Annotated in this window: 53 protein-coding genes (2 of these 53 cut by a window edge); 28 read left to right on the top strand and 25 right to left on the bottom strand. The window is 72.4% G+C overall.

Annotated features, from left to right (window positions below):
- Positions 1-1,015, bottom strand: partial view of a class I adenylate-forming enzyme family protein gene (locus tag DAE25_RS08590; RefSeq protein ID WP_107765771.1) — the 5' portion only. It extends 260 nt beyond the left edge of the window; only the first 1,015 of its 1,275 coding nucleotides appear in the window; its start codon is at positions 1,013-1,015; the stop codon falls past the left edge of the window.
- Positions 1,016-1,050: 35 nt separating this feature from the next.
- Entirely contained in the window at positions 1,051-1,212 is a 162-nt protein-coding gene (locus tag DAE25_RS23120) for a hypothetical protein (protein ID WP_159083647.1), read from the bottom strand.
- A gap of 94 nt (positions 1,213-1,306) precedes the next feature.
- Between DAE25_RS23120 and DAE25_RS08585 the strand changes: the two genes are divergently transcribed.
- The 3 genes from DAE25_RS08585 (at position 1,307) to DAE25_RS08575 (ending at position 4,485) form a co-directional block, all read left to right on the top strand.
- On the top strand, positions 1,307-2,257 hold the full coding sequence (locus DAE25_RS08585; protein ID WP_107765929.1) for a helix-turn-helix domain-containing protein: 951 nt from the start codon (positions 1,307-1,309) through the stop codon (positions 2,255-2,257).
- A 64-nt stretch (positions 2,258-2,321) separates the two neighbouring features.
- A complete protein-coding gene (locus tag DAE25_RS08580) occupies positions 2,322-3,605 on the top strand; it encodes an aminotransferase class I/II-fold pyridoxal phosphate-dependent enzyme (RefSeq protein WP_107765770.1) in 1,284 nt (427 codons plus the stop codon).
- On the top strand, positions 3,598-4,485 hold the full coding sequence (locus DAE25_RS08575; RefSeq protein ID WP_107765769.1) for a sulfotransferase domain-containing protein: 888 nt from the start codon (positions 3,598-3,600) through the stop codon (positions 4,483-4,485). Before DAE25_RS08580 ends, DAE25_RS08575 begins: the two co-directional genes overlap by 8 nt.
- Positions 4,486-4,489: 4 nt before the next feature.
- Here the strand turns inward: DAE25_RS08575 and DAE25_RS08570 are convergent, their stop codons facing one another.
- On the bottom strand, positions 4,490-6,304 hold the full coding sequence (locus tag DAE25_RS08570) for an ABC transporter ATP-binding protein (protein ID WP_234410931.1): 1,815 nt from the start codon (positions 6,302-6,304) through the stop codon (positions 4,490-4,492).
- 82 nt (positions 6,305-6,386) lie between these two features.
- On the opposite strand from DAE25_RS08570, the gene DAE25_RS08565 reads away from it, so the two are divergent.
- From DAE25_RS08565 to DAE25_RS08555, 3 genes are read left to right on the top strand one after another with little or no spacing between them, the layout of a single operon-like run.
- Positions 6,387-6,797: a MarR family winged helix-turn-helix transcriptional regulator gene (locus DAE25_RS08565; RefSeq protein ID WP_234410930.1), complete on the top strand. Its 411-nt coding sequence runs from the start codon at positions 6,387-6,389 to the stop codon at positions 6,795-6,797.
- Positions 6,794-7,384 (top strand): dephospho-CoA kinase, encoded by a 591-nt coding sequence (coaE, locus tag DAE25_RS08560; RefSeq protein WP_107765766.1) that lies wholly within the window; start codon positions 6,794-6,796, stop codon positions 7,382-7,384. Before DAE25_RS08565 ends, coaE begins: the two co-directional genes overlap by 4 nt.
- Positions 7,385-7,394: 10 nt before the next feature.
- The gene (locus DAE25_RS08555) at positions 7,395-8,696 is read left to right on the top strand and encodes a glycoside hydrolase family 3 N-terminal domain-containing protein (protein WP_234410929.1); all 1,302 of its coding nucleotides are present in this window, start codon (positions 7,395-7,397) and stop codon (positions 8,694-8,696) included.
- Positions 8,697-8,774: 78 nt separating this feature from the next.
- On the opposite strand, the gene DAE25_RS08550 is transcribed toward DAE25_RS08555, so the two are convergent.
- Both DAE25_RS08550 and DAE25_RS08545 read right to left on the bottom strand, forming a co-directional pair.
- Positions 8,775-9,764 carry a sigma-70 family RNA polymerase sigma factor gene (locus tag DAE25_RS08550; RefSeq protein WP_199907491.1) on the bottom strand — a complete coding sequence of 330 codons (990 nt, stop codon included), beginning with the start codon at positions 9,762-9,764 and terminating at the stop codon, positions 8,775-8,777.
- Positions 9,765-10,375: 611 nt separating this feature from the next.
- Positions 10,376-11,680: a DNA polymerase IV gene (locus tag DAE25_RS08545; RefSeq protein WP_107765764.1), complete on the bottom strand. Its 1,305-nt coding sequence runs from the start codon at positions 11,678-11,680 to the stop codon at positions 10,376-10,378.
- Between the two features lie 160 nt (positions 11,681-11,840).
- On the opposite strand from DAE25_RS08545, the gene DAE25_RS08540 reads away from it, so the two are divergent.
- Positions 11,841-12,803 (top strand): DUF4192 domain-containing protein, encoded by a 963-nt coding sequence (locus DAE25_RS08540; RefSeq protein ID WP_159083646.1) that lies wholly within the window; start codon positions 11,841-11,843, stop codon positions 12,801-12,803.
- Positions 12,804-12,878: 75 nt separating this feature from the next.
- Positions 12,879-14,345, top strand: a complete 1,467-nt coding sequence (locus DAE25_RS08535; RefSeq protein ID WP_107765762.1) for a glutamate--cysteine ligase family protein — start codon at positions 12,879-12,881, stop codon at positions 14,343-14,345.
- 3 nt (positions 14,346-14,348) lie between these two features.
- Here the strand turns inward: DAE25_RS08535 and DAE25_RS08530 are convergent, their stop codons facing one another.
- A complete protein-coding gene (locus tag DAE25_RS08530; RefSeq protein ID WP_107765927.1) occupies positions 14,349-14,825 on the bottom strand; it encodes a hypothetical protein in 477 nt (158 codons plus the stop codon).
- Between the two features lie 132 nt (positions 14,826-14,957).
- On the opposite strand from DAE25_RS08530, the gene DAE25_RS08525 reads away from it, so the two are divergent.
- Positions 14,958-15,359 carry a universal stress protein gene (locus DAE25_RS08525; RefSeq protein ID WP_056888727.1) on the top strand — a complete coding sequence of 134 codons (402 nt, stop codon included), beginning with the start codon at positions 14,958-14,960 and terminating at the stop codon, positions 15,357-15,359.
- Between the two features lie 28 nt (positions 15,360-15,387).
- On the opposite strand, the gene DAE25_RS08520 is transcribed toward DAE25_RS08525, so the two are convergent.
- The 5 genes from DAE25_RS08520 to DAE25_RS08500 form a co-directional block, all read right to left on the bottom strand.
- Complete coding sequence (locus tag DAE25_RS08520; RefSeq protein ID WP_234410928.1) at positions 15,388-16,437, bottom strand: zinc-dependent alcohol dehydrogenase family protein; 1,050 nt, start codon at positions 16,435-16,437, stop codon at positions 15,388-15,390.
- Between the two features lie 94 nt (positions 16,438-16,531).
- Positions 16,532-17,404 carry a universal stress protein gene (locus DAE25_RS08515; RefSeq protein ID WP_107765761.1) on the bottom strand — a complete coding sequence of 291 codons (873 nt, stop codon included), beginning with the start codon at positions 17,402-17,404 and terminating at the stop codon, positions 16,532-16,534.
- 73 nt (positions 17,405-17,477) lie between these two features.
- Entirely contained in the window at positions 17,478-18,035 is a 558-nt protein-coding gene (locus tag DAE25_RS08510) for a hypothetical protein (protein WP_107765760.1), read from the bottom strand.
- A 142-nt stretch (positions 18,036-18,177) separates the two neighbouring features.
- Positions 18,178-18,645 (bottom strand): GyrI-like domain-containing protein, encoded by a 468-nt coding sequence (locus DAE25_RS08505; RefSeq protein WP_159083645.1) that lies wholly within the window; start codon positions 18,643-18,645, stop codon positions 18,178-18,180.
- 4 nt (positions 18,646-18,649) lie between these two features.
- Positions 18,650-18,916, bottom strand: coding sequence for a DUF1876 domain-containing protein (locus tag DAE25_RS08500; RefSeq protein ID WP_107765758.1), 267 nt, complete (start codon positions 18,914-18,916; stop codon positions 18,650-18,652).
- Between the two features lie 217 nt (positions 18,917-19,133).
- Between DAE25_RS08500 and DAE25_RS08495 the strand changes: the two genes are divergently transcribed.
- Both DAE25_RS08495 and DAE25_RS08490 read left to right on the top strand, forming a co-directional pair.
- Positions 19,134-19,700, top strand: a complete 567-nt coding sequence (locus DAE25_RS08495) for an HhH-GPD-type base excision DNA repair protein (RefSeq protein ID WP_107765757.1) — start codon at positions 19,134-19,136, stop codon at positions 19,698-19,700.
- 298 nt (positions 19,701-19,998) lie between these two features.
- Positions 19,999-21,969: a hypothetical protein gene (locus DAE25_RS08490; protein WP_107765756.1), complete on the top strand. Its 1,971-nt coding sequence runs from the start codon at positions 19,999-20,001 to the stop codon at positions 21,967-21,969.
- Positions 21,970-21,985: 16 nt separating this feature from the next.
- Here DAE25_RS08490 and DAE25_RS08485 read toward each other — a convergent pair whose 3' ends face one another.
- Positions 21,986-22,975, bottom strand: a complete 990-nt coding sequence (locus tag DAE25_RS08485; protein WP_199907490.1) for a TerC family protein — start codon at positions 22,973-22,975, stop codon at positions 21,986-21,988.
- 291 nt (positions 22,976-23,266) lie between these two features.
- On the opposite strand from DAE25_RS08485, the gene DAE25_RS08480 reads away from it, so the two are divergent.
- Together DAE25_RS08480 and DAE25_RS08475 are read left to right on the top strand one after the other, a co-directional pair.
- On the top strand, positions 23,267-24,769 hold the full coding sequence (locus DAE25_RS08480) for an RNA polymerase sigma factor (RefSeq protein WP_107765755.1): 1,503 nt from the start codon (positions 23,267-23,269) through the stop codon (positions 24,767-24,769).
- A 188-nt stretch (positions 24,770-24,957) separates the two neighbouring features.
- Positions 24,958-25,764 (top strand): M28 family metallopeptidase, encoded by an 807-nt coding sequence (locus tag DAE25_RS08475; RefSeq protein WP_234410927.1) that lies wholly within the window; start codon positions 24,958-24,960, stop codon positions 25,762-25,764.
- Here the strand turns inward: DAE25_RS08475 and DAE25_RS08470 are convergent.
- The gene (locus tag DAE25_RS08470; RefSeq protein WP_107765753.1) at positions 25,753-26,868 is read right to left on the bottom strand and encodes a CapA family protein; all 1,116 of its coding nucleotides are present in this window, start codon (positions 26,866-26,868) and stop codon (positions 25,753-25,755) included. The two genes, DAE25_RS08475 and DAE25_RS08470, sit on opposite strands and share 12 nt — an antisense overlap.
- 148 nt (positions 26,869-27,016) lie before the next feature.
- Here DAE25_RS08470 and DAE25_RS08465 point away from each other — a divergent pair, with 148 nt between their 5' ends.
- A complete protein-coding gene (locus tag DAE25_RS08465) occupies positions 27,017-27,556 on the top strand; it encodes a hypothetical protein (RefSeq protein WP_107765752.1) in 540 nt (179 codons plus the stop codon).
- 31 nt (positions 27,557-27,587) lie between these two features.
- Here the strand turns inward: DAE25_RS08465 and DAE25_RS08460 are convergent, their stop codons facing one another.
- The 3 genes from DAE25_RS08460 to DAE25_RS08450 form a co-directional block, all read right to left on the bottom strand.
- Positions 27,588-28,415 (bottom strand): DMT family transporter, encoded by an 828-nt coding sequence (locus DAE25_RS08460; protein WP_107765751.1) that lies wholly within the window; start codon positions 28,413-28,415, stop codon positions 27,588-27,590.
- The gene (locus tag DAE25_RS08455; RefSeq protein WP_234410926.1) at positions 28,415-28,894 is read right to left on the bottom strand and encodes a DUF456 domain-containing protein; all 480 of its coding nucleotides are present in this window, start codon (positions 28,892-28,894) and stop codon (positions 28,415-28,417) included. The genes DAE25_RS08460 and DAE25_RS08455 overlap by 1 nt, the downstream gene beginning before the upstream one ends.
- Positions 28,895-29,024: 130 nt before the next feature.
- On the bottom strand, positions 29,025-29,270 hold the full coding sequence (locus DAE25_RS08450) for a DUF7455 domain-containing protein (protein ID WP_107765749.1): 246 nt from the start codon (positions 29,268-29,270) through the stop codon (positions 29,025-29,027).
- Between the two features lie 240 nt (positions 29,271-29,510).
- Between DAE25_RS08450 and DAE25_RS08445 the strand changes: the two genes are divergently transcribed.
- Both DAE25_RS08445 and DAE25_RS08440 read left to right on the top strand, forming a co-directional pair.
- Positions 29,511-31,583, top strand: a complete 2,073-nt coding sequence (locus DAE25_RS08445; RefSeq protein WP_234410925.1) for a DNA gyrase/topoisomerase IV subunit B — start codon at positions 29,511-29,513, stop codon at positions 31,581-31,583.
- Positions 31,580-31,960 (top strand): hypothetical protein, encoded by a 381-nt coding sequence (locus DAE25_RS08440; protein WP_107765747.1) that lies wholly within the window; start codon positions 31,580-31,582, stop codon positions 31,958-31,960. The genes DAE25_RS08445 and DAE25_RS08440 overlap by 4 nt, the downstream gene beginning before the upstream one ends.
- Positions 31,961-32,148: 188 nt before the next feature.
- Here DAE25_RS08440 and DAE25_RS08435 read toward each other — a convergent pair whose 3' ends face one another.
- Genes DAE25_RS08435 through DAE25_RS08425 form a run of 3 tightly spaced genes read right to left on the bottom strand, consistent with a single transcriptional unit; the run spans position 32,149 to position 34,247 of the window.
- Positions 32,149-32,511 (bottom strand): hypothetical protein, encoded by a 363-nt coding sequence (locus DAE25_RS08435; RefSeq protein ID WP_107765746.1) that lies wholly within the window; start codon positions 32,509-32,511, stop codon positions 32,149-32,151.
- Positions 32,508-33,002 (bottom strand): beta-class carbonic anhydrase, encoded by a 495-nt coding sequence (locus DAE25_RS08430; RefSeq protein ID WP_234410924.1) that lies wholly within the window; start codon positions 33,000-33,002, stop codon positions 32,508-32,510. The genes DAE25_RS08435 and DAE25_RS08430 overlap by 4 nt, the downstream gene beginning before the upstream one ends.
- Positions 33,003-33,029: 27 nt before the next feature.
- Positions 33,030-34,247 carry a GAF domain-containing protein gene (locus DAE25_RS08425; RefSeq protein ID WP_107765745.1) on the bottom strand — a complete coding sequence of 406 codons (1,218 nt, stop codon included), beginning with the start codon at positions 34,245-34,247 and terminating at the stop codon, positions 33,030-33,032.
- Between the two features lie 90 nt (positions 34,248-34,337).
- Here DAE25_RS08425 and DAE25_RS08420 point away from each other — a divergent pair, with 90 nt between their 5' ends.
- On the top strand, positions 34,338-36,173 hold the full coding sequence (locus tag DAE25_RS08420) for an NAD(P)/FAD-dependent oxidoreductase (RefSeq protein WP_107765744.1): 1,836 nt from the start codon (positions 34,338-34,340) through the stop codon (positions 36,171-36,173).
- 15 nt (positions 36,174-36,188) lie between these two features.
- On the opposite strand, the gene DAE25_RS08415 is transcribed toward DAE25_RS08420, so the two are convergent.
- The 3 genes from DAE25_RS08415 to DAE25_RS08405 are packed head-to-tail and all read right to left on the bottom strand — an operon-like array spanning position 36,189 to position 41,195.
- Positions 36,189-37,952, bottom strand: a complete 1,764-nt coding sequence (locus DAE25_RS08415; protein ID WP_107765743.1) for an MFS transporter — start codon at positions 37,950-37,952, stop codon at positions 36,189-36,191.
- Positions 37,949-38,680, bottom strand: coding sequence for an LppX_LprAFG lipoprotein (locus DAE25_RS08410; protein WP_107765742.1), 732 nt, complete (start codon positions 38,678-38,680; stop codon positions 37,949-37,951). The genes DAE25_RS08415 and DAE25_RS08410 overlap by 4 nt, the downstream gene beginning before the upstream one ends.
- Before the next feature lie 4 nt (positions 38,681-38,684).
- Positions 38,685-41,195, bottom strand: a complete 2,511-nt coding sequence (locus tag DAE25_RS08405) for a DNA gyrase/topoisomerase IV subunit A (RefSeq protein ID WP_107765741.1) — start codon at positions 41,193-41,195, stop codon at positions 38,685-38,687.
- An 88-nt stretch (positions 41,196-41,283) separates the two neighbouring features.
- On the opposite strand from DAE25_RS08405, the gene DAE25_RS08400 reads away from it, so the two are divergent.
- Positions 41,284-42,147, top strand: a complete 864-nt coding sequence (locus tag DAE25_RS08400) for an alpha/beta fold hydrolase (protein ID WP_107765740.1) — start codon at positions 41,284-41,286, stop codon at positions 42,145-42,147.
- Positions 42,148-42,186: 39 nt separating this feature from the next.
- On the opposite strand, the gene trxA is transcribed toward DAE25_RS08400, so the two are convergent.
- Positions 42,187-42,852, bottom strand: a complete 666-nt coding sequence (gene trxA / locus DAE25_RS24200) for a thioredoxin (protein ID WP_159083644.1) — start codon at positions 42,850-42,852, stop codon at positions 42,187-42,189.
- 103 nt (positions 42,853-42,955) lie between these two features.
- On the opposite strand from trxA, the gene DAE25_RS08390 reads away from it, so the two are divergent.
- On the top strand, positions 42,956-43,330 hold the full coding sequence (locus DAE25_RS08390; protein WP_107765923.1) for a nuclear transport factor 2 family protein: 375 nt from the start codon (positions 42,956-42,958) through the stop codon (positions 43,328-43,330).
- A gap of 97 nt (positions 43,331-43,427) precedes the next feature.
- Entirely contained in the window at positions 43,428-44,216 is a 789-nt protein-coding gene (locus DAE25_RS08385; RefSeq protein ID WP_107765739.1) for a ferredoxin reductase domain-containing protein, read from the top strand.
- Between the two features lie 4 nt (positions 44,217-44,220).
- Here DAE25_RS08385 and DAE25_RS08380 read toward each other — a convergent pair whose 3' ends face one another.
- The gene (locus DAE25_RS08380; RefSeq protein ID WP_234410923.1) at positions 44,221-44,907 is read right to left on the bottom strand and encodes an MBL fold metallo-hydrolase; all 687 of its coding nucleotides are present in this window, start codon (positions 44,905-44,907) and stop codon (positions 44,221-44,223) included.
- The gene (locus tag DAE25_RS08375; protein WP_159083643.1) at positions 44,904-45,650 is read right to left on the bottom strand and encodes a maleylpyruvate isomerase family mycothiol-dependent enzyme; all 747 of its coding nucleotides are present in this window, start codon (positions 45,648-45,650) and stop codon (positions 44,904-44,906) included. Before DAE25_RS08375 ends, DAE25_RS08380 begins: the two co-directional genes overlap by 4 nt.
- Before the next feature lie 165 nt (positions 45,651-45,815).
- Here DAE25_RS08375 and uvrA point away from each other — a divergent pair, with 165 nt between their 5' ends.
- From uvrA to DAE25_RS08335, 8 genes are all read left to right on the top strand, one after another.
- Positions 45,816-48,797, top strand: a complete 2,982-nt coding sequence (gene uvrA, locus DAE25_RS08370; protein ID WP_107765737.1) for an excinuclease ABC subunit UvrA — start codon at positions 45,816-45,818, stop codon at positions 48,795-48,797.
- Positions 48,798-48,894: 97 nt separating this feature from the next.
- Entirely contained in the window at positions 48,895-49,362 is a 468-nt protein-coding gene (locus DAE25_RS08365) for a QcrA and Rieske domain-containing protein (protein WP_107765736.1), read from the top strand.
- A gap of 66 nt (positions 49,363-49,428) precedes the next feature.
- Positions 49,429-51,438 (top strand): excinuclease ABC subunit UvrC, encoded by a 2,010-nt coding sequence (gene uvrC / locus DAE25_RS08360; protein WP_107765735.1) that lies wholly within the window; start codon positions 49,429-49,431, stop codon positions 51,436-51,438.
- Complete coding sequence (gene rapZ / locus DAE25_RS08355) at positions 51,438-52,304, top strand: RNase adapter RapZ (protein ID WP_107765734.1); 867 nt, start codon at positions 51,438-51,440, stop codon at positions 52,302-52,304. The genes uvrC and rapZ overlap by 1 nt, the downstream gene beginning before the upstream one ends.
- A 4-nt stretch (positions 52,305-52,308) precedes the next feature.
- Positions 52,309-53,277 (top strand): gluconeogenesis factor YvcK family protein, encoded by a 969-nt coding sequence (locus DAE25_RS08350; RefSeq protein WP_107765921.1) that lies wholly within the window; start codon positions 52,309-52,311, stop codon positions 53,275-53,277.
- Positions 53,278-53,328: 51 nt separating this feature from the next.
- Complete coding sequence (gene whiA, locus DAE25_RS08345; protein ID WP_056888696.1) at positions 53,329-54,315, top strand: DNA-binding protein WhiA; 987 nt, start codon at positions 53,329-53,331, stop codon at positions 54,313-54,315.
- A 180-nt stretch (positions 54,316-54,495) separates the two neighbouring features.
- Entirely contained in the window at positions 54,496-55,491 is a 996-nt protein-coding gene (gap, locus tag DAE25_RS08340; RefSeq protein WP_056888695.1) for a type I glyceraldehyde-3-phosphate dehydrogenase, read from the top strand.
- 1 nt (position 55,492) lies between these two features.
- Positions 55,493-56,353 carry the 5' portion of a phosphoglycerate kinase gene (locus DAE25_RS08335; RefSeq protein WP_107765733.1) on the top strand. The gene runs 342 nt beyond the window's last position, so 861 of the gene's 1,203 nt are visible here — the first part of the coding sequence; its start codon is at positions 55,493-55,495; its stop codon lies beyond the right edge, outside the window.

Raw genomic sequence — 56,353 nt, 5'->3', positions numbered from 1 at the left:
GGTAGACGTTGACGCCACCGCTGATGATGAGGTCCGTACGACGCCCCTCGAGGAACACGTAGCCCTCGGTGTCGACCCGGCCGACGTCCCCCACGGTGAAGGCCGGGCCGTCGGGGGTGTCGCGCCAGGCGGCGGCGGTCTTGTCGGGCGCACCCACGTAGGAGAAGCGCGCGTGCGGCGGGACCGCGCACCACAGGGTGCCGCCGGCGTCCACTGAGATCGTGCGACCGGGGCGGGCCCGCCCGACGGTGCCGGGGCGCGCCTGCCACTCCTCGGAGCGGCACGCGGTGAACTGGCCCTCCGTGGAGCCGTAGAACTCCCAGGTCGACCCCTCGGGGAAGAGGTCGACGAGGCGTTCCTTGACCGCCGTGGGGCACGGTGCTCCTGCGTGGGCGACGAGCCGGAAGCTGGACAGGTCCGGGACGCCCACCTCGTCCCAGTGCGCGAAGAGGCGCTGGAGGTGCGTGGGGACGCAGAACATCGTGGTCGGCCGCTCGGCGGTGATCGCGGTGGTGATCGCCGCGGGGTCGAAACGACCGGGGACGACGATCCGGCCACCGGCGAGCAGTGTCCCCGTGGCGAAGCGCAGGGGTGCGGAGTGGTGCAGGGGGCTCAGCACCAGGTTGACGTCGTCGGCGCAGAACCCCCACAGGTCGCGCTCCTCGGCGACCAGGGCGGCGGCCAGGTCCGGGGGCAGCAGGCCGGAGTCGACGCCCTTGGGGGTGCCGGTGGTGCCGCTCGTGCAGTGCATGGGCCGACCGCGGGGGAGCGTGCGGCGGGGGTCCGGGTCGGCGAGCTCCGCCAGCAGTGCCTGCACCCCCTCGGTCGTCGTGACGAGCAGGTCCGGGGAGATGGGGGCCAGGATCCGGGTGCGCTCGGGCTCGGTCAGGGCCGGGTCGAGCGGGACCGGGAAGACGCCGCGGCCCAGCAGGGCGAGCACGAGGTCGACGTACGCCTCGGAGCCGGGGACGAGCAGGGCCACCCGGGAGCCCTCGGTCAGGTCGGCGGACGTCACCCCGCCATCCAAACAGAGCCGGTCGGACGGGCGGGTCAGGCGTGGCGGGGCACGACGTGGCGGCGGAGGTCGACGGGACCGAGCTCGTCGTGGTCGTCGGCGACGTTGGCGGGGCCGGCGAAGTGGTCGTGCCGGGCGTAGCGCACCAGCAGGACGGACAGGGCGATGAGGACGAGGATGAAGGCGAAGGTGGTCATGGCAGTAATCATGCGCTGGTTGTGATCCGGCCACGAGTGGCAGCAATGACAGGGTCCGTTGATTTCCTGCCAGACGTCCGTCATGCTGGCGGACATGCTCTCCAACGTCGCCGTCCTCGTGTGGGACGAGGTCGCCCTCTTCGAGCTCGGCGTGCTCTGCGAGGCCTTCGGGGTCGACCGCAGCGACGACGGCCTTCCCGTGCTCGACTTCGCCGTCTGCGGTGTGGAACCGGGGCAGGTGCGCACCTCGCTGGGCTTCGGGATGGAGGTCCTGCACGGCCTTGACCGGGTCGCCGAGGCCGACCTGGTGTGCATCCCGGCGATGGGCATGGAGGGTCCCGTCCCCGCACCTGTCATCCGGGCGCTCCGGGACGCCGTCGACCGGGGGGCCCGGGTCCTCTCGGTTTGCACCGGCGCGTTCGCCCTGGGGGAGGCGGGGTTGCTCGACGGCCGTGAGGCGACCACCCACTGGAAGCACACCGACGAGCTCGCCGGTCGCTTTCCGCTCGCGCGGGTGGTGCCCGAGGTGCTCTACGTCGACGCCGGCGCGGTCATCACCAGTGCCGGCTCGGCCGCCGGCCTCGACGCCGCCCTGCACCTGTGGCGCGAGGCCTACGGTGCCGCTGCGGCCAGCACGGTCGCCCGCCGGATGGTGGTGCCGCCGCAGCGTCCCGGCGGGCAGGCGCAGTTCATCTCCCGCCCGGTGCCCGAGTGCACCTCCGACTCGCTGGCCCCGCTGCTGGAGTGGATCCAGGGCAACCTGGGCGAGGAGCTCAGCGTGGACCTCCTCGCCCGCCAGACCCACATGTCGGCCCGCACGTTCGCGCGCCGGTTCAAGGAGGAGACGGGCACGACGCCGTACGGGTGGATCCTCGCCCAGCGCGTCCAGGTCGCCCAGGCGCTGCTCGAGCAGTCGGACCGCTCGATCGAGTGGATCGCCTCCGAGGTGGGGTTCGGCAACGCGGCGACGCTGCGCCACCACTTCACGCGGGTCCGTGGGGTGAGCCCGCAGCAGTACCGCCGCACGTTCTCCTGCACGGCGTGACCGTCCGCCTCCCGCGACTGGACGCGGCAGCCCCGCCGGCGCGGCACCTCGGTAACCTTGCGGTGTGACGCACACGCCGCTCTCCGACCTGTCCCACGACGACCTCCTCGCCCTGCGCGAGCGGCTGCAGGCGTCGTACGACGAGCTGAAGGGTCGCGGCCTCTCGCTCGACCTGACGCGGGGCAAGCCGTCCTCGGCCCAGCTCGACCTCGCCGACGAGCTGCTTCGCCTGCCGCGGGGGTGCACGGACCGCAGCGGCACCGACGTGCGCAACTACGGCGGGCTCGCCGGCCTCCCGGAGCTGCGCGAGATGTTCGCCGAGCTGCTCTGGGTGGAGCCCGAGCAGGTCGTCGCGGGCGGCAACTCCAGCCTCACCATGATGCGCGACACCCTCGTCTACCTCCTGCTCTTCGGAGGCGTGGACAGCGACCGGCCGTGGGGCAAGGAGAGCGTGGTCAAGTTCATCTGTCCCGTCCCCGGCTACGACCGGCACTTCGCGTTGCTCGAGTCGCTGGGGATCGAGATGATCACCGTCCCGATGAACGACGACGGCCCCGACGCCGAGGCGGTGGCCCGCCTCGTCAAGGAGGACCGGTCGATCAAGGGCATGTGGGTCGTCCCCACCTACGCCAACCCGGCCGGTTCCGTCTGCACCCAGGAGGTCGCCGCCCGGCTCGCGTCGATGGAGACGGCGGCCCACGACTTCAAGATCTTCTGGGACAACGCCTACGCCCTGCACCACCTCACCGAGGACGAGGCCAAGAGCGCCGACATCCTCACCCTGGCCGCCGCGAGCGGCCACCCGCACCGGCCGATCATGTTCGCGTCGACGTCCAAGATCACCTTCGCGGGCGCGGGGGTGGCGTTCCTCGCGGCGTCGGTCGAGAACGTGAACTGGTACCTCCAGCACCTGGGCAAGGGCTCCATCGGCCCCGACAAGGTCAACCACCTGCGCCACGTGCAGTTCTTCGCCTCGGCGCAGGGCGTGCGGGACCACATGGTCCGGCACCGCGAGATCATCGCGCCCAAGTTCGCCGCGGTCGACCGGGTGCTCACCGAGCGCCTCGACGGCCACGGGGTGGCCCGGTGGAACAAGCCGCGGGGCGGCTACTTCGTCAACCTCGACGTCATGCCCGGCACGGCGTCTCGGGTCGTCTCGCTGGCCAAGGAGGCCGGGATCGCGCTGACGCCCGCCGGGTCGTCCTTCCCCCTCGGCCAGGACCCGAACGACGAGAACATCCGCCTCGCCCCGACCATGCCGCCGCTCGAGGAGGTCACCGAGGCCATGGACGGCGTGGCCACCGCCGTGCTGCTCGCTGCGGTGGAGAAGCTCCTGTCCGGTGGCTGAGTCGGCGGGTGGCGAGGCGGTCGACGGGGACTTCCAGCCCTTCACCTTCTCGATCGTCGGCGTGCAGAAGGCCGGCACCTCCACGCTGCAGTGGATGCTCAACCAGCACCCGCAGGTGGCCCGGCCGCCGCGCAAGGAGATGGGCTGGTTCGACGTCGACGAGGCGACGTGGCGCGACGTCGACCACGCGTCGTACGGCGTGCGGCGGACGTCGCCGCAGCAGCGTGCGCTGGGCGACGCGACGCCCCGCTACCTGCTGATGCCGGGCACGCTGGAGCGGATGCGGGACCGGCTCCCCGACCTGCGCCTGATCGCGATCTTCCGCGACCCGATCGACCGGCTCGTGTCCCAGTGGGTGATGGTCCGCGAGCGCCAGCCCGACAAGGCGCCGGACTGGCCCGAGATGATGGCCTGGCGGCCGCCGTCCTTCCCCACGATCCTGCCCGAGGAGCTCACTGGTCCGGGCGGGCGGGCCCGCTTCCTGCGCGCGTCCGGGGTGGTGCGCGGCTACTACGGCGGGCAGGTCGAGCACGGCCTCACCGTCTTTCCCCGTGACCAGTGGCTCTTCCTGGACTTCCCGTCGCTGCTGGCCGACCACGCACGCCACCTCGACCTGGTCACCGACCACATCGGGGTCGACCGCTTCCGCAGCCACCCGCCGCTGAAGAAGCTGATGGCGGGCTCGCCCACGATCACCGGGACGGCGCCGACCGGCGAGGACCTGATGACGCTGGCGCGCGCGCTGGAGCCCGAGCTGGCCCAGTACGTCGCCCTCACCGGTCTGCCGGTCGAGCACTGGACCACCGAGCGGCTGCTGCGCGGCGACCTCGACGCCGACGAGCAGGCGGCCACGTACGCCGCCAAGGCCGGGCTGGCCTGAGCCATCAGGCCGCGACGTCCTCCAGGCCGCCGCGCACGAGGGTGGCGTAGTGGCCGCCCCGGAGCAGGAGCTCCTCGTGGGTGCCGAGCTCGACGACCCGCCCACCGGAGAGGACCGCGATCCGGTCCGCCTCCCGGACGGTCGACAACCGGTGGGCGACGGTGATCGTGGTGCGACCCCGGGCCAGGGCGTCGAGTGACTCCTGGACGGCCCTCTCGGTCTCGTTGTCCAGCGCGCTCGTCGCCTCGTCGAGGACGAGGACGGCCGGGTCGCGCAGCAGGGTCCTGGCGATGGCCAGCCGCTGCTTCTCGCCCCCGGAGAACCGGTGGCCGCGCGAGCCCACGACGGTGTCGTAGCCGTCGGGCAGGCTCGTGACGAGGTCGTGGATCCGTGCGCTGCGGCACGCCTGCTCGATCTCGGCGTCGGTGGCCTCGGGTCGGGCGTGGCGCAGGTTGGCGCGGATGGTCGTGTGCATCAGGTAGGTCTCCTGGGTCACCATCCCGACGCGGGACGCCAGGTCGGTGGCCGCGACGTCGCGGACGTCGACGCCGTCGACCAGCACCCGACCCGAGGTCGCGTCGTGGAGGCGGGCCACGAGCCCGGCCAGGGTCGACTTGCCGCTGCCGGTCTCACCGACGAGGGCGAGGCTGGAGCCGGCCGGCACGACGAGGTCGATGTCGTGGAGCACCGGTGACTCCGACCCGTAGGCGAAGCCGACGTGCTCGAACCGCACCTCGCCCCCCGAGGCGGGCAGGGGGACCGGGGCCGTCGGCTCGGCGAGGTCGACCGGCAGGTCGGCGTACTCGAAGATCCGGGAGAAGAGCGCCATCGACGAGGTGATGTCGACGCCGAGGTTGAGCAACCCCATCAGGGGCCGGAACAGCGTGCCCTGGAGCGCGACGAAGGCGACGAGGGTGCCGATGGTCATGCCGCCGGAGGTCGCCGGCAGTCCCGCGGCCAGGTAGATCGCGGCCGGGACCGCGGCGAAGACGACGCTCATGGTGGCCATCCGCCAGCGACCGGCGAGCCGACTGCGGATCTCGAGGCCCACCAGGTCGGCGGACGTCTCCTCGAAGCGGGTGCTGAGCGCGGTGCCGGCGCCCAGCGTCTTGGTGAGCAGGACCCCGCTGACCGAGAGCCCCTCCTCGATCTGGACGTGCAGGTCCGCGAGCCGGCGCTGCCGCTGGGCGGTGATCGCGTGCCGCATCCGGGCGACCTGCCGGGTGAGCAGCACGGCGGGCGGCAGGACGACCAGGGACAGCAGGGCGAGGCGCCAGCTGAGGGCCACCATCGCGACGGCCGTGCCGGCGACGACGGTGACGTTGGCGGCGATCGACGTCGCCGTGCTGGTGACGACGCCCTGCATGCTGCCGATGTCGTTGATCAGTCGCGACTGGACGTCCCCGCCGCGGGTGCGGGTGAAGAAGCCCAGCGACTGGCGCTGCAGGTGGGCGAAGAGGTCGCTGCGCAGGCGGTGCATGACGCGCTGGCCGACCGAGGTGGCTAGCCACGTCTGGACGACGCCGATCACGGCGGTGGACACGGCGACGCCGAGCATGGCGAGCACGAGCACCACGAGCAGGCGCACGTCCTGGCGGGGGAGCGCCTCGTCGATGACGCGGCGCACGAGGAACGGCTGGGCCAGCCCGATGAGCGAGCTCACGACGATGAGGGCGACGACGATCGTCAGCGTGCCGCGATGGGGCGCGAAGAGTCGCGCGACGCGGGACAGGGGGACGGGGTGGTCCGCGAGCTGCCGCCGGTCGGCGGGGTCCGGACGGCCGCTGCGGGAGCGGTAGGAGCCTGTGGGGTCGTCCACGCGACCAGCTCCTTCCTGTGGTCGGAGATGGTGAGGTTGCCTCACCATGAGGGTGCAACGCCATCTCCGCTATGTTTGTTCCGTGACCGACCAGACGGGGGACCTGCTGATGGCGGCGGCCCGTCGTGTGCGTCGCGAGTACGCCGCCGCGCTCGCGGAGTTCGGCACCACCCCGTCGCAGTCGCGGGCCCTGCGCGTGATCGCCGCCGACGCGCCGGTCCGGCCGTCCGTCCTGGCCGAGTCGCTGCACATCGCCCCGCGCTCGGCCACCGAGGTCGTGGACGCGCTCGAGCAGCACGGCTGGGTCCGCCGCTCGCCCGACCCTACGGACCGCAGGGCCACCACGCTCGCCGTGACCGACGAGGGCCACCTCCTGCTCGCGCGCATCGGCGCGGCGCGCCGGGAGGCGGGGGAGCGGGTGCTGGGGGCGCTCGGCGACCGGGACCGCCGTACGCTCGACCGCATCCTGAGGACGTTGGGGGAGCAGCAGTGAGCAAGCGGGTCGGACTGACCGGGGGCGTGGCCTCCGGCAAGAGCACCGTCTCGGCGATCCTCGCCGAGCTCGGCGCGGTGGTGATCGACGCCGACGCGCTGGCGCGCGACGTGGTCGCCCGGGGCACTCCCGGGCTGGATGCCGTGGTGGCGGAGTTCGGTCCGGCCCTGCTGACGCCGGCGGGGGACCTCGACCGCCCGGCCATGGGACGGCTGGTCTTCGGCGACGAGGGCGCCCGCAAGCGGCTCGAGGCGATCATCCACCCGCTCGTGATCGAGCGGATGGCGACCCTGGAGGCCGCCGTGGACGAGGACGACGTCGTCGTCCACGACATCCCGCTGCTGGCCGAGGGGGGCAGGGCCGACACCTTCGACGCGGTGGTCGTCGTGGACGCTCCCCGGGACCTCCAGGTCGAGCGGATGCTGTCGGAGCGGGGCTGGACCCGTGAGGACGCGGAGTCGCGGATCGCCGCGCAGGCCACCCGTGAGCAGCGCCGGGCCATCGCCACGCACGTCATCGACAACAACGGCTCGCTCGAGGAGCTGCGGGCCCGCGTCGAAGCGGTCTTCGACGAGCTCCGCGGGTAGCCTGCAGGCCGTGCGACTGCCTCTCCTGACGACCGCGACGGCCCTCACGGCGGGGGCGCTCCTCATCGGTGGCTGTGCCACCGCTCCGGAGCCCGAGGCGCCCGCGACCGCCCGCACGAGCAGCCCGACGGTGGAGGCGGAGACGCCCGAGCCGACGCCGACCACCGACCCGGACACCCCGCTGGGGTGGGGGCCCACGGCGGGCGAGCTCGAGGACGCGCAGGCCCTGGTGGCCGGGTGGACGCCCGAGCAGCTCGCGGGGCAGGTCATCGTCGGCCGATACCACGGCACCGACCCCGCCACCGTGGCCGCGATGGTGCGCGACCACCACCTCGCCGGGATGTCGGTCACCAGCGGCAACATCCTCGACGAGGCGCAGGTGCGCGCCACCACCGCGGCGATCAGCGACGCGGTCGCGGCCGACGGGCGGGAGTTCCCGGCCGTCATCGGCGTGGACCAGGAGGGCGGCTACGTCTCGCACCTGCGTGGCATCGCCACCGAGTTCCCGGCCTTCGACGCGGCCGGCGCCGCGATCACCGCCGACGGCCCGACGGGGCGCGAGGTCGTCCGCGAGGCGGCGTACGCCACCGGCATGGAGGTGCGCGACCTCGGCTTCACGTGGGTCTTCGCGCCGGTCGCCGACGTCACCATCGGGGCCGCGGACCCGACGATCGGCACCCGCTCGCCCAGCGAGGACCCGGCGGTCGCGGCCAAGGCCACCGCCACGGCGGTGCGGGGGTACGACGCCGCGGGGATCGTCTCCACCGTCAAGCACTTCCCCGGCCACGGCGCCGCCACGAGCGACAGCCACGAGACCCTGCCGGTGCTCGACTCCACGCTCGAGGAGATCCGCTCCCACGACCTGCCGCCCTTCGAGGCCGCCATCGCGAGCCACGCCCCGGCAGTGATGATGAGCCACCTCGACCTGACCGCCATCGCCCCCGGTGTCCCGGCGTCGCTCGCGCCCGAGGTCTACGACCTGCTGCGCGACGACCTCGGCTTCGAGGGCGTGACCATCACGGACTCGCTCGGCATGGGCGCCGTCGCCGCCAGCTACAAGCCGGCCGTGGCCGCCCTCAACGCGGGCGCCGACCTGCTGCTGATGCCAGTCGACACCGTCGAGACCCACCGGGTGCTCACCAAGGCGATCAACGACGGCGACGTCACCCGCGAGCGCGCCGAGGAGGCCGCCGCCCGCGTCGTGGCCCTCCAGATGTGGCAGGGGCGCACCGCCGACGCGAGCCCGGTGCCCGCCGACGTGTCGACGCTGGCGAGCGAGGCGTCCGCGGCGCTCGGCTCGGCGGCCTACTGACGCAGGACGACCGACGCGACGAGGCCCGCCCCGACGGCGTCGGAGCGGGCCTCGTGCGGTGGGACCGGGTTGCGGACCTCAGGCGGCGGTGCTGCCGGTCGCGAGGTCCGGGTCGCCGATGCGGCGGAGCTTCTGCAGGGCCTCCCGCTCGAGCTGGCGGACCCGCTCGGCGGAGATGCCGTGCTTGGCGCCGATGTCGGCCAGCTTGTGCTGGCGACCGTCGGTGAGGCCGTAGCGAGCCCGGATGATGTCGGCGGCCCGGTCGTCGAGGTGGGCGACGAGGTCCTCGAGGCGCTGGCGGGCCTCGACGTCGAGGAACTCCAGGTCCGGCCCGGGGGCGGTCTCCTGCGCCATCAGGTCGCCGAGGGAGGTGTCGCCGTCCTCGTCCACCGGGGTGTCGAGGGAGACGTGGTCGCGACCCCACGACATGAGGTCGAGGACCCGGTCGATCTCCATCCCGAGCTCCAGGGCGATCTCCTGCGGCTCGGGGTCACGGCCGAGCTGGCGCTCCAGGGTGCGGCGCGCACCGCTGACCTGGTTGAGCTCCTCGACCACGTGGACCGGCAGGCGTACGACGCGGGCCTGCTGGGCGATGCCGCGCGTGATGGCCTGGCGCACCCACCAGGTCGCGTAGGTCGAGAACTTGTAGCCCTTGGTGTAGTCGAACTTCTCCACGGCGCGGATCAGGCCGGTGTTGCCCTCCTGGATCAGGTCCAGCATGGGCATCTGGGAGCGGCCGTACTTGCGCGCGATGGAAACGACCAGGCGCAGGTTGGCGGAGATGAACTGGTCGACGGCCCTGCGGCCCTCCTCGGCCAGCCACTCCAGCTCCTCCTGGTTGGCGCTCATAGGGGCACCGCCCTTGCGGCGGCCGATGCGGCCCTCCTCGAGGAGCTTCTCGGCCAGCAGGCCGGCCTCGATGGTCTTGGAGAGCTCGACCTCCATGGCGGCGTCGAGAAGGGGAGTGCGGGCGATCTCGTCGAGGTACAGGCCGACGCTGTCGCGACCCTCGATCTCACGCGTGGTGCTCGTCCGGGTGCTCCTGGCAGTGCTCTGTGCGGTGCTCATCGTCGTCTCCTCCTCCGTGGCGTTGCGCCGAATACCTCGCCACGTCATCTCCAACGGCCTGCGTGGACGAGAGATTCCCCGGCCCCGATTGCTCGGCCCTTCACCTGACTCGACGTCCCGGCGAGCACGAGAGTTGCCTTCCGGCACAACTCTCAGGGACTTCTCAGGGGTGGTTCGGAGACGGCCGCCCGCGGGATTGCCCGCGGGGTGCCCCGAGTTCCCGCCGGGGGAATTCGTCCACAGGCTGGTCCACATGTGTGTGGACAACTGGGGCGGACCTGTGGAGCACCGGCCCCGGACTGTGGAGGCGGCTGTGGGACTGGAGGAATGTGGCGCGAACCCCTTGTGCGGCCGCGCACGGCGGGCATAGAACTCTCTCACCAGCACCGCTCGCGGGGCTGGGGATCGGACAGGCAGAGAGATCCGTACGGCGAGCTCGCTCGCTGCGGGGGCCCGGTGACGGGGATCCCGGGATCCGACTCCCGTCCAGGTCGATCGGACGTCACCCAGCCGATCAACCCGAGGGGCTCCAGGCGCTCATACCGGCTGGAGCCCCTCACCTCATTTCCACCGGGTCGGGAATTCCACCGGTTCGGGCAGTCCCCGGCTGCTCAGTCCTCCGCCGGCCGCGGTGCGGGCGCGAGTGCCGGGTCGTCCACGGCGTAGGACCGCACCGGCCCGGGCGGGGTGTCGGCGGTCTCGAACCGCACCGTCACGACGCCGCGACCCGACCCCCACACCCAGCCGGCACCCATCTCCGCGTGGACGACGTCCATGCCGGGGGAGAAGTGGCGCACCGACGGGGCGGGCTCCGGGACGACGACCTCCTCGGGCTCGGGGTCGGTCTCGCCGAACAGGTCCTCCTGGATCCAGTCGGCCAGCCCGGAGACGCCCACGCCCAGCAGTCGGACACCGCCGGAGGTGTCGAGGTCGGCCAGCAGTGACCGGGCCAGCCGCGCGATGGTCGGCGCGCTGTCGGTCGGGCTCGCGAGGGTCGAGGAGCGGCTCAGGGTGGTGAAGTCGTGCAGTCGCACCTTGATCGTCACCGTGCGGCCCGAGAGCCCGTGCTTGCGCAGCCGGGCGCCGACCTGAGTGGCCTGACGGGTCAGCAGGGACTCCATGAGGCTGCGGTCGGTCAGGTCCGTGTCGTAGGTGCCCTCGCTGCTGACGGACTTGGTCTCGCGGTCGGCCACCACCGGGCGGTCGTCCTCGGCTCTCGCCAGCTGGTGCAGGCCGTGCCCGTGCGCCTTGCCGAGCAGCCGGACCATCTCGTCCTCGTCCACGGCCTCGAGGTCGGCGACCGTGTGGATGCCGACCCGACGGAGCCGTTCGGCGGTCGCCGGTCCGACGCCGGGGATGACGGTGACCTTCATCGGACGCAGCAGGTCGCGCTCGGTGCCCGGGGGGACGACGGTCAACCCGTCCGGCTTGTCGAGCTCGCTGGCGACCTTGGCGATGAACTTGGACGTCCCGATGCCCACGGTGCCGGTGAGCCCGCCGCTGACCTCCTGCACCCGCTGCCGCAGCTCCTCGCCGAAGGCGGTCACCGTCCCCACCTCGAGGTCGGGCAGGTCGGCGCGCTCGAGGTCCACGAACGCCTCGTCCAGGGACAGGGGCTCGACGAGCGGCGAGGCGGCGCGCAGCACCTCCATGACCCGCGCGCTGGTCTCGCGGTAGGCGTGGAAGCGACCCGAGAGGAAGGCTGCGTGGGGGCACCGGGCGCGTGCCTCGCGTCCCGACATGGCCGAGCGGACGCCGTACACGCGGGCCTCGTAGGACGCGGTGGCGACGACGCCGCGCCCACCCGTGCCGCCGACGATGACGGGCTTGCCGCGCAGCGACGGCTTGTCGCGCTGCTCGACCGCGGCGAAGAAGGCGTCCATGTCGAGGTGCAGGACCGAAGCGGTACGACGCATCAGTCGACGTCGTGTCCCGGGGCGCGGTAGAACCCGGAGCGACGCATGTCAGCCATTGTCGCAGGCCACCGGGCGTCCACAGGCGCCTGCCGCGGGGGAGCCGTCCACAGCCCGGAGACGTGCGGGTGAGAGCGCCGGCGCACGCGGGGACCGTCTCCGCATGACACCGACACCGACAAACACCCCAGCCTCGCTCGTCGCCCGCACCCCCGAGGACATCCTCGCCTTCGTCCCGGTCGCCCTCGGGTTCCCTCCCGAGTGCTCCGTCGCGATGCTCACCTTCGGTCGCGGGCAGTCCTTCCACGCCCGGGTCGACCTGCCCGACGACCCCGATGACGTCGACGAGGTCGTCGACGCACTGCTCCGGCCCAGCCTGCGGCACCGGGTCCGCCAGGTGGTCTTCGTGGTCTACGACGACGACACCGTCGTGGCCGACGAGTCGGCCTGGTCGCTGCACGAGACCTTCACCGAGCGCGGCATCGAGGTGATCGACGTGCTGCGGGTGCACGACGGCCGCTGGTTCGCCGTCCTGCCCGGTCGCCCACCCGAGGCGTACGACGGCGTCCCCTTCGACTCCGGGTCGCACCCCTTCACCGCCCGCGCGGTCTTCGACGGCCGCGTCACCCGGGCGTCGCGCGAGGAGCTGCGCGCCACCCTCGACCCCGTCCCCGACGAGGTCGCCGCGTCCGGTGCCCTCCTCGCGACCTCCCCGGCGCCGCTGACGGGGGACCGGGTGCGTGCCGTGGTCGCCCGCCACGGTGACGGACCGGTCCCGGTGCCCACCGACGTCCTCGTCCCCCTCGCCCTGGCCCTGCGCGACCCGGCGTCGCGCGACCAGGCCTGGGCCGGACTGTCCCGGGGCGTGGCCCGCGACCACGTCGAGCTGTGGAGCGACGCCGTGCGGCGGCTGCCCGACGACCTCGTGGCGGGTCCTGCCGCGGTGCTCGCCGTCGCCGCCTGGCTCGCGGGGGAGGGGGCGCTGGCGTGGTGCGCGGTCGAGCGCTGCCGCGCCGTCGACCCCGGCCACTCCCTCGCCCGGCTGGTGGCTGATCTGCTCGACGAGGCGTGCTCGCCCGAGCTGTGGGAGCCGGTGCGCTCGTCGTGGGAGCGCGGGGCGGCCTGAGCCCCGCGAGGGAGCCTCCATCCCACGGGGGGTGACACCTGTCGCGAGGGCCTCCCGCGTGGCTAGGGTCCACCCATGGGAGAAGAAGTCGAGCAGCAGGAGTTCTCGCGGGCCGATCGCACGCGCCACCGCGAGAAGGTGCGGCGCAACCTCGACGTCTTCGCCCGGATGCTCCGGGAGGCGCGCTTCGACACCGACGACCCGATGACCGGGCTGGAGGTGGAGCTCAACCTGATCGACGACCGCGGCGACCCGGCGCTCAAGAACGCCGAGGTGCTCGAGGCGATCGCCCAGCCGGAGTTCCAGACGGAGCTCGGCCAGTTCAACATCGAGATCAACGTGGACCCTGCGACGCTGCGTGAGGGTGGCCTGACGACCTTCGAGGACAGCCTGCGGCGCTCCCTCAACAAGGCGGAGGACGCGGCGAGCGAGGTGGGCGCGCACCAGGTGATGATCGGCATCCTGCCGACCCTTGCCGAGGGCCACATGTCCATCTCCTCGCTGAGCGCCAACCCCCGCTACAAGCTGCTGAGCGAGCAGATCCTCGACGCGCGCGGCGAGGACATCACGATCAGCATCTCCGGTCGCGACCGGCTGTCGACGACGGCCGACTCGATCGTGCCCGAGGCGGCCTGCACGAGCACCCAGTTCCACGTGCAGACGTCGCCCGACGACTTCGCCAACTACTGGAACGCCTCCCAGGCCATCGCCGGTGTGCAGCTCGCGGTGGGTGCCAACTCGCCGTACCTGCTGGGCAAGGAGCTGTGGCGCGAGACCCGCATCCCGTTGTTCGAGCAGGCCACGGACACCCGCAGCGAGGAGCTCAAGGTCCAGGGCGTCCGCCCCCGGGTGTGGTTCGGCGAGCGGTGGGTCACCTCGGTGTTCGACCTGTTCGAGGAGAACGTCCGCTACTTCCCGGCCCTGCTCCCGATCACCGACGACGAGGACCCGCTCGAGGTGCTCGAGGACGGCCGCACTCCCGAGCTCTCGGAGCTCCGGCTGCACAACGGCACCATCTACCGCTGGAACCGGCCGGTCTACGACATCGCCGGCGGGGTGCCGCACCTGCGCGTCGAGAACCGTCTCCTCGCCGCCGGCCCCACGGTCGCCGACACCATCGCCAACGCTGCGTTCTACTTCGGCCTGGTGCGGCACCTCGCCGAGAGCGAGCGCCCGCTGTGGTCCCAGATGTCCTTCTCGGCCGCGGAGGAGAACTTCCACGTCGCGGCCCAGCAGGGTGTCGACGCCCAGATCTACTGGCCCGGCATCGGCCAGGTGCGTGCCACCGAGCTCGTGCTGCGCCGGTTGCTCCCGATGGCGGCCGAGGGCCTCGACGCCTGGGGCGTCGAGGGCGCGGTCCGGGACCGGCTCCTCGGCATCATCGAGCAGCGCTGCCTGCTGGGGACCAACGGGGCGGAGTGGTTCGTGGGGCAGATGCGGCGGCGGGCCGACATGGAGACGTACGACGCGCTGCGCGCCACCACGCTCGACTACCGCGAGCGGATGCACACCAACGAGCCCGTCCACACCTGGGGCGACTGAGGGTCACGACCGGTTCCCGGCCGGCGGGGGAGGAGAGCCCGAGCGTCGCCGCAGCCGGCGCCACTCGCGGCGCACACCCGTGACGGGGTCCAGCCAGCCGTCGCGGGTCACGACGACGAACGTCGCGTCCAGTCCCGCCTCGGCGTACGCCGCGCGGGTCGCGGCCGACCAGACCATGTCGGCGTCGTGGACATCGAGCGACCCGGCACGCGTCAACCAGGCGAGCGGGAGCTCGTCCCGGCCCGGCGTTGCGGCCAGCTCGCGTCGTGACCGCTGGAGGAGGGCCCCGACGACGTCGACGGCCAGCGCCGGGTCCGGCGGTTCGTCGGGGTCGGTGACGAAGCACGCCGCCGGCCGGCCGGGGACGCCCACCCGCAGGGCGGGTGGAGGGCGCCGCCGGTGCTCGCCCTCGCGGAAGTCGAGCACCGCCGCGCGCAGGGCGACGTGCGTCTCGCGCGTGATCGGGGCGAGCAGCGGCATGGCCCACAGCCTGCCCTCCCGGGACGGTTCGTGCGCGTCGTCGTCCACAGCCTCCCGCTCGGGGCCCGGATTGGGTACGGTGCCAGCACCCGGCGCGCACCGATGCGCGACCGGCCTGCAGAAGGAGGCGCCATGGGCACCGTCGTCGTCGGATACGTCCCCAAGCCGGAGGGCGAGGCCGCACTTGCGACCGCGATCTCCGAGGCCAAGCTGCGCGGCAGCAAGCTCGTGGTGGTCAACTCCCACCGCGGCGGGCACGACTACGACCAGGACAGGGCGCAGGCGGCCGAGGGCGAGATGGACAACGTCCGCAAGACGCTCGACGAGTCCGGCCTGGAGTACGACATCCGTCAGCTCGTGCGCGGCTTCGAGCCGGCCGAGGACCTGATCAGCCTGGCCGAGGCCAACTCCGCCGAGCTGCTCGTCATCGGGCTCCGCCGCCGCTCGCCCGTCGGCAAGCTGATCCTGGGCAGCAACGCCCAGCGGATCCTCCTCGACGCCCACTGCCCGGTGCTGGCGGTCAAGGCCGACTGACGCTCCTGCCGACCTGGCGTCCGTCCCGTCAGGGGCTGACGTTGATCACGGCGGCGCCCGTGACGGCGTCGCCGGCGAGGTCGGCGAGCGCCCGATCGACCTCGCCGAAGGCATAGCTCGTGACGCGGGCTCGCAGCCCCAGCCGTGGTGCGAGCCGCAGCAGCTCCTCGCCGTCGGCGCGCGTGTTGGACGTGACGCTGGTGAGGGTCCGCTCGCGGAACAGGTGCTCCTGGTAGTCCAGGCGGGGGATGTCGCTCAGGTGGATCCCGGCCACCGCCAGGGTGCCTCCCTGCTCGAGCGCGGCCAGGGCCGTCGGCACCAGGTCGCCGACGGGAGCGAAGAGGATGGCCGCGTCGAGCGGCACCGGCGGCCGCCCGTGGGCCGGTCCTGCGGAGGCGGCGCCGAGCTCGGTGGCCAGCTCACGCGCGGCGGGGTCGCGGGTGAGCACGTGCACCTCCGCACCCTGGGCGAGGGCGAGCTGGGCCGTGAGGTGGGCGCTCGCCCCGAAGCCGTAGATCCCCAGACGTCCACCGGGGGGCAGTGCGGCGCGCTTCAGGGCGCGGTAGCCGATGATGCCCGAGCAGAGCAGCGGGGCGACCTCCGCGTCGGAGCCCGGGCCGGGCAGCGCGTAGGCGAAGGCCTCGGGCACGACGGCGTACTCGGCGAAGCCTCCGTCGTGGTCCCACCCGGTGTACTGCGAGGACCGGCACAGGTTCTCCCGACCGAGGCGGCAGGCACGGCACCTCCCGCACGTACGTCGCAGCCACGCGATGCCCACCCGGTCGCCGACCGCCAGGCGACCGGCGGCCGGACCGAGGGCGACGACGCGACCCACGACCTCGTGGCCGGGGACCACCTGCATCGCACGCGGCGCGAGCTCGAGGTCCGCCAGGTGGAGGTCGGTGCGGCACACGCCGCAGGCGGTCACGCGGACGAGCACCTCGTCGGCCGCGGGCGTCGGCACCATCCGCACGACCTCCTCGAGGCGTCCCGGCGCCCCCGGCCGGCCGCTGACCACCCAGGCACGCATCGTGGCGGGGACGCCCGCCACGTCAGCCCGCGTGATGTCGTCGTCCACGCACCCAGCCTGCAACCCGCTGCACCACCGGCACAGGGTCGGAGGTCCCCGGACCTGCCGACGGACAGCTCGAAGGACGGCTCACCGGACCAGCTCAACGGACCACGGCGACGGGGCAGTGGGCGGCCTGCAGCACCCGCTGGGCGACCGAGCCGAGGAGCAGGTCGGCGAACGCGTCGCGGCCGCGGGAGCCGACGACCACCAGCGAGGAGGCGGCACTCAGGTCCACCAGCAGGCGGTCCGCCGGCGCCGGCACCGCCAGCTCGGTGAGCTCCAGGTCGGGCATCTCGGCGCGAACACCGGCGGTCGCTGCCGCGAGCAACCGCTCGGCGGCCTCCCGGCTCGCCATGTCCCGGGTGGACGGGACCGGACCGGGCGCCATCGCCCCGGTGAGCACCGTCCTCCCGGTGGGGATGGTCGGCGAGCGGTAGGCGTGCACGGCGAGCACCTCCTCCCCGGTCCGGCTGCCGCGAGCGCAGGCGAAGCGCAGCGCCGCCTCGCCGCCCCCGGACCCGTCGACGCCGACGACGATCCGGCGGGCGTCGGGCTGGTGGGCCGGACGCACGACGACCACGGGACAGGACGCGTGGCGCGCCAGGTGCTGCGTGACGGACCCGGTCACCGAGCCCACCGCCAGGCCGTGCCCGCGGCTGCCCACGACGAGGGCCGCCGCGCCGTGGGAGACGGCTCGGAGCACTGGCACGACGGGCCCGCGCCGTACTTCGACCTCGGCGTCGGCGTTCCCGCTTCGCCGGAGGTGCACCGTGGCCCGGGCGCTCCACGCGGCCACCAGCTCGTCCTCGTGCTCGCGGAAGTGGCCGACGACCGGGTCCATCGCCGAGCCGACGACCACGACGCGGAGCGGAGCGCCGGTGGCCGACGACGTCGCCTCCGCCCACTCGAGAGCCAGACCGGCGTCGGGCGACCCGTCGTACCCGACGACGATCGCTGACTCGGACGTGCTCATGCCTCCACGGTCCGGCGTCGTGGGAGACCGGAACAGGGCCGTTGGATGCCACCCGGGGGCCGATGGTCCCCGCTCAGTCCCGGTCGACCCACAGGGTCCAGCTGCGCGGCTCGCCGAGCCAGTCGCCCAGACCGCCGCTGGTGCCGTCGGAGCGTGTCCCGGAGACCCGTACCGCCACCCGGACCCGGTCGGGACGGCCCAGGGAAGCTCGCGACATCCGCATCCGTACCTGGTCCTTCGCGTAGTCGACGGTCATCTCGTAGGACCCGTCGACGGGGGTGCCCCAGCTGCGGCGCCCGAAGCCCTCCGTGTGGAGCAGCTGGTAGTCGGTGCCGACGAAGTAGCCGCCCACGAGCACGATCTCGGGTCCGCGGTCCGCGGGGTCGGTGTCGACGTACACCGACCCGGACGAGCCGGAGGCCGGGTCGCGTCGCAGGTTGGTGTGGTGGGTGGTGACGACGAGGTCCCGGTCGCCGTGCTCGACGTGGACCGCGCGCAGGTCGGACCCGTGGGAGGTGTCCCGGGGGTCGCGCACCCCGATGCTGTCCGCGCTCGCCGGGGCGGCGAGCCCGACGGCCAGGGCGGCCACCGAGAGGGCGGTCACGGCGCTGGAGAGGGTGGTGCTGGTCATGGCAGGTCTCGCTTCTCGTGTGGTGTCACCCTGACGGGCCGTGCTCCGCGACGGGGCACGCACCAAGGACGCCGTCGACGACCCGGTGGTTGCATCCGGGCGACCTCGCGCCGGCCGAGGCCGAGGCCGGGGGACGTGCAGGTCAGGCCCCGGTCGCGGCTCGTGTGCAGGGCAGGCAGACCTCCGTGCGCGGCACGGCCACGTCCGGTCCGTCCAGATACGTCTCCCAGGCCTCACCGGCCACCGTCATGCCGTGCGCCGACACCCACTGCATGAGGGCCCGGTACGCGTCGCCGACATCGCTGTACGGACCGGCGTGGAGCGTGACGGCGACGGGGCCCGCCGGCAGCTCGTCGGGCACGACGCGACCGCGCGCCTGCACCGGCCGGTCGACGGGGAAGCCCGCGGTCACCCCGAAGCCTCGTTCGGTGGGGGCGTACCGGCCGAAGGGCGGCCCGGCCAGGCTCGCTCCCTGCTCGGCGACGGCGCCCATGACCTCGGTGAAGGCGCCCGAGAGGAACGCGGCGAGGTCGTCGTACGGGACGCCGGCCCGGATCACGGCCGCGGGGCGACCCGCGCGTTCTTCGACCCGGACGTCGTACCCGCTCACCGGCTCACACCTGGATCTGGGCGTCCGTGCCGACGTTGTCCTCGACATCGGCGACGGCGGCCTCGAACAGGTCGTGCGCGAGCCCGGTGAGCGCGCGGCAGGCGGCGAGCTCCTCGCCGATCTCCGGCACGTCGCGGTCCTCGGGACTGCGCCGGGCGACGCCGGAGTGCCGGACCTCCGTTCCGGCACTGGTGCGCAGGACGGTGTCCGCCCTGGTCGTCCTGCCGTCCTCCGTCAGGTAGAGCTCGATGTGCCACTGGGTGGTCTCCATGACCGGTCTCCCTCTCGTGTGTCGGCGCGGGTGCTGGCCGTGCGCTCCTCACGCGTGGTTGGTGTCACCTCCAGATCACCAGCGGCCCACCTGCGACACCAGAGGAGAACGTCACGAGACAGGGGGCGATGTGACCCCGACCGTCGCGGGCAGCGCGTCGGTCGTGTGACGGCCGATCGAGACCGGCCCGGTCACCCCGGTGCGGCAGGATGGGGCCATGGCGATCCACATCACCGGCGACCCCGCCGCCGACCAGGTCCTCGACGAGTCCCCGTTCGCGCTGCTGGCGGGCATGATGCTCGACCAGCAGTACCCCATGGAGCACGCCTTCCGGGGGCCGGCCAAGGTCGTCGACCGCTTCGGCAGCATCGACCCCGCGGCGATCGCGAGCGCAGATCCGGAGGAGTTCGCTGCCATGGCGGCCACCACGCCCGCGATCCACCGCTTCCCGGGCTCCATGGCGGCCAAGCTCCAGGAGCTCGCCCGGATCGTCACCGAGGAGTACGACGGCGACGCCGCGCGCATCTGGACCGAGGCCGCCGACGGCAAGGACCTGCTGCGGCGGATGAAGGCGCTGCCCGGCTTCGGCACCCAGAAGGCCCAGATCTTCGTGGCGCTGCTCGCCAAGCAGTGCGGGGTGCGACCCGACGGCTGGGAGGAGGTCGTGGGCGACTACGCGCTCGACGGCTACCGGTCCGTGGCCGACGTGGTCGACGGCGACTCCCTGCAGAAGGTGCGCGACCACAAGAAGCAGAAGAAGGCCGCCGCCAAGGCACAGGCCTGACCGTCACGGTGCCGCGCCCGCCGGGGGAGACGCGAACCGCCCGCCAGTTTCGGGTCTGGCGGGCGGTCGAGTGATGGCCTGGAACGTCCCCCCGGACGCCAACCACTGAGGACGAGGCTAGGGCGGCGGAACCCCCTCCGGCACCCCCGCATGGGTGGTTCGACGTTCAATCTTCGCTACCCGATTTGGGCGATGTCGGCCGGAGTCGGGTCAGGACCCGTGCCTGGTGGGTGACCGTCTCAGGCGAGGAGCGCGCCGGGCGGTGCGCCACCACCTCCTCGGTGCTGAGGAGACCGGTATGCGGATGCGAGCCCGGCAGGGTGCCACCCTGCTCGTCACCTCCCTGGCGGTGCTGACCGCGGCCACGCTGCCCTCCGCTGCCGTCAACGCCGACCACGGCAACCGGGTCGTCTCGGCCAACCCCGCCGACGTCACGCCGCACGTCATGAACGGCTCCGTCAACGCGATCACCCAGGTGGGCAACAAGATCATCGCGGCCGGGACCTTCACCTCGGTGAGTCCCGCCAACACCTTCGGCAACACCGGTGACGACCTGGTCCGCAACCGGATCTTCGCGTTCGACGCCACGACCGGCGCCATCGACACGGCGTTCAACCCCAACCTCGGCGGCGCGGTCAACTCGCTGGACACCGACGGCACCCACGTCTACGCCGCGGGAGCGTTCGGCTCCGTCGGCGGCAACAGCGCCATCAAGCGCATCGTCAAGCTCACCGCCTCCGGAGCCGTGGTCCCCGCCTTCAACGCGGTCCCCAGCGCGAAGGTCAACGAGGTCGTAGTCCGCGGCCCGCGGGTCTACATCGGCGGCGGGTTCACCAGCGTCCGGTCCTCCGGGGCCGCGACGTCCCGCGGTGCCCTGGCGGCCCTCGATGCCACCTCCGGCGCCGTCCTCGCCGCGGTCAACGTCCCGTTCGCCGGGGTCTACGACCCCACCAACAACGGCGGCGGCTCGACCAACGTCAAGCGCTTCGACGTGACCGCCGACGGCTCACGCCTCGCCGCCGTCGGCAACTTCGCGACCGTCGGTGGCCAGCCGCGCGCGCAGGTGGCCGTGCTCGACACCAGTGGCACCACGGCGACGCTCTCCGCGTGGTCCACCAACCGGTTCGAGCGGTCCCGCAACTCCTGCGCACGCGCGTTCGACGCGTTCGTGCGCGACGTCGACCTCTCCCCGGACGGCTCGTACTTCGTCGTCTCCACGACGGGCGCGTTCGCGGGCGGGGCCGGGTCCGGGACGCTCTGCGACACGATCTCCCGCTGGGAGACGGCCAGCACGGGCAACGACCCGTCCTGGGTCGACTACACCGGTGGCGACACGTCGTACGGCGTGGCCGTGACCGGGAGCGCCGTGTACGTCGGCGGGCACATGCGCTGGTTCAACAACCCCTTCCAGGGCGACCAGGCCGGTCCGGGGGCGGTGCCCCGGTCGGGCATCGCCGCCCTCGACCCGGTCAACGGCCTCCCGTTGTCGTGGAACCCCGGCCGGACGCGCGGGGTGGGAGCCCAGGCGATGTTCGCGACGAGCCAGGGGCTCTGGGTCGGCAGCGACACCACGCAGATCGGCGGTGAGCGGCACGGCCGCGTCGCCCTGATGCCGCTCGCCGGGGGCACCGCCGTGCCCGAGGTGCCGGCCGCCGTGCTGCCCCACGACCTCTTCGTGGCCCAGCGCACCGCCGGTGGCGTGCTCCAGCGCCGGGCCGCCGACGCGACCGGGGCGCCCACGGGCGCGCCGAGCACCGCCAACACGGCGATGGACTGGTCGACGGTCCGTGGCGCGTTCCTCCTCAACGGCACCGTCTACTACGGCCTCAGCAACGGCTCGTTCTACGCACGCACCTTCACCCGGAGCACGGGCGCGACCGGCACCCAGCGCACGGTCAACCTGCGCGACGACCCCGACACCGGCACGCGGATCCCGTTCGCCATCGCAGGCGTCACGGGCATGTTCTTCGACCCGGCGACGCACCGCCTCTACTACACGGTCTCCGGCGACGCCCGGCTCTACTACCGGTACTTCACGCCGGAGAGCGAGGTGGTGGGTGCCCAGACGTTCACCGCCGACGCGGGAGGAGTCTCGTTCGCCAGCGCCGCCGGGATGACGCTGGCGTCGGGACGCATCCTCTACGGGTCGTCCACCGACGGGGCCCTGCGCAGCGTCCCCTTCGCGGGCGGACGCGTCACGGGGTCCCCGACGGTGGTCAGCTCGGACGGCACCTGGGCCTACCGCGCGATCCTCGTCCCGAACACCTGAGCCGGCGGCACCGTGCCTAGCGGGCCTCGACCCGCTCCGGCTCCGGCTCCGGCGTCGTGCGCCGCGAGGCGACCAGGCTGGTCGTCGTGGTGACGGCGAGGATGCCGAGGATCACGCCCAGCGACGCCAGGGTCGGCACCGAGGGGACCGAGGGCCAGACCTCGTGGGCCCAGTGCAGGACCAGCTTGACCCCGATGAAGCCGAGGATGGCCGCCAGCCCGTAGGACAGGTGCACCAGCTTGGCGAGCGCGCCCTGGAGGACGAAGTAGAGCGCCCGCAGCCCGAGCAGGGCGAAGGCGTTGGTGGCGAAGACGAGGTACGGGTCGCCGGTGATGCCGTAGACGGCCGGGACCGAGTCCACGGCGAAGACGACGTCGGTGGCGAAGACGGCGATCACCACGAGCGCGAGCGGCGTCAGCCAGCGCCGGCCGTCACGGCGTACGACGAGGCGGGTGCCGTCGTACTCGTCGGTCACGGGCATCACCCGGCGGGTCAGCCGCACGACGCGCATCTCGTTGACGTCGACCTCGTGGTCGTGCCCGGAGAGTGCGTCACGCAGGAGCTTGAGGCCGGTCAGCAGCAGGACCCCACCGAAGACCAGGAACACCCAGTCGAACCGGTCGAGGGCCGCCGCGCCGAGCGCGATGAAGATGCCGCGCAGCACCAGGGCGCCCACGATGCCGTAGAGGAGCACCCGCTGCTGGAGCGCCTTGGGCACGGCGAAGGCCGCCAGCAGCAGCATGAAGACGAACAGGTTGTCGACGCTCAGGGTCTTCTCGACCAGGTAGCCGGTGTAGTACTCCAGGCCGCGGTCGGAGCCGTGGGCGTTCCACACGTAGACGCCGAACGCCAGGGGGAGGGCGACGTAGAACGCCGACCAGCCGACGGCCTCCCGCATGGACACCTCGTGGGGCCTGCGGGTGGCGAGGAAGTCCACGACCAGCAGGGCGACGACGGCGCCGATGGTGACCCACCACAGGGTCGGGGACGCGATGGAATCGAGCACGGAGGTTCTCCTCGGGCTTCTCAGGGACAGGTGTCTGGGCCTGAGGTCTCCCTCGCCGTGCGTCGCGGACGACGCCGGCGTCCACCCGAGGCGCGGTACGACGCGCCGTAGTGACCGGGTGGCCTTGGTGAGGTACTCCCCTCGGATGAAACTGTACAGATCCACTCAAGTTCGGCCCCGGACGGCGACACGGGGACGCAGGTTCGGGTCCTGAGGGGTGCCGTGGCAGAATGGCAACGCGGCTCTTGACGAAACCGGGCCTTGCCGCGCCCCGAAGTCTTCTGACGAGAGGTGTTCGTGTCCTCGCACGCACGCAAGTTGCTCCCCGCAGAGGTGCTCGCGCACCCGGCCATCGTCGCGCTCGTCGAGCGCGGCGCCCCCGCTGGCAGCGTGACCACCCACGACCTCCGACAGGCCAGTGACGACGCCCAGGTCGAGCCACGCCACCTCAAGGCCCTGCTGGGCCACCTGAGTGGGCTGGGCATCTCGGTCGAGATCGGTGTCGACACGTCGCGCGCCGCGGCGGCCACCTCGGGCGTCCGCAAGACGACGACCGCCGCCACGGCCAAGAAGACCGCCACCAAGGCGGCTGCCAAGAAGGCCCCGGCGGCCCCCGCGGCCGAGCCCGCGGCTGCTGCCAAGAAGGCTCCCGCCAAGAAGGCCCCGGCCAAGAAGGCGGCGGCCGGCGCGGTCGACCTCGAGACCGAGCTCGAGCCGGCGGTGATCGGCGCGGACGGCAAGAAGGTCCTGCCCGACCTGCCCGACGCGCAGTTCGAGAAGGACGTCAAGGTCGACCCGACCATCAAGGAGGACGAGAAGCAGGCCTTCACCGTCTCCGCCTCCGACGACACCGACGAGCCCGAGCAGCAGGTCATGGTCGCCGGTGCGACCGCCGACCCGGTGAAGGACTACCTCAAGCAGATCGGCAAGGTGCCCCTCCTCAACGCCGAGATGGAGGTCGAGCTCGCCAAGCGGATCGAGGCCGGCCTCTTCTCCGAGGAGAAGCTCGCCAAGGGCGGCAAGATCAGCCCGAAGGTGCTCGAGGAGCTCGAGTGGATCTCCGAGGACGGCCGTCGCGCCAAGAACCACCTCCTCGAGGCCAACCTGCGCCTCGTGGTCTCGCTGGCCAAGCGCTACACCGGCCGCGGCATGCTCTTCCTCGACCTGATCCAGGAGGGCAACCTCGGCCTCATCCGTGCGGTCGAGAAGTTCGACTACACCAAGGGCTACAAGTTCTCGACCTACGCGACGTGGTGGATCCGCCAGGCGATCACCCGCGCGATGGCCGACCAGGCGCGCACCATCCGCATCCCGGTGCACATGGTCGAGGTCATCAACAAGCTCGCCCGCGTCCAGCGGCAGATGCTCCAGGACCTGGGCCGCGAGCCCACGCCCGAGGAGCTCGCCAAGGAGCTCGACATGACCCCCGAGAAGGTCATCGAGGTCCAGAAGTACGGACGCGAGCCGATCTCGCTGCACACGCCCCTCGGCGAGGACGGCGACTCGGAGTTCGGTGACCTCATCGAGGACTCCGAGGCGATCGTGCCCGCCGACGCCGTGTCGTTCACGCTCCTCCAGGAGCAGCTGCACGCGGTGCTCGACACCCTGTCCGAGCGCGAGGCGGGAGTCGTGAGCATGCGCTTCGGCCTCACCGACGGCCAGCCGAAGACGCTCGACGAGATCGGCAAGGTCTACGGCGTGACGCGCGAGCGCATCCGGCAGATCGAGTCCAAGACGATGTCCAAGCTGCGCCACCCGAGCCGCTCGCAGGTCCTGCGCGACTACCTCGACTGACGCTTCCCCCCATGCGATCCGCGGCCGTCCTGCTCTGTGCGGGGCTGGCCGCGGTCGCATGTACGGCGAGCGGTGACCCGAGTCGGGAGGCCCCGGTCGAGCGGTCCCCGGCCTCCGTCTCGACGACACCGGCGCCACCAGCGACACCCACGCCCACTCCGGCGCCTGCACCGACGCCGACACCCGGGGTGAGGGCCGCGGACTTCGAGCCGCAGGTCGCCGCCGACGCGGTGCGGCACCTCGCCGGCCGCATCGGCCCGCGGGAGGCCACGAGCCCGTCGTACGACCGGGCCGCCCGCTGGGTGGCGCGCGAGCTGTCCCGCTCGGGCCTCGAGGTCGAGCTCCAGCCGGTCGAGGTGCCGGCCGGGGTCTCGTGGGGCGTGCCGGTGGGCGCCGGCCGCTCGGTCAACGTCGTGGCCACCCCGCCCGGCCTCCGGCCGGGGGAGCCGCACCTGCTGGTCGGCGCCCACCTCGACACCGTGCCGCAGGCACCGGGCGCGGAGGACAACGCGTCCGGGGTCGGCGTCCTGCTGGCCGTCGCCGGGACGCTGGCCACGCGACGGGCCCGCCTGCCGGTCGTCCTGGTGGCCTTCGGCGCGGAGGAGCCGCGCGGGGAGACCGACGCCGATCACCACTACGGGTCCCGCCAGTACGTCGCCAGCCTCACGCCCGCCGGGCGCGTGGCCGTGCGGGGCATGGTGTCGCTCGACCGGGTCGGTGTCGGCACCGTCGTGCCCGTCGGGTCGGCGTACGACGGTCCCGACCCCCTCGCCGAGGAACTGGCGGCGACCGCCCGGCGGATCGGCGTCCCGGTCGTGCGCGAGGCGAACCGGTCCAGCGACCACTGGCAGTTCGCGCAGGCGGGGATCCCGGGTGCGCGGCTGGGGAGCACGCCGTACGCCGGCTACCACTCGGCTCAGGACGTGCCGGCGGTCGTCGACCCGTCGCAGCTGGAACGGGTCGGTCGTCTGGTGCTGGGCTGGCTAGCCCCCTGACCGCACGCCCGCGAGGACCGCGCGCGCCGCGGCGCCGCGGACCAGGCGTGGGGTGAAGGTCGGGTCCATCCGGTAGGGCGCGAGGTCCACGGCGACGACCTCACCACCGGTGATGGTGGCCGTCAGTGCCACCCCTTCCATGGTTTGCTCCATGAAGTTCATGTCGAAGACGAAGTTGCCCAGCGAGTGGGCGATCGTGGCCCCCCGGTGGCGTTCGAGCGACTGCACCCAGTGGGGGTGGCCGCCGACGACGAGGTCGGCCCCGGCGTCGACGAGGCGCCGGCCCACCCGGCGCTGCACCGGCTCGGGGACGTGGGTGTACTGGGTGCCCCAGTGGGGGAGCACCACGACCACGTCCACCCGCGCATCGAGGTCGCGCACGGCGCCGAGCACGTGCGCCAGGTCGCCGCGCTGGAGGGGGCCGGTGCGCGGCGGCATCCGCACGGACAAGGCGCCCGGCGTCGACGCCGTGGCCCGGGGTGTCTCGCCGATGGCGTTGAAGCCGATCAGCCCCACCCGCACTCCGTCACGCTCGACCACCGCGGCCCGGGTGGCCGAGGCGAGGTCCCGACCGGCGCCGAACGACGTGATCCCGCTGCCGCGGAACTCCCGCAGGGTGGCGAGCAGTGCGCGCTCGCCGTAGTCGCCGACGTGGTTGTTGGCCAGCGACAGGGCGTCGAACCCGCTCGCGGCGAGCCCGCGCAGCACGGCGGGGTCGGCCGCGAAGCTGTCGCCGCCCTGGGTGGGTGCCCCGTCGGTCGACAGGGTGCTCTCGAGGGTGCCGACCGTGATGTCGGCCCGCCGGAGGAACCGGGCCATCGGGCGCAGCGTGGCGGTCGGGTCGGCATGCACGGCGGCGACGCCGCGCCCGAGCATCACGTCGCCGACGACGGTGAGGGTGATGGTCGGCGGTGGGGTCTCCCGGGCCGAGTCGGGCTCGTCGGTCGCCGAGGGGGAGCGGGTCGGTGACGGGGACGTGGTGGGGCGCTCGGTCGGAGCGTCCGGACGGACGTCCTTGACCCCCGCACACGCCGCGACGAGGCATACCAGGCAGGCCAGCGCGCCGGCGGCGAGCAGGCGGCGTACGGCTGCGGCGCGCCCCATGTCCCCACGCTACGGGAGGTCACCCCCTCCGGGTGACGCCTCGTCCGCACCGCACCCGATAGCCTGCGGACAGGCGTGAGCGGGGGGCTGCATGCCTCGACCGGGCCGCGGCGGCGCAGGCACCGCGAGACCACAGGGGGAAGATCTCATGAAGCACACGACGACCGGGCTGGGCCTGGCGCTCGCGTCCGCGCTCGCCGTGCTGACGGTCCCGACGGCGGCGCACGCGACCACCCAGACGCTGCCGGACGCGGCGGAGACGCCCGAGTCGCGCACCGACGTCCTGGCCACGACGGTGCGCCACTCCACCACGCAGGTGGTCGCCCGGGTCCGCTTCGACGACCTGCGCCGCCGCAACAACGCCGGCCTGAGCACCTACGTCGACGTCGACCGGGGACGCCGCGGGCCCGAGTACGTGCTCAACACCGGCCTCAGCGCCGGCACCGACTACCAGCTCGCGCGGGTGCGCCGGTGGCAGGCCTCCAGCACACCGCTCCAGTGCGAGCACTCGGTGCGTCTGCGCTGGCGCACGGAGGTCGCGGTGGTGCGGATCTCGCGCGACTGCCTCCGGGACCCGTCGTCGGCCCGCGTCAGCGTCCTGATGACCGACCTGTACGACGGCGTCCACGCGGTCGTGGACTGGTCGCCCGGCACCCGTCGGTTCGGCACCTGGCTCGCGCCCAGCTGAGCCCACGCACGGCTGGTCCGGCGGGGAGCGCTCAGCCGGCCGCAACGAGCGCGACGGCGACCCCGCAGCACGCCAGGCCGAGTCCCTGGAGGCCGTGGATCCGCTCGTGCAGCACGGTGGCGGCCAGCAGGATCGTGAACGCGGGGTAGAGCGACGTGACGACGGCCGCGATGGTGAGCATCCCGGTCTGGGTGGCCAGCAGGAAGCACACGACCGCGGTGGTCGCGAGCAGTCCTGCCAGGAGTCCCCAGAGCTCGGTCGCGTGCCGGGGCACCCAGCTGACGCGCAGCGCCGTGGCCGTGAGGGCCACCGCGATGAGGGCCACGGCCTGGGTGACCGCAGTGGGCCACCAGCCCGCCTCCTCGGGCACCTGGCCCACGGCCGCGAAGAGCAGCCCGAAGCCCGCCCCGGCCAGGACGCCGTCCACGAGCCCGGCGGCGAGCCCGCCGTCGCGCTCGGGCTCGCGGCTCACCAGCCAGATGCCCGGCACGGCGGCCACGATGCCGACCCACACCAGTGCGGAGGGGCGTTCCCCGGTGCTCACGGCCACCACGACGGGCAGCAGCGCGGCACCCACGGCGGACACCGGGGCCACCACGCCCATGCGGCCCGCGGCGAACCCGCGGTAGAGGAAGGCGCCGCCGGTGCCGCTGCCGATCCCGGCCAGCGCGCCCCAGGCCAGGTCCGTCCGGGTGGCGTCGCCGGGGACCGCGAGGGCCAGGGCGACGGCCCCGACGAGGGAGCCGACCGCGGCGACGAACGCCACCGCCCAGGCCGAGGTACGCCGCGACGCGAGGCCGCCGATGAAGTCGGACAGGCCGTAGGCCAGCGCGGCCCCCAGGGCCAGCAGCACCCCCATCAGGGCGTCACCAGGATGCCCACGATCCACGTGAGGGCCGCCAGGACCGCCGCCAGGGCCTCGACGAGGATGGAGATGCCCACCGCCTTGAGCGCGTGCTTCGTGGCCGGCCAGGCGGCCGCGGCGCCGAGACGGCGACGCTCCGCGGCGTACACACCGAGGACGAAGCCGACGAAGAGCCCGACCACCGGCACCACGAAGAAGCCCACGAAGGCGAGCGCGCCGCCGAAGAGCAGCGTGGAGCGGGGGACCCCCGCCTCCTTGAGCCGCTTGCCGGGCAGTGCGTACTTCACCACGGCGCCGATCACCAGGAAGGTCGCGGCCACCGCGAACACGATCCAGGCGGTCGAGGTGCCGACCTCGGTGGCCCAGACGAGGATCGCGCCCAGGACGAGGATCGTGCCGGGCAGCACGGGCACGACGATGCCGGCGATGCCGACGGCGATCAGGATCGCGATCACGACTTCGGTGAGGGTCACGCGCGGGAGCCTGCCACAACGGAGGGACGCTACCGCCGGGCGGCGGTCGGGCGAGGTGGCGGGCGTGAAATGAGGAGCGGCCCCGGACATGGTGTCCGGGGCCGCTGTGGTGGTCTGGGGGTCGGGGCGCTCAGTCCTCGGGGGTGGCGGGCGTCGCCGAGAGCTTGTGGGTCTCGTCCTGGACGGTCGAGGCCACCTCCCGGAGCTTGTCGCCGTGCTCCCGTGCGTGGTGGGCGCAGAACAGCAGCTCGCCACCGGTCTGGAGCTCCACCCGCAGGTAGGCCTGGGCACCGCAGCGGTCGCAGCGGTCGCCTGCCGTCAGGGCGGCGGGCTGGGGGGCAATGGCAGTGGTCACATCGGCCTCTTTTCTCTCCATCGGTGTCTGGCCCAACGTAGCCCCCGGGGAAAAGATTCCCCGCGGGTGGTGCGGTGGTGACCCCTCCATAGTGACACTGATGGGGTTGCCCTGTGGTCATTGTTCGACACCGTGGGACATCCGGATCGGTACGGTGCGCTTGTTGCCTCGTGTGAGGTACGACGCTAGACCGGTCGGGGACGGTTGCGTGGCAGCGTGCCTGCGTGGTCGTACGGCGTGTCGCAGGTAGGTTCTTCCCTTGTGGCAGCACCGGCGGACAACACCTACAACGCAGCGCACCTCCTCGTCCTCGAGGGCCTGGAGGCCGTGCGCAAGCGGCCCGGCATGTACATCGGGTCGACCGACACCCGCGGGCTCATGCACTGCCTGTGGGAGATCATCGACAACGGTGTCGACGAGGCCCTGGCGGGCGTCGCCCACCGGGTCGAGGTGACGCTCCACCCCGACGGCTCCATCGAGGTCCACGACGACGGTCGCGGCATCCCGACGGACAAGGAGCCCAAGACCGGGCTCCCCGGCGTCGAGGTCGTGGCCACCAAGCTGCACGCCGGTGGCAAGTTCGGCGGCGGCTCGTACGTCGCGACCGGCGGCCTGCACGGAGTCGGCCTGTCGGTCGTCAACGCGCTCTCGTCGCGGATGGACATCGACGTGGACCGCTCGCCGTCCCAGCAGGGGATCTCGTTCCAGCGCGGCGTGCCCGGCACCTTCGACGGCGAGGGCCCGGGCGCGACCTTCACGCCGGCCTCCGGCATGACCCGCAAGGGCAAGCGGGTCGCCAAGGGCAGGACGGGCACCCGCATCCACTTCTGGCCGGACCGGCAGATCTTCACCAAGGACGCCACCGTCGAGTTCGAGGGGCTCCTCGGCCGAGCCCGGCAGACGTCGTACATCGTCCCGGGCCTCGAGCTGGTGATCCGGGACCGCCGCGGCCCCGAGCCGGTCGAGGAGAAGTTCCTCCACGAGGGCGGCATCTCGGAGTTCGCCGACTACCTGTCGTCCGGCGAGCCGGTGACCGACATCCTCCGGCTCCAGGGCAGCGACACCTTCACCGAGACCGTGCCTCTGCTCGACGACTACGGCCACATGACGCCGCAGGAGGTGGAGCGCGAGCTCACCGTCGACGTGGCGCTGCGCTGGTCCCACACCTACGACACCCAGGTGCGCTCCTACGTCAACGTCATCGCGACGCCCAAGGGCGGCACCCACCTCAGCGGCTTCGAGCAGGCGATCACCGCGACCTTCAACGACGTGATGCGCTCCTCCAAGGTGCTCAAGGTCAACGACGACAACGTGATCAAGGACGACGTGCTCGAGGGCATGACGGCCGTGGTGACCGTGCGGCTGGCCGAGCCCCAGTTCGAGGGCCAGACCAAGGAGATCCTCGGCACGCCGGCGGCGCGCACCGTGGTCCGCAAGGTCGTGGCGGCGGAGCTCAAGGGCTTCCTCACCTCGACCAAGCGGGCCGAGAAGGCTCAGGCCAAGCTGGTCATGGAGAAGGTCGTCGGGGCCTCCAAGACCCGGATCGCCGCCAAGCAGCACAAGGAGACCCAGCGTCGCAAGAACGCCCTGGAGTCCTCGGCCCTGCCGGCCAAGCTCGCCGACTGCCGCGCCGCCGACAACGAGCGCACCGAGCTCTTCATCGTCGAGGGTGACTCGGCGCTCGGCACGGCCAAGCTGGCCCGCAACTCGGAGTACCAGGCGCTCCTGCCCATCCGCGGCAAGATCCTCAACGTGCAGAAGGCCTCGGTCGGCGACATGCTCAAGAACGCCGAGTGCGCCTCGATCATCCAGGTGGTCGGCGCGGGCTCGGGCCGCACCTTCGACCTCGACGCCACGCGCTACGGCCGGATCATCTTCATGGCCGACGCCGACTCCGACGGCGCCCACATCCGCTGCCTGCTGGCGACGCTCTTCTTCAAGTACATGCCCGACCTCGTCACCTCCGGCCGGGTCTTCACCGCCGTGCCGCCCCTGCACCGGATCGAGATCTCCAACCCCAAGAAGGGTATGGACAAGTACGTCTACACGTATTCGGACGACGAATTGCAGCGCAAGCTCGCCGAGCTGAAGAAACGAGGAGTCCGCTGGAAGGACCCGGTGCAGCGCTACAAGGGCCTCGGCGAGATGGACGCCGACCAGCTGGCGGAGACCACGATGGACCCGCGGCACCGCACCCTGCGCCGGCTCACCGTCGACGATGCGGAGGTCTCCGCGCACGTCTTCGAGCTGCTGATGGGCTCCGACGTGGCGCCGCGCAAGGAGTTCATCGTCCAAGGTGCCTACGACGTGGACATGGAGACGCTCGACGCGTGAGCCGCTTCGTCCGGTTCCAGAGCCCGGAGCCGTCGTCCCGCGGCATCCACGTCGGCGTCTTCGGGCTGGTCAACGTGCTGGGCCGCGGCGGCGGCCTCTCCGTCGCGGACGAGGCGTACCGCGTGCGCATGAACCGCTGGTTCGACGACGCCTACCCGGATCCCTCGACCGTGGACCCGCTGGTCTACGACCGGGCGGTCAACCCGGAGGCGGTGGCGTGGTTCAAGGTGCCCGCCGCCAGTCACCTGGTCGAGGCCACCCGGGGCCACCTCGACCTCCTGGATCGCCACGGCATCGCGTGGGAGCGGGTGGAGTCCGACGACCCCGGGCGCGTGGTCTACGAGGACGAGCACCAGGTGGTCGTCGTACCGCGCTGACCGTCGTACGGACCGAACGGCCGCGATCGTCGTCCTCGCGAGCGCGTGGTCGGCACGTGAGACGTCCGATAGGTCCGTACGACGGGCGCCGGCGCGCGTGGACACGCGGACACAACTGACCGCTGCGGCGGGTCGTGAGCGTGGGCCGGACCGGGTGACCGGGGTTGTGTCCGCGCGTGTACGACGCGTCAGTCCGGCAGGGCGCGGTTGATCGCGGCCACGGCACCGAACCAGGTGATCAGCACCGTGCCGATGGTCGCCAGGCCCAGGAGGATGCCCCACGGGGCGGCGTTGCCGGCTCCCACCGCGGCCAGGGTCGCGAGGGCGACGACGCCCGCGGCGTAGCGGCCCGCGACCGTCCAGGGAAGGGCCACCTCGTGGCCGCGCACCCAGCCCTCGTCGGAGGCGGTCGTGCCGCGGGTGTGGATGCCCGTGCTGCCGGGGGTGCTGCGCCCGGCCGCTGCCTGGGCGGTGATCCACCACACCCCGGCCCCCAGCGCCGCACCCGCCACGGCCAGGAAGATCGCGACGACGGTGGCGTCGAGCGTCACAGCTTCTGCTCGAGCAGGCCCGTGTCGACGTGGTAGAGGAACCCGCCGACCTTGACCGTGTCGGGGATGAGCGGGTGGGACCGCACCTTGCGCACGTCCTCCTCGAGGGCGGCGACCTGGTCGGCGATGACGTGGAACTGCTGCCACGACGCGTCGAGGCCGGCCGACTCGCCGACCTTGACCCGCAGCTCGGCCTCGGTGTTGGCGGCCATCGCGCACCGGGTGTGGGGCACGACCAGGACCCGCTCGACGCCGAGCAGGTGCACGCCGAGCACGAGCGCCTCGAGCGCGGCGCTGGTGACGCGGCCACCCGGGTTGCGGAAGATCTTGGCGTCGCCGTGCTGGAGGCCCAGCATCCGCAACGGGTCGATCCGGCTGTCCATGCACGTCACGATGGCGACGCCGGCGTGGGCCACGCCGTCGAAGCCGCCGAGCGCGAAGTCGTCGGCGAAGGCGCGGTTGGCGGCCATCAGGTCACTGAAGTCGTCCACGACGCCAGACAGTAGCGGAGGACGGGGTCAACCCGTTGCGACGACCGGCGCGCTGGACCCCTCGATGGCGGGACCGTGGTCCGGCAGCAGCACCGAGACCGGCACCGACGGGACGATCCGGTAGGGCTGGGCCTCGAGCAGCGAGCCCAGGGTGCGCCGCAGCCGCGACATCTCCGCCCGCACGGTCACCACCCGGCTCGGGTCGGCGAAGAGGTCGTCGGCGAGCTCCGCGGCGGTCCGGCCGCCGGGGGAGCGCACCAGCGCGAGCAGGATCTCGGCGTGCCGGGGACTGGGGTGGTGCTGCCAGGCGTGGCTGGGGGTGCGGACCCGCAGCTCGGGGCGGCCGCGGAGATCGAGGACGAGCTCGGTCGCCTGCGGGTGCTCGTCGCCGAGGCGGACCAGCCAGCCGCCGGGCAGCGGCTCCACGGTGACGGCGCCGAGGGTGGGCAGCCACGTCGACTCGGGGGAGAGATCCGGTGGCAGGAGGAGCCGGTCGGGCGCCGTGAACCCGGTGACGGCGGCGATGTGGCCGCTGGGATCGACCGCGAGGGTGCGGCCACCGACCCGGGCGACGACGGGGGCGGCGTACGCGCGCAGCCGCTCGAGCGCCACGGCGTGCTCGTTGCGGACCTCGGCGGCGGCCAGCCGGGCGGTGACGCCGACAAGGGCCAGCACGGAGCGCTGGACGGCGTACGCCGGGCCGCTGATGTCGACCGCGCCCAGCGTCCGGCCGGTCCACGGGTCCAGCACCGGGGAGGCGGCGCAGCTCCACCGGGTGTGGGACTCGACATAGTGCTCGGGGCCGTGGATGTGGACGGGCTCGCCGACGACGAGGCAGGTGCCGATGGCGTTGGTGCCGACGTTGGCCTCGGTCCACGCCGAGCCCTGCACGAAGCCGAGCCGGTCGGCGAGGCGTCGTACGCCGGTGCGGCCCCGCCGCCACAGCACGCGGCCGTCGGTGTCGGTGACGACCACCAGCAGGCCGTCGTCGACGACGGGGGACAGCGACGCGGTGATGCTGGGCAGCAGGGGGGACAGGGCGCTCGAGGCCCGGCGCGACTCGACCTCGCCCTCGGTCAGCGGGGCGACGGCCGGCTCGGCGCCCGGGGCCAGGCCGCCGGCCCGCACGCGGCGCCACGAGGCGCTGATCTCGGGGCGGGCGACCCCGGCGGCCGCGCCACCGGACAGCACGCGCTCACGGGTGAGCCGTGCCGCGCGCTCGCCCTGGCGGCGGTCCTCGCCCATGTCGGCCTCCTGGTGGTTGCAACCCCCTGCAACCCTGCCGCTGATCCTACGACCGGGTGTGTCGTGGGTCACGTCGGAAGGAGACACCCCGTGACCCAGACCCTGGACCCACCCGAGACCACCGAGACGCCCGACGCGAGCGCCGTGGCCACCGCCTGGCTGGACAACCTGGAGGTGGCGCTGTCCGCCCGGGACGTGCCGGCGGCCGCCCACCTGTTCGCCACCGAGTCCTACTGGAGGGACCTGGTGTCCTTCAGCTGGAACATCACCACGGTGGAGGGGCGCGAGGGAGTCGAGCAGCTGCTGGAGCAGACGCTGGCCGGCACGGACCCGTCCGGCTTCGCCCTCGACGAGCCGGCGGACGAGGCCGACGGCGTGGTGACCGCGTGGTTCCTCTTCGAGACCGCGGTGGGCCGGGGTCGCGGGCTGCTGCGGCTCATCGAGGAGGACGGCGAGCGACGTGCGTTCACCTTCCTGACGACCCTCTACGAGCTCAAGGGCCACGAGGAGCCGCGCAACGAGCACCGCCCGCGAGGGGCCGAGCACGGCGCGGACAAGAGCCGCCAGACCTGGCTCGAGCGCCGCCAGGAGGAGGCCGAGAGCCTCGGCAGCACCACGCAGCCCTACGTCCTGGTGATCGGCGGCGGCCAGGGCGGCATCGCGCTCGGCGCCCGGCTGCGGCAGCTCGGGGTCCCGAGCCTCGTCATCGACAAGCACCCGCGGCCCGGCGACCAGTGGCGCAACCGCTACAAGTCGCTGTGCCTGCACGACCCGGTCTGGTACGACCACCTGCCCTACCTGAAGTTCCCGGACAACTGGCCGGTCTTCGCCCCGAAGGACAAGATCGGCGACTGGCTCGAGTCGTACACGAAGATCATGGAGGTCCCCTACTGGTCGAGCACGACCGCGACCAGCGCGTCGTACTCCGAGGAGACGGGCGAGTGGACCGTCGAGGTCGAGCGGGAGGGCAGGCCCCTCACGCTGCGCCCGACCCAGCTGGTCTTCGCGACCGGGATGTCCGGCAAGCCCAACATCCCCGACGTGCCCGGCACGGACGTCTTCGAGGGCGACCTGCACCACTCGTCGGCCCACCCCGGCCCGGACGCCTACCGGGGCAAGAAGGTCGTGGTCATCGGCAGCAACAACTCCGCCTTCGACATCTGCGGGGCGCTGTGGGAGAACGACGTCGACGTGACGATGGTGCAACGCAGCTCCACCCACATCGTCAAGAGCGACAGCCTCATGGAGATCGGGCTGGGCGACCTCTACTCCGAGCGGGCCGTGAAGGCCGGGGTGACGACCGAGAAGGCCGACCTGATCTTCGCGTCGCTGCCCTACCGGATCCTGCACACCTTCCAGATCCCGGCCTACGAGGCGATGGCGGAGAAGGACAAGGACTTCTACGAGCGGCTCGAGGCGGCCGGCTTCGACCACGACTGGGGCGACGACGGGTCCGGGCTCTTCATGAAGTACCTGCGCCGGGGCTCGGGCTACTACATCGACGTCGGCGCCGCCGACCTGGTGGCCAACGGCGACGTCAAGCTGGTGAAGGGCCAGATCGACCACCTCACCCAGGACGCGGTGGTGCTGGCGGACGGCACCGAGCTGCCGGCGGACGTGGTCGTGATGGCCACCGGTTACGGGTCGATGAACGGCTGGGTGGCCGACCTCATCGACCAGGAGACCGCCGACCGGCTGGGCAAGGTGTGGGGGCTGGGCTCCGACACCACCAAGGACCCCGGACCGTGGGAGGGCGAGCAGCGCAACATGTGGAAGCCGACCCAGATCGAGAACCTCTGGATGCACGGGGGCAACCTCCACCAGTCACGGCACTACTCGCTCTACCTCGCGCTGCAGCTCAAGGCGAGGTTCGAGGGCATCGACACACCGGTCTACGGGCTGCAGGAGGTGCACCACACGAGGTGATCCCCCCGGGCCGGGTCAGTGCGCCGACAGCGCGTCGCGCGCACTGACCTGGTCGGTCCGCGCGCCGGCGAACAGGACCAGGGCCATCACCCCAGCCACGACAGCACACCCGGCCGCGCCCCAGAAGACGGCGTGCTCCTGGGCGATGCCCGCCAGCTTGAGGAGTCGGGTGAACTCGTCGCAGCGGCTCGACCCGTCGCAGACCTCGCGGACGGGCGGCACGTCGGCCTGCTCGGCGTAGTAGCGGCGCAGCCCGATGACCGTGAGCGCCGAGATGCCGACCAGCATGCCGACCATGCGGGCGACCACCACGAAGGCGCTCGCCACCCCGTGGACGTCGTCGTCGGTGAAGGCGAGCAGCGCGGCGTTGACCGGGGCGAGGGCCAGGCCGAAGCCGAAGCCGCACACCACCAGCGCGATGTTGGCCGTCCACTCCGACAGCGAGGTGAGGTCCCAGCGGGTCATCAGCACGAACCCGACCGCCGCCAGCAGCATCCCGGCCGCGGTGACCACACCGGGGGACAGGCTGCGGATGAGGTAGCCGCCGACCACCGCGCCCACCGGCAGCGCCACCAGGAAGCGCACCAGCACCAGTGCTGCGAGCAGCTGCGAGTCCGGGTAGACGGTGGTGCGGGCGAACAGCGGGATGTCGATGAGGGCCGCGATCAGCGCGGCCCCGATGAAGAAGCTGACGAGCAGCGCCCCCCACGCGGGGGTACGCCGCAGCGCACCGCGGGGGACCAGCGGCGCTGCCGAGCGACGCAGGTGCACGACGAACAGCACGGCGGCCACCGCCGAGCCGAGCAGGAACCACAGGCCCTGGTCGGAGAAGACCTGCACCTTGGGGTCCGCGGTGGCGAAGGCGAGGATGACGCCGGCCAGCGCCACGGCCAGCAGCAGCGCGCCGGTGAGGTCGGCCTCACGCAGGGCGCCCACCCAGCGGCGTACGTCGAAGAGGGGAGCGCGGGCGAAGGTGCACCAGGCGAGGAAGGCGACCGCGGCCGCCATGGCCACGACCCCGACCGGGGTGAGCCACCGGCCGTCGCCGGCGAACGGGATGAAGGCCTGGCCCCAGGTGAGGTCGCGCAGCAGCGGCGGGGGTCGCAGGAACACCAGGGACCCGGCCACCAGGGTGAGGGCGAGGAGCCCCAGGCCGACCACGTCCACGCGGCGCCGGGCCTCGTGCGGGGCCGGCGCGACCCGGCGGATCGCCGCCGCGAGCACCAGCCCGACGGCCAGGTTGATCAGGAAGATCGCCCGCCAGTCGGTGAAGGCGAGCACGACCGCCCCGAACAGCGGCCCGATGACCGAGCCGATCTCCTGCACGGCCGAGACGACGCCGAGGGGTACGCCGCGCCGGTGCGGCGGGTAGAGGTCGGCTACCAGGGCCAGGGTGGCGGGGACGAGCCCACCACCTCCGACGCCCTGGAGGAAGCGGCCGGCCACCATCGACGGCATGTCGTAGGCCAGGGCGGTCACCAGCGAGCCCAGCGCGAAGAGGACCAGGGAGAAGACCAGCACCGGCACCCGCCCGCGCAGGTCGGCCATCCGGCCGATCAGCGGGAGCATGGCGACGTAGCCGAGCAGGAAGCCCGAGATGATCGGCGCCGCCCGCTGGAGCTGGTCGATCGGCACCCCGGTCGACGTCATCATGTCCGGCAGGGCCAGCACCACGACGTAGGTGTCGGCGGCAGCGAAGGCCACCGCGACGGCCGCCAGTCCCAGCAGCAGGCGCGCGGAGCCGGCCCCGGACGCGTCCGGTCCGGCCGCCGGTCTCATGGAGCGACGATGTCCTGCGTCGTGCCGTAGGCGGCGAGGTCGACGGTGTAGGTCATCTCGGTGCTGTCGGGGTAGAAGACCCCGGTGAGCACGGCCTGGCGCAGCTCGCCGTCGTCGCTGACGAGGTACTCGGCGTCGAAGCTGTCGCCCGACGAGCTCGGGATGACCTTCTTCATGGCCGTGCCCGGGACGGTGCCGGTGTAGGTCGTGAGCACCTCGGCGTTGTCGGCGCCGCCGCGGACGCTCTCGCCCTCCTCGACGCCCTCGGTCACGGCCAGCAGCGAGCCGAAGCCGGACTCCTCGCTCACCAGCGCGGCCGGGTCGGGAGCGCCGTAGTCACCGGGGTCGATGTCCTGGTACCCCGTCGTGAAGGGCAGCTGGGCGTAGACCACCTGGTCGACGGCGATCACCGGCACGTCGACGCTCTGACCGGCGTAGATGACGGTGATGGTGCCCTCGAAGGCGGGGGCGCTGGTCGCGACGCCGTCGGCCCGGGTGATGCCGGAGACGCCCTCGGGCAGGTCCTCCGTGGACAGGGTGAGGTCGACACCGCTGGTCGTGGCCAGCGTGTCCGCGGCCGCGGCGAGCACCTCCTCGGGCGTCTGCTCGTCGGCGGCCGCGTCGTCGCCGCCACCGGAGCAACCGCCCAGCAGGAGCGCGCCGGCTACGGTCGCCGCGAACGCGAGGGAGGGCGTACGACGTCGGCGGCGGGCCACGGGGAAGGTCATGAGATCAGCCTTCCACACCGTCGGTAGGGGGCACGTCGCCCGCCGCGGGTGCTGCGGCGTCGCCGGCCACGGTGCTCGCCACCGGACCGGCCACCGCGGCGATCGGCTGGGCGGCGGGGATGCCGGACCCGTCCCGCCGGCCGGTGGCCTCGGGCAGGTCGACCGGGGCCCCGCTGGCCGCGGCCGCCCGGGCGGGCGCCGGGCCGGCCCAGGCGGTGAGCAGGGTGTCCTCGCCCTTGAGGAAGCGGTGGCAGCGGACGCCGCCGGTGGCGCGCCCCTTGGCGGGGTACTCGGTGAAGGGGGTCACCTTGACGGCCCCGGCCTCGGTGCCGGGCAGGGCCGTCGAGGCGCCGCTGGCGGTCACGACGACCGCCGTGGTCGGGTCGAGGGCGCCGAAGAACGCGACCCGCTCGCCCGAGGTCAGCCGGACCCCGGCGATGCCGCCGCCGGAACGGCCCTGCGGGCGGACGCCGTCGGCAGCGAAGTGCAGCAGCTGGGCGTCGGTGGTGATGAAGCAGAGGTTCTCCTCACCGGTCGCCAGCTCGACGGCACCGACGACCTCGTCGCCGTCCTTGAGCGAGATGACGTCCCACTCGTCGCGGCCGAGCACCTCGGGGTTGACCCGCTTGACGATGCCGTCGCGGGTGCCGAGGGCCAGCCCAGGACCCTCGGTGGCCAGCGAGGTGAGCGCCAGCGCGCGCTCCCCGCCCTCGAGCTGGAGCATCTCGCTGAGCGGCAGGCCGCCCTGGAGGTTGGGGTCGTTGGCCGAGTCGGGCAGCTGCGGCATGTCGAGCACGCCGAGCCGCAGCAACCGCCCGCGGGAGGTGATCACGCCGACCTCGCCGCGCGTCGTCGTACGGACCGCGGAGACGATGACGTCGTGGTTGGCGCGGCCCTCGCCCTGCCCGGGGACGCTGGCGTTGCCCGAGCGGGCCAGCAGCCCGCTGGACGACAGGTAGGCGAAGCACGGGTCGTCGGCCACCTCGAGCGGGGTGGCGGCCGTGGCGGTCGCGCCGCTCGAGGCCAGCAGGACCGTACGACGTGGCGTGCCGTAGGTCTTGGCGACCTCGGCCAGCTCGTCGGAGACCACCTTCCGCAGCATCTTCTCGTCGCCGAGGATCGCGTCGAGCAGCTCGATGGTGCGCAGCAGCTCCGCCTTCTCCTTGTCCAGCTCGAGCTTGCTGAACTTCGTGAGCCGGCGCAGCGGCATGTCGAGGATGTAGTCGGCCTGGACGTCGGACAGCTCGAAGATGTCGATGAGCCGCTCCTTGGCCGCCGCGGCGTTGTCGGAGGTCCGGATCACCTGGATGACCTCGTCGATGTCGAGGATCGCGATGAGCAGGCCGTCGACGAGGTGAAGGCGGTCGGCGGCCTTCTGGCGACGGAACACCGAGCGGCGGCGCACGACCTCGAAGCGGTGGCCGAGGAAGACCTCGAGCAGCTGCTTGAGGCCGAGCGTGCGGGGCTGGCCGTCGACGAGGGCCACGGTGTTGATGCCGAAGGAGTCCTCCATCGGCGTGAGCTTGTAGAGCTGCTCGAGCAGCGCCTCGGGCACGAAGCCGTTCTTGACCTCGATGACCAGCCTCAGGCCGTGGTTGCGGTCGGTGAGGTCCTTGATGTCGGAGATGCCCTGGAGCTTCTTGGACAGCACCAGCGCCTTGATCCGCTCGATGACCCGCTCGGTGCCGACGCCGTAGGGGAGCTCGGTGACGACGATGCCCTTCTTGCGGGCGGTGACCGCCTCGACGCGGGCGGTGGCGCGCATCTTGAACGTGCCGCGGCCGGTCTCGTAGGCGTCGCGGATCCCGTCGAGGCCCACGATCTTGCCGCCCGTGGGCAGGTCGGGACCGGGGATGAAGCGCATCAGGTCGTCCAGCGACGCCTTTGGCGTGGTGATGAGGTGCCGCAAGGCCTGGACGACCTCGACAAGGTTGTGCGGGGCGATGTTGGTCGCCATGCCGACCGCGATGCCGGTGGTGCCGTTGACGATCAGGTTGGGGATCGCCGACGGCAGGACGACGGGCTCGGTCTCGCGCGAGTCGTAGTTGGGCTTGAAGTCGACGGTGTCCTCGTCGATGGACGCGGTCATCGCCGCTGCGGCCGGCGCCATCCGGCACTCGGTGTAGCGCATCGCGGCGGGGGAGTCGTCGGGCGAGCCGAAGTTGCCGTGGCCGTCGATCATCGGCAGCCGCATCGACCAGGGTTGCGCCATCCGCACCAGGGCGTCGTAGATCGCACCGTCACCGTGGGGGTGGAGCTTGCCCATCACCTCGCCGACCACGCGGGCGCTCTTGACGTGTCCCCGGTCGGGGCGCACGCCCATCTCGTCCATCGTGTACAGGATCCGTCGCTGCACCGGCTTGAGGCCGTCGCGGGCGTCCGGGAGCGCACGGGAGTAGATGACCGAGTACGCGTACTCCAGGAAGGAGGACTGCATCTCGTCGCCGATGTTGGTGTCGAGGATGTGCTCCTCGAAGTCGTCGGGAGGGGGTGGTGTCGCGGTACGCCGTGCCATGGGCGCCATTGTCCCCGTACGCCGTCCCCGCGCCACGCGGGGCGCGCCGTACGGGCACCGCGAGGCGCCCGCGCCCTAGCGTGGGTCCATGACCGCCTCCCGCTCCACCTTCACGTCCCCGTCCGACGCGACCGCCCTGGCGGCGTACACCTGGGACGACGTCGCCGACCCGGTCGGCGTCGTCCAGGTCGCCCACGGCCTCGCCGAGCACGCGGCCCGCTACGACCGCCTCGCCCGCGCGCTCAACGCGGCCGGCTACGTCGTCCATGCCACCGACCACCGCGGCCACGGGTCGTCGGTCGTCGACCGTCCGGGCGACTTCGGTGCGGTCGGCTTCGACGGGCTCATCGCCGACGTCGCGGCGTACGGCGCCTCGCTGCGGGAGGCTTCCGGCGAGCTGCCGCTCTTCCTCGTGGCCCACTCGATGGGCTCGTTCGCGGCGCAGTCGGTGCTCCTCGAGCACTCCGACCTCTACGCCGGGGTCGTGCTGTCCGGCTCGACCGCCCTCGACCTCCTCGCCGCCGGGCTGGCGCAGGCGGAGGGGCCGGTCGGGCTGGAGGCGTTCAACGCCGGCTTCGAGCAGCGCACCGGCTACGAGTGGCTCTCCCGGGACGAGGCCGAGGTCGACGCGTACGTCGCCGACCCGCTGTGCGGCTTCGACCTCCCGGACGAGACCGTGCCGGCGCTCTTCGGTGCCGCGGCCACGCTGGCCGACCCGGCGTCCCTCGCGCGGATCCGCGCCGACCTGCCGATCCTGGTGGCCTCCGGCTCGGCCGACCCGCTCGCCGGTGGGGGAGACCTCGTCCGGGTCCTCGGACAGCGCTACCGCGACGCCGGGGTCACGGACGTGACGGTGCGCGTGTACGACGACGCGCGCCACGAGATCTTCAACGAGACCAACCGCGACGAGGTGGCCCGGGACGTCATCGCCTGGCTCGACGCGCACCGGTGACGGGCGGGCGCCCGACCCGAGGGGATCGGGCGCTCCCGCTCAGCGGTCCAGCGGCCAGCCGCGCTGGGCCCAGCCCGCGGTGCCGTCGGACACGTTGACCGCGTCGACGCCGTTGGACTGGAGGTATTCCGTGATCGCCCGGCTGCGGCCGCCGCTCTGGCAGATCACGAGGACGCGGCGGTCGGTCGGGACCTCGGCGAGGCGCTGCGGGACGTCGTTCATGGGGATGTGCACCGCTCCGGGCACGTGCCCGGCGGTGAACTCCTCCTGCTCGCGCACGTCGAGCACGTAACCGCCGCCCGCGTGCTCGGCGGCGAACGAGTCGAGGTCGAGCTCGGTCGGGTTGGCCTCGGCCTCGGCGATCTGGGCGCGGATCGCGTCCATGTCGAGCTCGCGGGCCTGCTCGATGACGCCCTCCAGCGCCTGCGGGGGCAGCGCCCCGGCCTGGTTGAAGAGGAGGACACCGTCGCGGAAGAGCATCAGCGTCGGGATCGACGAGATGCCCGCCATCCCCGCCAGCTGCTGCTCGGCCTCGGTGTCGACCTTGGCGAACACGATGTCGGGGTGCTTCTCGGACGCCGCCTCGAAGATCGGTCCGAACTGCTTGCACGGGCCGCACCACTCGGCCCAGAAGTCGACGAGGACGATGCCCCCACCGACCACGGTGTCCTCGAAGGTGGCTTCGGTCAGCTCTCGGGTACTCATGCCGACCAGCGTAGGAGGTGGGCCCGTACGGCCTATGGACCCCACCTCCGAGGCGGTCATAGCGTGCGAGAGGGACCCGCCGGGTCCGGGAAGCTGGATGGACATGACAGGGCAGGAGAACATCGAGAAGACCAAGGCGGCCTACGCCGCCTTCAGCGCAGGGGACGTCGAGGCGGCCAGCGCGGAGCTCGCCGACGACATCGAGTGGATCACGGCTGGCAACAGCGCGGTCTCGGGCACCAGACGCGGCAAGAAGGAGGTGCTCGACTTCTGGATGCAGCTGGCGGGGAAGGGCTTCTCGACGAGGCCGGAGTACTTCCTCGGCGACGACGAGCGCGTGGTGGTCCTGACGTCGATCACCCTCGACGGCGAGACCGCGGACCAGGCCGACGTGCTGACGTTCCGCGACGGCAAGGTCGTGAAGTTCCAGTCGGCGGGCGACACCGCCATGCAGGAGCGGATCTGGGGCACCAAGTAGGAGGCCCTCGTAGCCGGTCCGGTGGGCCCTCGTCGGGGGCAGCGCGGCATCCTTGCCGACGTACGTCCCCGCACTGCCTCCCGGATCGGAGCCGACGTTGACCCCTGACTCCTCCTACCTGCTCGAGGTCGCCGAGATCGTCGACGAGACGCACGACGCGAAGTCGGTCACGTTCACGGTGCCGGACGAGCTCGCCGACCGCTTCGCGTTCGCGCCGGGCCAGTTCCTCACCCTCGCCATCCCCTCGGAGCGGACGGGTCTCGTCCCGCGCTGCTACTCGATCTGCACCCCTCCCGGGGAGCCGCTCACGGTCACGGTCAAGCGCACGGAGGGCGGCTATGCCTCGGGGTGGATCCACGACCACCTCGCGGTCGGTGACACCGTGCGGGTGCTGCCGCCGTCGGGCATCTTCACGCCCCGGGACTGGTCGGCCGACCTCCTGCTCCTCGCCGGCGGGTCGGGCATCACGCCGATCATGTCGATCGTCCGCACGGCCCTCGCCGAGCACTCCGGCCGGGTCGTCCTCCTCTACGCCAACCGCGACGAGCGGTCGGTCATCTTCGCCGGGCCCCTCGCCGCGCTGGCCGCCGAGCACCCCGATCGGCTGCTGGTCGTGCACTGGCTCGAGTCGGTCCAGGGACTCCCGAGCCAGGAGCAGCTGCGCGCCTTCGCGGCGTCGTACGACGGGTGGACCAGCTTCTGCTGCGGCCCCGCACCGTTCATGACCGCGGTCTCCCAGGCGCTGCGCTCCCTGGGCGTCCCACGGGCCCGCCGCCACCAGGAGAAGTTCGTGTCCCTCGACGGCAACCCGTTCGGCGACGTCGACGAGGTGCGCGCGGCACGCGCCACCCTGGACGAGGCGGACGACCCGGACGACGCGGCCTGACCTGCTACCAGCCGCGCTCGCGCCACTCGGCGAGGTGCGGGCGCTCGGTGCCGAGGGTCGAGTCGCCGCCGTGGCCGGGGTAGAACCAGGTGCTGTCCGGGAGGGGGTCGAAGAGCTTGGTCTCCACGTCCGAGACGAGCCGGCGGAACGCGTCGTCGTCGCCGAACGTGTTGCCCACCCCGCCCGGGAAGAGCGAGTCGCCGGTGAAGAGGTGGCCGCCGTCCTCGGGCCAGTACAGGCAGATAGACCCGGGGGTGTGGCCGGCGACGTGGATGACCTGAAGGTCGCAGGTGCCGACCGCCACCCGGTCGCCGTCGCCGACGCGCCGGGTCACCTCGACGCCGGTCTGCTCGGTGATCGCATCGGCATCGGCCTCGCCGGCGACGACCATCGCCCCGGTCGCGGCGACGACCTCGGCAAGCGCCCGGTGGTGGTCCCAGTGCTGGTGCGTGGTGACCACGGCCGTCAGCGACCGGTCGCCCACCAGCTCCAGCAGCCGCGGTGCCTCCGCGGCGGCGTCGACCAGGACGAGCTCGTCGGTCTCCCCGCAGTGGACCAGGTAGCAGTTGTTGGACATCTCCGGGTCGACCGCCACCTTCGTGATCGTGATGCAGCCGATCGTCCGGACGTCGGGCGCGCCACCGGGGGACACGTCGCCGCTGTAGGCGTCGGGCTGCTGCTGGTCGTTCACCACGAGGGCACCTCCGGGAGTCGGTCCTGGTCGACGGTCAGGTCCGCGCCGTCGCCGCGGCCGGTCAGCCACCACCCCAAGGAGGCGGCGTCGCCCGTGACGTTGGCCACGGGATCGCCGTCGCCGAAGTCCCACGTGCGAGCGAGGTCGCGGGCCAGGACGCGGAACGGCCGTGGGTAGGGGCGCTTCGTCATCGACTCGATCAGGACCGCGTCGAACGCCTCCGGCCACTCGTCGGGCGTGTAGTCGGCGTCGAGGTCGACGTGGTGGATCTCGACCTCGCGCAGCCGCATCAGCGGCACCGTGGCGACGGAGAACGTCGCGCCGCCACCCGGCGTACGCTCGAAGCGTCCGTGCCAGGCGTCCTCGCCCGACAGGGACGTCGCGGCCCGGGCGAAGCAGTGCGTGGAGCCCATCAGCCGCTCGCGCAGCTCGCTGACCTCGGCCTTTGCCAGCTCCTCGATGTCGGCGGCGCGGGCGTCGGGCGAGGTGTACATCGGCTGCTGCTCGCCGCGCGCCGCGGCCGAGAGCACCCGCTCGAGGGACTCGGCGTTGAGCGCCAGGTGCGCGACGACGTGCGCCCGCGACCAGCCGGGGAGCAGGGAGGGCCGGGCGAGGTCCTCGGCGGTGAGGGCGTCCACGGTGCGCACGAGGCGCTGGTCGGCCCCGGTCAGGAGCTCGAGCTGGGTGGGAACCCAGGGGGGCGCCCCGGCCCCCGGTTGCGGGGGAGCGGTGTCCGTCATGGATGTCATTCAACACACACCTGGGGGTGCTGTGCAGCCCCGTAGGATCGATGACTGACCGCGTGGCGGGTTGCAACCCGGCGCGGAGTGACGAACACTTGTTCGAACCCGTCTCCCTGCTCGAGTGACCACCCGGGTGGGGATCCCTGTGCAGTGAGGACCATTGTGGCCGACCAGCTGATCATCCGCGGCGCCCGCGAGCACAACCTCAAGGACGTCTCGCTCGACCTGCCCCGTGACGCGCTCATCGTGTTCACCGGCTTGTCCGGCTCCGGCAAGTCGAGCCTGGCGTTCGACACGATCTTCGCCGAGGGCCAGCGCCGCTACGTCGAGTCGCTGTCGGCCTACGCCCGCCAGTTCCTCGGCCAGATGGACAAGCCCGACGTCGACTTCATCGAGGGCCTGTCGCCCGCGGTGTCCATCGACCAGAAGTCCACCTCCAAGAACCCCCGCTCGACCGTCGGCACCATCACCGAGGTCTACGACTACCTGCGCCTGCTCTACGCCCGCGCCGGCCGCCCCCACTGCCCCGTCTGCGGGGCCCCGATCGAGCGCCAGACCCCCCAGCAGATCGTCGACAGGATCCTCACCCTCGAGGAGGGTGCCCGCTTCCAGGTGCTGGCGCCGGTCATCCGCGGCCGCAAGGGCGAGTACGTCGAGCTGTTCCGGCAGCTCCAGACCGACGGCTTCAGCCGCGCCCGCGTCAACGGCGAGACCCACCAGCTGGCGGAGCCGCCCAAGCTCGACAAGCAGAAGAAGCACACCATCGAGGTGGTCGTCGACCGGCTCGCGGTCAAGGCCTCCAGCAAGCGCCGCCTCACTGACTCGGTCGAGACCGCGCTGCGGCTGGCCAGCGGCCTGGTGGTCTTCGACTTCGTGGACCTCGACGCCAAGGACCCGGGCCGCGAGATGCGGTTCTCCGAGCGGATGGCCTGCCCCAACGAGCACACCATCGACACCGACGAGCTCGAGCCGCGGTCGTTCTCCTTCAACTCGCCGTTCGGCGCCTGCACGCAGTGCCACGGCCTCGGCACCCGGATGGAGGTCGACCCCGAGCTGGTCGTCCCCGACTCCCGCGCCACCCTCGGCGAGGGCGCCATCCAACCGTGGAGCAACGCCCACGTGGCCGACTACTTCCTGCGCCTGATGAACGCCCTCGGCGAGGAGCTCGGCTTCGACCTCAACACCCCGTGGGACGAGCTGGACGCCAAGAGCCGCACCGCGATCCTCGACGGCCACAAGACCAAGGTCCACGTGGTCACCAAGAACCGCTACGGCCGCCAGCGGTCCTACTACGCCGCCTTCGAGGGCGTGCGCCCCTACATCGAGCGCCGGCACACCGAGGCCGAGTCCGACACCAGCCGGGAGCGCTTCGAGGGCTTCATGCGGGAGGTGCCCTGCCCGGCGTGCCGGGGGAGCCGGCTCAAGCCCGTCTCCATGTCGGTCACCCTCGGCCCCAAGGACGAGGGCGGCAAGAACATCGCCGAGGTCTGCGCGCTGCCGATCAACGAGGCCGCCGCCTACCTGGGCGACCTGGAGCTGTCCCCGCGCGAGAAGCAGATCGCCGAGCGGGTGCTCAAGGAGATCCAGGAGCGTCTCAACTTCCTGCTCGACGTGGGCCTCGACTACCTCTCCCTGGACCGGCCCTCCGGATCGCTGTCCGGTGGCGAGGCCCAGCGCATCCGGCTGGCGACCCAGATCGGCGCCGGGCTGGTCGGCGTCCTCTACGTCCTCGACGAGCCGTCCATCGGCCTGCACCAGCGCGACAACCAGCGCCTCATCGAGACGCTGGTGCGGCTCAAGGAGCTCGGCAACACCCTGATCGTCGTGGAGCACGACGAGGACACCATCCGCACCGCCGACTGGGTGGTCGACATCGGCCCCGGCGCGGGTGAGCACGGTGGCCAGGTGGTCCACAGCGGCACGGTCAAGGACCTCTACGAGCACCCGGACTCGATGACCGGCCAGTACCTGTCGGGACGCCGCGAGATCCCGGTCCCGGAGATCCGCCGCCCGCGCACCAAGGGGCGCGAGCTCACGGTGCACGGCGCCAAGGAGCACAACCTGCGCAACGTCGACGTGAGCTTCCCGCTCGGCGTCTTCTGCGCGGTCACCGGCGTCTCCGGCTCGGGCAAGTCGACCCTGGTCAACGACATCCTCTACACCTCGCTGGCCAAGCAGATCTACAACGCCCGCACGGTCCCCGGACGGCACACCCGGATCTCGGGCACCGAGCACGTCGACAAGGTCATCCACGTCGACCAGTCGCCGATCGGGCGCACGCCGCGGTCCAACCCCGCGACGTACACGGGGGTCTTCGACCACGTCCGCAAGCTCTTCGCCTCGACCCCCGAGGCCAAGATGCGCGGCTACCTGCAGGGCCGCTTCTCGTTCAACGTCAAGGGCGGGCGCTGCGAGGCGTGCTCCGGTGACGGCACGATCAAGATCGAGATGAACTTCCTGCCGGACGTCTACGTCCCGTGCGAGGTCTGCCACGGCGCCCGCTACAACCGCGAGACGCTCGAGGTGCACTACAAGGGCAAGACCATCGCCGAGGTCCTCGACATGCCGATCGAGGAGGCCCTGGACTTCTTCGCCGCCGTGCCGCCGATCGCGCGCCACATGAAGACACTGTGCGAGGTCGGGCTCGGCTACGTCCGGCTCGGCCAGCCGGCCACCACCCTGTCGGGCGGCGAGGCCCAGCGCGTCAAGCTCTCCAGCGAGCTCCAGAAGCGCTCGACCGGCCGCACGGTCTACGTCCTCGACGAGCCGACGACCGGCCTGCACTTCGAGGACATCCGCAAGCTGCTCCTGGTCCTGGGCAGGCTCGTCGACGCGGGCAACACGGTGCTGGTGATCGAGCACAACCTCGACGTCATCAAGACCGCCGACTGGCTGGTCGACATGGGTCCCGAGGGTGGGTCACGAGGCGGCATCGTGGTCGCGGAGGGCACTCCCGAGACGGTGGCCGCGCACCCCGACAGCCACACCGGTCGGTTCCTCGCGCCGCTGCTCGAGGGACGGGCCGCGAAGCAGCCACGCGGACGGGTCGCCCCCAAGGAGGAGCCGCCCACGAGACTGGCCAAGAAGGCCGCCCGCAACGCCGCCGCCAAGAAGACGGCGGCCAAGCGCAAGGTCTCGAAGTAGGGGCCCCCCGACGGATCCTCAGCCTCCTCACAGGTACGGGCGGGCCCGGTGTCCTACGGTGGTCAGACCCTGCTGACCTGACCGAGAGGCCACCACCATGAGCACCGAGCACTCCGTCTCCCGCCGGCGGTTCGCCACCACCGCGTCCGCCGGCCTGGCGCTCCCCGTCCTCGCGGCCTGCGGGTCCGACGACACCGGGACGGCGAGCGAGTCGTCGTCGTCCGAGCCGAGCCCGTCGCCGTCGAGCTCCAGCAGCGAGGGCGGCGGCGCCGCCGGCGGTGCGGCCCTCGCGAGCACGTCCGACATCCCCGTCGGGGGCTGCGCGGTGTTCGAGGCCGAGAAGGTCGTCGTCACCCAGCCGACCGAGGGCGACTTCAAGGCGTTCAGCGCCACCTGCACCCATCAGGGGTGCTCGGTCAGCGCGTCCAGCGACGGCGAGATCCCCTGCAACTGCCACGGCAGCGCCTTCTCCCTCGAGGACGGCTCGGTGGTCAACGGTCCGGCGACCGCGCCCCTCGCGGAGGTCTCGATCACCGTCGACGGGGACAGCATCACGCTGGCCTGACACGGGGTCCGCGGGCGCCGGTCACCACCCGCAGGGACTGTCCCCGGCCGCCCGTAGGGTTGTCGGGTGGCCACCCCCAGCAGCTATCGACCCGCCCCCGGGTCGATCCCGACCGACCCGGGGGTCTACCGGTTCCGCGACGCCAAGGGCCGGGTGATCTACGTCGGCAAGGCCAAGAGCCTGCGCCCGCGCCTGTCGTCGTACTTCCAGGACATCGCCAACCTGCACCCGCGCACGGCGAGCATGGTGACGACCGGCGCGAGCGTCGAGTGGACGGTGGTCAAGACCGAGGTCGAGGCCCTCCAGCTGGAGTACAGCTGGATCAAGGAGTTCGACCCGCGGTTCAACGTCAAGTACCGCGACGACAAGTCCTACCCGTGGCTTGCGGTGACCGTCGGCGAGGAGTTCCCGCGGGTCATGGTGGGCCGGGGCGCCAAGCGCAAGGGCACCCGCTACTTCGGGCCCTACGGCCATGCCTGGGCGATCCGCGAGACCGTGGACCTGCTGCTGCGCGTCTTCCCGATGCGCTCGTGCAGCAACGGCGTCTTCAAGCGCTCCAGCCAGATCGGCCGGCCGTGCCTGCTCGGCTACATCGACAAGTGCGCGGCGCCCTGCGTCGGCAACGTCACCGCCGAGGAGCACCGCCGGATCGTCGACGACTTCTGCGACTTCATGGCCGGCAACACCAACGCCTTCGTGCGCCGCATCGAGCGGGAGATGTACGCCGCGTCCGAGGCGATGGACTTCGAAAAGGCCGCCCGCCTGCGCGACGACCTCGGCGCGATGCGCAAGGCGCTGGAGAAGCAGGCAGTGGTCCTGGGCGACGGGACCGACGCCGACGTCATCGCGCTCGCCGAGGACCCCCTCGAGGTCGCGGTGCAGATCTTCTACGTGCGCGGCGGGCGCATCCGCGGCCAGCGCGGCTGGGTGGCCGACCGCTCCGACGACAGCGACACGGCCGGGCTCGTCCAGGAGTTCCTGCTCCAGCTCTACGGCGGCGTGGCGGCCGAGGACGACGCCTCGGCGATCCCGCGGGAGGTGCTGGTGCCCGCGCTGCCGCCCGACGCGGCCGTGCTCGAGGACCTGCTCAGCGACATCCGGGGGAGCCGGGTGGCCATCCGGGTGCCCCAGCGGGGTGACAAGAAGGCGCTCCAGGAGACCGTCGCCTCCAACGCCGGCCAGTCCCTGATGCTCCACAAGACCAAGCGCGCCAGCGACCTCACCACCCGCAACCGCGCCCTGGAGGAGATCCAGAAGGCGCTCGGGCTCGACGAGGTGCCGCTGCGCATCGAGTGCTACGACGTGTCCAACCTCCAGGGCACCGAGGTGGTGGCCTCGATGGTGGTCTTCGAGGACGGCCTGGCCCGCAAGGGGGAGTACCGCCGCTTCGTGATCCGGGGTGAGGACGGCTCGGACGCGGACGGGCAGGTCGGCCAGAACGACGTGGCGCACATGCACCAGGTCATCACCCGACGCTTCCGGCGGCTCCTCGACGAGCAGGCCAGGTCGGAGGCCGTGAGCACCGAGTCCGGGCCCATGCTCGTCGACCCCGAGACCGGCCGGCCCCGCAAGTTCGCCTACGCGCCGGGCCTCGTCGTGGTGGACGGCGGGCCGCCGCAGGTGGCGGCCGCCCAGCAGGCGCTCACCGAGCTCGGCATCGACGACATCCCGGTGTGCGGGCTCGCCAAGCGGCTCGAGGAGGTGTGGCTGCCCGACGAGGAGGACCCGGTGATCATGGCCCGGTCCAGCGAGGGTCTCTACCTCCTCCAGCGGGTGCGCGACGAGGCCCACCGGTTCGCCATCACCCACCACCGGTCGCGGCGTTCCAAGACCATGGTCGAGAGCATGCTCGACGACGTGCCGGGCCTCGGCGAGGTCCGCCGCAAGACGCTGCTCAAGCACTTCGGCTCCCTCAAGAAGCTCCGGGAGGCCGATGCCGCCGAGATCGCCCTGGTGCCGGGCATCGGGCCGCGCACGGCGGCCTCGATCAAGGAGGCGGTCGCTGCCGCGGCCTCGACCCGCAAGACTGGCAGCCCGCGGGTCAACACCGCGACGGGCGAGATCGAGGAGGACTGATGGACCCCCAGCCGGCTGAGCTGGTCATCGTGACCGGCATGACGGGCGCCGGGCGCAGCACCGCCGCCAAGGAGCTCGAGGACCTCGGGTTCTTCGTGGTCGACAACCTGCCGCCCACGCTGGTGCGCGACGTCGTACGCCTCGTCGACGACAACCACGGCATCAGCCAGCCGATCGCGGTCGTGGTCGACGTCCGGTCGGGGTCGTTCTTCGACTCCCTCCAGGCCAACCGCCACCAGGGGGTCACCGGGCGTCCCACCACGCTGCTCTTCCTCGAGGCCACCGACGACGTGCTCGTCCGCCGGCAGGAGGCTGCCCGGCGCCCACACCCGCTGCAGGGCAGCGGCCGGCTCCTCCACGGCCTGCAGCGTGAGCGCGAGGTCCTCGCCGAGCTGCGCGGGGACGCCGACGTGGTCATCGACACGACCAACCTCAACGTCCACCAGCTCACCGACCGGATCGCCCAGGCCTTCGGCACCGCCGAGTCGACCCGCCTCAAGGTCACGGTGACCAGCTTCGGGTTCAAGTACGGCATCCCGGTGGACGCCGACTTCGTCGCCGACATGCGCTTCCTGCCCAACCCGTTCTGGGTGCCCGAGCTCCGTGCCCTCAACGGTCGTGACGAGGCGGTCGCGACCTACGTCAAGGAGCGTCCCGGCGCGGCCGAGTTCCTCGAGCAGTACGTCCCGGTGCTGGAGACCGCGGCCAGCGGCTACCTGCGCGAGGGCAAGCGCTTCATGACCGTCGCCATCGGGTGCACCGGCGGCAAGCACCGCAGCGTGGCCATGACCGAGGAGATCGCCGCCCGGCTGCGTGCGCTCGGTCACGACACCGGCGCGCGTCACCGCGACCTGGGTCGGGAGTGAGCTGATGGCACGCGACACCGCCCAGGCCGCCGTCGCCCTGGGTGGCGGGCACGGCCTGTTCGCCACCCTGAGCGCCCTGCGCCGGCTGGAGGCCGACCTGACCATCGACTCGCTGACCGCCGTCGTCACGGTCGCCGACAACGGCGGCTCGTCCGGTCGGCTCCGGGGCGAGTTCGGGGTGCTCCCGCCCGGCGACCTGCGGATGGCGCTGGCCGCCCTGTGCGGCGACGACGAGTGGGGTCGCACCTGGGCGGAGGTCGTCCAGCACCGGTTCGCCGGGGAGGGCGACATGCGGGGCCACGTGGTGGGCAACCTGCTCATCGTCGGGCTCTGGGAGCTCATGGGCGACCACGTCCGGGCCCTCGACTGGGTCGGGCGGCTGCTGGGTGCCCAAGGGCGGGTGCTGCCGATGGCGGTCACCCCGATGGATGTCACCGCCGAGGTGCGCGGCCTCGACCCGGGGGACCCGGCCCGCACCACGACCGTCCGCGGCCAGGTGGAGGTCGCCACCACCGACGGCGACATCGTGTCCGTGGCCCTCGACCCGCCCGCGCCCCAGGCCTGCGCGGAGTCCGTGGACGCCATCCTCGACGCCGACTGGGTGTTCCTCGGACCCGGCTCGTGGTTCACCTCGGTGATCCCGCACCTCATGGTCCCCGGGCTCCGGGAGGCCCTGGTCAACACCTCGGCCCGGCTGGTGGTGGTGCTCAACCTGGAGCCCCAGGAGGGGGAGACCCCGGGGTTCGGGCCGGAGGACCACCTCGCGGCCCTCTTCGAGCACGCGCCCGAGCTCAAGATCCACACCGTCCTGGCCGACCGGGGCAGCGTGGCGCACCCCGACGAGCTCGAGCGGGTGGCCGCGTCCGCCGGTGCGGAGCTGGTGCTGGCCGACGTGGCCGCCGACGACGCCACGGACCGCCACGACCACGCTCGTCTCGCGGCCGCCTTCGAGGGGATCGTGTCGCGCGTCTGAACACCCCCGGCGGCGGTCGGGGTGATTGACGCGCATGGCAGGATCGGGGCCATGGCGATGACGGCACAGGTGAAGGCGGAGCTCGCCAACACCCAGATCACCAAGACCTGCTGCCGCAAGGCCGAAGTGGCCTCGATGCTGCGGTTCGCGGGAGGTCTGCACATCGTCAGCGGCCGCATCGTGGTGGAGGCCGAGCTCGACACCGGCGCCGCCGCGCGGCGCCTCCGCAAGGACATCGCCGAGGTCTACGGCCACCAGTCCGACGTGGTCATGGTCCAGGGCAACGGGATCCGCAAGGGCAGTCGCTACATCGTCCGGGTGGTCAAGGACGGCGAGGCCCTCGCACGTCAGACCGGCCTGCTGGACCAGCGCGGCCGCCCGGTGCGGGGGCTGCCCCCGGCCGTCGTCTCGGGTGGCGGCTGCGACGCCGTCGCCGCGTGGCGCGGGGCCTTCCTCGCCCACGGCTCGCTGACCGAGCCCGGACGCTCGTCGTCGCTCGAGATCACCTGCCCCGGCCCGGAGGCGGCGCTCGCGATCGTCGGCGTCGCCCGCCGGCTCGGCATCTCCGCCAAGGCCCGCGAGGTCCGCGGCATCGACCGGGTGGTCATCCGCGACGGTGACGCCATCGGTGCGCTGCTGACCCGGCTCGGCGCCCACGAGTCCCTGATGGCCTGGGAGGAGCGGCGCATGCGCCGTGAGGTCCGTGCCACCGCCAACCGGCTCGCCAACTTCGACGACGCCAACCTGCGTCGTTCCGCCCGGGCGGCCGTGGCCGCCGGTGCCCGCGTCGAGCGGGCCCTGGAGATCCTCGCCGACGAGGTCCCCGACCACCTCAAGCTGGCCGGCCACCTGCGGCTCGAGCACAAGCAGGCCAGCCTCGAGGAGCTCGGCCAGCTGCACGACCCCGTGCTCACCAAGGACGCCATCGCCGGCCGCATCCGGCGCCTGCTGGCCATGGCCGACAAGCGCGCCGAGGAGCTCGGCATCCCCGACACCGAGTCGTCGCTGACCCCGGAGATGCTCGCCGAAGAGGCCTGACCGGCCCTCGTCCGGGCCCGGTGCCGCCGCCCGGCGGAGTTACCTGCACGTACGCCGATACGGCCCCCGCCACGCAGGACGCGCGCGCGATAGGGTCGACGCGAGACGCCGACGACCGCGCCTGCGTGCCGTCGTGCCACCTGACCCCGCACACGCTCGTTCCCTCTTAGGAGTTCCGCAGTGACTGTTCGCGTAGGTATCAACGGCTTCGGCCGCATCGGCCGCAACTTCTTCCGCGCCGTGCGTGCGTCGGGTGCCGACATCGAGATCGTCGGCGTCAACGACCTGACCGACAACGCCTCGCTCGCGCACCTGCTCAAGTACGACTCGATCCTGGGCCGCCTCGACGCCGACGTGTCGAGCGACGACACCTCGATCCGGGTCGGCGACCAGACCATCACCGCCTTCGCCGAGCGCGACCCGGCCAACCTCAAGTGGGGCGAGCTCGGCGTGGACGTCGTCGTCGAGTCCACCGGCTTCTTCACCGACGCGACCAAGGCCCGGGCCCACGTCGACGCGGGTGCCAAGAAGGTCATCATCTCCGCGCCCGCCTCGCACGAGGACATCACCGTCGTGATGGGCGTCAACCACGAGCTCTACGACCCGAGCAAGCACACGGTCATCTCCAACGCCTCGTGCACGACCAACTGCCTCGCCCCGATGGCCAAGGCGCTCCACGAGGAGTTCACGATCGTCAAGGGCCTGATGACGACGGTGCACGCCTACACCGCCGACCAGAACCTGCTGGACAACATCCACAAGGACCCGCGTCGCGCCCGCGCCGCCGCCCTCAACGTGGTCCCCACGTCGACGGGTGCCGCCAAGGCCATCGGCCTGGTCATGCCCGAGCTCAAGGGCAAGCTCGACGGCTACGCCCTGCGCGTCCCGGTCCCGACCGGCTCGGCCACCGACCTCACCTTCGAGGCCGGCCGCGAGACCTCGGTCGAGGAGGTCAACGCCGCCGTGCAGAAGGCCGCCGACGGCAAGTTCCTCAAGTACTCCACCGACCCGATCGTCTCCTCGGACATCGTCACCGACCCGGCGTCCTGCATCTTCGACGCGCCGCTGACCAAGGTCATCGGCAACCAGGTCAAGGTCGTCGGCTGGTACGACAACGAGTGGGGCTACTCCAACCGCCTCGCCGACCTGATCACCCACATCGGCACGACGCTCTGACGTGTCGGACATCTCCTCCCTGGGTGACCTGACCGGCAAGCGCGTCCTGGTCCGCTCGGACCTCAACGTGCCGCTGGACGGCAGCACCATCACCGACGACGGCCGCATCCGCGCGAGCGTGCCGACCATCCGCCAGCTCTCCGAGGCCGGCGCCCGGGTGGTCGTGACCGCCCACCTGGGCCGGCCCAAGGGCGAGCCGGACCCGGCGTACAGCCTGGCCCCGGTGGCCGCTCGCCTCGGCGAGCTGCTCGGCCAGGACGTGGCGTTCGCGACCGACACGGTGGGCGAGAGTGCCACCGAGACGGTCGCGGCGCTGCAGGACGGCCAGGTCGCGCTGCTCGAGAACGTCCGCTTCAACTCGGGCGAGACGAGCAAGGACGACGACGTGCGCGGCTCGTTCGCCGGCCAGCTCGCCCAGCTCGCCGACGCCTTCGTCTCCGACGGCTTCGGCGTCGTCCACCGCAAGCAGGCCAGCGTGTACGACGTGGCGCTGCGCCTGCCGGCCGCCATGGGTGGTCTGGTGGCGACCGAGATCGACGTCCTGCGTCGGCTCACCGTCGACCCCGAGCGCCCGTACGTCGTGGTGCTCGGCGGCTCTAAGGTCTCGGACAAGCTGGGGGTCATCGACAACCTGCTGGGGAAGGCCGACAAGCTGCTCATCGGCGGTGGCATGGTCTTCACCTTCCTCAAGGCCCAGGGCCACGAGGTCGGCAAGAGCCTGCTCGAGGAGGACCAGCTCGACATCTGCCGGCGCTACCTCGAGGAGGCCACCGAGCGCGGCGTGGAGATCGTGCTGCCGACCGACGTGGTCGTCGACACCGCCTTCCCGTCGGGTGATCGCGAGCCCCAGCCGCAGGTCGTG

The sequence above is a fragment of the Nocardioides terrigena genome (genome assembly GCF_003047265.1).
Lineage (GTDB): Bacteria > Actinomycetota > Actinomycetes > Propionibacteriales > Nocardioidaceae > Nocardioides > Nocardioides terrigena.
The sequence above is the reverse complement of the archived record's forward strand: the minus strand, read 5'-3'. Positions and strand labels throughout refer to the sequence as shown.

What these genes read in the sequence shown, in the direction of transcription:
- DAE25_RS23120 (WP_159083647.1), bottom strand. Translation starts at nt 1,212, where the DNA reads ATGACCACCTTCGCCTTCATCCTCGTCCTCATCGCCCTGTCCGTCCTG.
- DAE25_RS08585 (WP_107765929.1), top strand. Translation starts at nt 1,307, where the DNA reads ATGCTCTCCAACGTCGCCGTCCTCGTGTGGGACGAGGTCGCCCTCTTC.
- DAE25_RS08550 (WP_199907491.1), bottom strand. Translation starts at nt 9,764, where the DNA reads ATGAGCACCGCACAGAGCACTGCCAGGAGCACCCGGACGAGCACCACG.
- DAE25_RS08545 (WP_107765764.1), bottom strand. Translation starts at nt 11,680, where the DNA reads ATGCGTCGTACCGCTTCGGTCCTGCACCTCGACATGGACGCCTTCTTC.
- DAE25_RS08540 (WP_159083646.1), top strand. Translation starts at nt 11,841, where the DNA reads ATGACACCGACACCGACAAACACCCCAGCCTCGCTCGTCGCCCGCACC.
- DAE25_RS08535 (WP_107765762.1), top strand. Translation starts at nt 12,879, where the DNA reads ATGGGAGAAGAAGTCGAGCAGCAGGAGTTCTCGCGGGCCGATCGCACG.
- DAE25_RS08530 (WP_107765927.1), bottom strand. Translation starts at nt 14,825, where the DNA reads ATGCCGCTGCTCGCCCCGATCACGCGCGAGACGCACGTCGCCCTGCGC.
- DAE25_RS08525 (WP_056888727.1), top strand. Translation starts at nt 14,958, where the DNA reads ATGGGCACCGTCGTCGTCGGATACGTCCCCAAGCCGGAGGGCGAGGCC.
- DAE25_RS08515 (WP_107765761.1), bottom strand. Translation starts at nt 17,404, where the DNA reads ATGAGCACGTCCGAGTCAGCGATCGTCGTCGGGTACGACGGGTCGCCC.
- DAE25_RS08510 (WP_107765760.1), bottom strand. Translation starts at nt 18,035, where the DNA reads ATGACCAGCACCACCCTCTCCAGCGCCGTGACCGCCCTCTCGGTGGCC.
- DAE25_RS08500 (WP_107765758.1), bottom strand. Translation starts at nt 18,916, where the DNA reads ATGGAGACCACCCAGTGGCACATCGAGCTCTACCTGACGGAGGACGGC.
- DAE25_RS08495 (WP_107765757.1), top strand. Translation starts at nt 19,134, where the DNA reads ATGGCGATCCACATCACCGGCGACCCCGCCGCCGACCAGGTCCTCGAC.
- DAE25_RS08490 (WP_107765756.1), top strand. Translation starts at nt 19,999, where the DNA reads ATGCGGATGCGAGCCCGGCAGGGTGCCACCCTGCTCGTCACCTCCCTG.
- DAE25_RS08470 (WP_107765753.1), bottom strand. Translation starts at nt 26,868, where the DNA reads ATGGGGCGCGCCGCAGCCGTACGCCGCCTGCTCGCCGCCGGCGCGCTG.
- DAE25_RS08465 (WP_107765752.1), top strand. Translation starts at nt 27,017, where the DNA reads ATGAAGCACACGACGACCGGGCTGGGCCTGGCGCTCGCGTCCGCGCTC.
- DAE25_RS08460 (WP_107765751.1), bottom strand. Translation starts at nt 28,415, where the DNA reads ATGGGGGTGCTGCTGGCCCTGGGGGCCGCGCTGGCCTACGGCCTGTCC.
- DAE25_RS08450 (WP_107765749.1), bottom strand. Translation starts at nt 29,270, where the DNA reads ATGGAGAGAAAAGAGGCCGATGTGACCACTGCCATTGCCCCCCAGCCC.
- DAE25_RS08425 (WP_107765745.1), bottom strand. Translation starts at nt 34,247, where the DNA reads ATGGGCGAGGACCGCCGCCAGGGCGAGCGCGCGGCACGGCTCACCCGT.
- DAE25_RS08415 (WP_107765743.1), bottom strand. Translation starts at nt 37,952, where the DNA reads ATGAGACCGGCGGCCGGACCGGACGCGTCCGGGGCCGGCTCCGCGCGC.
- DAE25_RS08410 (WP_107765742.1), bottom strand. Translation starts at nt 38,680, where the DNA reads ATGACCTTCCCCGTGGCCCGCCGCCGACGTCGTACGCCCTCCCTCGCG.
- DAE25_RS08405 (WP_107765741.1), bottom strand. Translation starts at nt 41,195, where the DNA reads ATGGCACGGCGTACCGCGACACCACCCCCTCCCGACGACTTCGAGGAG.
- DAE25_RS08400 (WP_107765740.1), top strand. Translation starts at nt 41,284, where the DNA reads ATGACCGCCTCCCGCTCCACCTTCACGTCCCCGTCCGACGCGACCGCC.
- trxA (WP_159083644.1), bottom strand. Translation starts at nt 42,852, where the DNA reads ATGAGTACCCGAGAGCTGACCGAAGCCACCTTCGAGGACACCGTGGTC.
- DAE25_RS08390 (WP_107765923.1), top strand. Translation starts at nt 42,956, where the DNA reads ATGACAGGGCAGGAGAACATCGAGAAGACCAAGGCGGCCTACGCCGCC.
- DAE25_RS08375 (WP_159083643.1), bottom strand. Translation starts at nt 45,650, where the DNA reads ATGACGGACACCGCTCCCCCGCAACCGGGGGCCGGGGCGCCCCCCTGG.
- DAE25_RS08365 (WP_107765736.1), top strand. Translation starts at nt 48,895, where the DNA reads ATGAGCACCGAGCACTCCGTCTCCCGCCGGCGGTTCGCCACCACCGCG.
- rapZ (WP_107765734.1), top strand. Translation starts at nt 51,438, where the DNA reads ATGGACCCCCAGCCGGCTGAGCTGGTCATCGTGACCGGCATGACGGGC.
- DAE25_RS08350 (WP_107765921.1), top strand. Translation starts at nt 52,309, where the DNA reads ATGGCACGCGACACCGCCCAGGCCGCCGTCGCCCTGGGTGGCGGGCAC.
- whiA (WP_056888696.1), top strand. Translation starts at nt 53,329, where the DNA reads ATGGCGATGACGGCACAGGTGAAGGCGGAGCTCGCCAACACCCAGATC.